Source organism: Bradyrhizobium sp. Crot121 (assembly GCF_059512385.1).
This window is the reverse complement of the sequence record NZ_JCAMOR010000038.1, coordinates 1-57,671: the sequence shown is the minus strand read 5'-3', so window position 1 is coordinate 57,671 and position 57,671 is coordinate 1. Positions and strand designations below refer to the sequence as shown.

The 57,671-nt window shown below is 60.0% G+C and carries 48 protein-coding genes and 5 pseudogenes; 18 read left to right on the top strand and 35 right to left on the bottom strand.

From position 1 onward, the window contains the following. Positions 1-500 precede the first annotated feature (500 nt). Positions 501-1,448, top strand: coding sequence for an alpha/beta fold hydrolase (locus AC5ZGW_RS27960; RefSeq protein WP_130225191.1), 948 nt, complete (start codon positions 501-503; stop codon positions 1,446-1,448). Positions 1,449-1,512: 64 nt separating this feature from the next. Further along, the gene (locus AC5ZGW_RS27955; protein ID WP_130225175.1) at positions 1,513-3,201 is read left to right on the top strand and encodes an MFS transporter; all 1,689 of its coding nucleotides are present in this window, start codon (positions 1,513-1,515) and stop codon (positions 3,199-3,201) included. On the opposite strand, the gene AC5ZGW_RS27950 is transcribed toward AC5ZGW_RS27955, so the two are convergent. Beyond that, positions 3,134-4,312: an alginate export family protein gene (locus AC5ZGW_RS27950; protein ID WP_245474645.1), complete on the bottom strand. Its 1,179-nt coding sequence runs from the start codon at positions 4,310-4,312 to the stop codon at positions 3,134-3,136. The genes AC5ZGW_RS27955 and AC5ZGW_RS27950 overlap by 68 nt on opposite strands. On the opposite strand from AC5ZGW_RS27950, the gene AC5ZGW_RS27945 reads away from it, so the two are divergent. Beyond that, complete coding sequence (locus AC5ZGW_RS27945; RefSeq protein ID WP_245474648.1) at positions 4,208-4,678, top strand: hypothetical protein; 471 nt, start codon at positions 4,208-4,210, stop codon at positions 4,676-4,678. The two genes, AC5ZGW_RS27950 and AC5ZGW_RS27945, sit on opposite strands and share 105 nt — an antisense overlap. Here AC5ZGW_RS27945 and AC5ZGW_RS27940 read toward each other — a convergent pair. The 8 genes from AC5ZGW_RS27940 to AC5ZGW_RS27905 all read right to left on the bottom strand — a co-directional run bounded on the left by AC5ZGW_RS27940 (position 4,647) and on the right by AC5ZGW_RS27905 (position 12,700). Continuing rightward, entirely contained in the window at positions 4,647-5,336 is a 690-nt protein-coding gene (locus AC5ZGW_RS27940; RefSeq protein ID WP_130225173.1) for a YoaK family protein, read from the bottom strand. The genes AC5ZGW_RS27945 and AC5ZGW_RS27940 overlap by 32 nt on opposite strands. A 140-nt stretch (positions 5,337-5,476) precedes the next feature. After that, the gene (locus tag AC5ZGW_RS27935) at positions 5,477-6,727 is read right to left on the bottom strand and encodes an alginate export family protein (RefSeq protein ID WP_207230994.1); all 1,251 of its coding nucleotides are present in this window, start codon (positions 6,725-6,727) and stop codon (positions 5,477-5,479) included. A 216-nt stretch (positions 6,728-6,943) separates the two neighbouring features. Then, the gene (locus AC5ZGW_RS27930; RefSeq protein WP_130225171.1) at positions 6,944-7,858 is read right to left on the bottom strand and encodes a glyoxalase; all 915 of its coding nucleotides are present in this window, start codon (positions 7,856-7,858) and stop codon (positions 6,944-6,946) included. 16 nt (positions 7,859-7,874) lie between these two features. Then, on the bottom strand, positions 7,875-8,300 hold the full coding sequence (locus tag AC5ZGW_RS27925; protein ID WP_130225170.1) for a DoxX family protein: 426 nt from the start codon (positions 8,298-8,300) through the stop codon (positions 7,875-7,877). 1 nt (position 8,301) lies between these two features. Then, on the bottom strand, positions 8,302-10,185 hold the full coding sequence (locus AC5ZGW_RS27920; RefSeq protein ID WP_130225169.1) for an amidohydrolase: 1,884 nt from the start codon (positions 10,183-10,185) through the stop codon (positions 8,302-8,304). After that, positions 10,182-10,466: a XapX domain-containing protein gene (locus AC5ZGW_RS27915; RefSeq protein ID WP_130225168.1), complete on the bottom strand. Its 285-nt coding sequence runs from the start codon at positions 10,464-10,466 to the stop codon at positions 10,182-10,184. The genes AC5ZGW_RS27920 and AC5ZGW_RS27915 overlap by 4 nt, the downstream gene beginning before the upstream one ends. Positions 10,467-10,488: 22 nt before the next feature. After that, entirely contained in the window at positions 10,489-11,139 is a 651-nt protein-coding gene (locus tag AC5ZGW_RS27910; protein WP_130225167.1) for a hydrolase, read from the bottom strand. A 493-nt stretch (positions 11,140-11,632) separates the two neighbouring features. Next, the gene (locus AC5ZGW_RS27905) at positions 11,633-12,700 is read right to left on the bottom strand and encodes a LysR family transcriptional regulator (protein WP_130225166.1); all 1,068 of its coding nucleotides are present in this window, start codon (positions 12,698-12,700) and stop codon (positions 11,633-11,635) included. 203 nt (positions 12,701-12,903) lie between these two features. On the opposite strand from AC5ZGW_RS27905, the gene AC5ZGW_RS27900 reads away from it, so the two are divergent. Next, positions 12,904-13,356 carry a TetR/AcrR family transcriptional regulator gene (locus AC5ZGW_RS27900; RefSeq protein ID WP_207230993.1) on the top strand — a complete coding sequence of 151 codons (453 nt, stop codon included), beginning with the start codon at positions 12,904-12,906 and terminating at the stop codon, positions 13,354-13,356. A 156-nt stretch (positions 13,357-13,512) separates the two neighbouring features. Here the strand turns inward: AC5ZGW_RS27900 and AC5ZGW_RS27895 are convergent, their stop codons facing one another. From AC5ZGW_RS27895 to AC5ZGW_RS27830, 14 genes and pseudogenes are all read right to left on the bottom strand, one after another. Next, positions 13,513-14,889 carry a carbohydrate porin gene (locus AC5ZGW_RS27895; RefSeq protein WP_207230992.1) on the bottom strand — a complete coding sequence of 459 codons (1,377 nt, stop codon included), beginning with the start codon at positions 14,887-14,889 and terminating at the stop codon, positions 13,513-13,515. 160 nt (positions 14,890-15,049) lie between these two features. Beyond that, positions 15,050-16,069 (bottom strand): alpha/beta fold hydrolase, encoded by a 1,020-nt coding sequence (locus AC5ZGW_RS27890; protein WP_165435147.1) that lies wholly within the window; start codon positions 16,067-16,069, stop codon positions 15,050-15,052. Between the two features lie 26 nt (positions 16,070-16,095). Then, positions 16,096-17,259, bottom strand: coding sequence for an MFS transporter (locus AC5ZGW_RS27885; protein ID WP_130225164.1), 1,164 nt, complete (start codon positions 17,257-17,259; stop codon positions 16,096-16,098). Between the two features lie 284 nt (positions 17,260-17,543). Beyond that, complete coding sequence (locus AC5ZGW_RS27880; protein WP_130225163.1) at positions 17,544-18,188, bottom strand: response regulator transcription factor; 645 nt, start codon at positions 18,186-18,188, stop codon at positions 17,544-17,546. Positions 18,189-18,257: 69 nt separating this feature from the next. Beyond that, the gene (locus tag AC5ZGW_RS27875) at positions 18,258-18,632 is read right to left on the bottom strand and encodes a response regulator transcription factor (RefSeq protein ID WP_130225162.1); all 375 of its coding nucleotides are present in this window, start codon (positions 18,630-18,632) and stop codon (positions 18,258-18,260) included. Next, positions 18,629-20,800: a PAS domain-containing sensor histidine kinase gene (locus AC5ZGW_RS27870; RefSeq protein ID WP_165435146.1), complete on the bottom strand. Its 2,172-nt coding sequence runs from the start codon at positions 20,798-20,800 to the stop codon at positions 18,629-18,631. The genes AC5ZGW_RS27875 and AC5ZGW_RS27870 overlap by 4 nt, the downstream gene beginning before the upstream one ends. A 603-nt stretch (positions 20,801-21,403) precedes the next feature. Continuing rightward, entirely contained in the window at positions 21,404-22,447 is a 1,044-nt protein-coding gene (locus tag AC5ZGW_RS27865) for a LysR family transcriptional regulator (protein WP_130225160.1), read from the bottom strand. A gap of 553 nt (positions 22,448-23,000) precedes the next feature. Beyond that, positions 23,001-24,461: an FAD-binding oxidoreductase gene (locus AC5ZGW_RS27860; RefSeq protein ID WP_130225159.1), complete on the bottom strand. Its 1,461-nt coding sequence runs from the start codon at positions 24,459-24,461 to the stop codon at positions 23,001-23,003. 308 nt (positions 24,462-24,769) lie between these two features. Further along, a pseudogene (locus AC5ZGW_RS27855) lies at positions 24,770-25,971 on the bottom strand (cupin domain-containing protein). A 377-nt stretch (positions 25,972-26,348) separates the two neighbouring features. Then, complete coding sequence (locus tag AC5ZGW_RS27850; RefSeq protein WP_130225158.1) at positions 26,349-26,642, bottom strand: hypothetical protein; 294 nt, start codon at positions 26,640-26,642, stop codon at positions 26,349-26,351. 80 nt (positions 26,643-26,722) lie between these two features. Continuing rightward, on the bottom strand, positions 26,723-27,166 hold the full coding sequence (locus AC5ZGW_RS27845; protein ID WP_245474644.1) for a GlcG/HbpS family heme-binding protein: 444 nt from the start codon (positions 27,164-27,166) through the stop codon (positions 26,723-26,725). Positions 27,167-27,315: 149 nt separating this feature from the next. Continuing rightward, entirely contained in the window at positions 27,316-27,696 is a 381-nt protein-coding gene (locus AC5ZGW_RS27840) for a c-type cytochrome (protein ID WP_130225156.1), read from the bottom strand. Between the two features lie 31 nt (positions 27,697-27,727). Beyond that, positions 27,728-29,488, bottom strand: a complete 1,761-nt coding sequence (locus AC5ZGW_RS27835) for a GMC family oxidoreductase (protein WP_130225155.1) — start codon at positions 29,486-29,488, stop codon at positions 27,728-27,730. Between the two features lie 11 nt (positions 29,489-29,499). After that, positions 29,500-30,249 (bottom strand): gluconate 2-dehydrogenase subunit 3 family protein, encoded by a 750-nt coding sequence (locus tag AC5ZGW_RS27830; protein WP_130225154.1) that lies wholly within the window; start codon positions 30,247-30,249, stop codon positions 29,500-29,502. 462 nt (positions 30,250-30,711) lie between these two features. Here AC5ZGW_RS27830 and AC5ZGW_RS27825 point away from each other — a divergent pair, with 462 nt between their 5' ends. Then, positions 30,712-31,071, top strand: coding sequence for a hypothetical protein (locus tag AC5ZGW_RS27825; protein ID WP_130225153.1), 360 nt, complete (start codon positions 30,712-30,714; stop codon positions 31,069-31,071). 130 nt (positions 31,072-31,201) lie between these two features. Here AC5ZGW_RS27825 and pcaG read toward each other — a convergent pair whose 3' ends face one another. From pcaG to AC5ZGW_RS27800, 5 genes and pseudogenes are all read right to left on the bottom strand, one after another. Beyond that, entirely contained in the window at positions 31,202-31,807 is a 606-nt protein-coding gene (pcaG, locus tag AC5ZGW_RS27820; protein ID WP_130225152.1) for a protocatechuate 3,4-dioxygenase subunit alpha, read from the bottom strand. Continuing rightward, the gene (gene pcaH, locus AC5ZGW_RS27815; RefSeq protein WP_130225151.1) at positions 31,804-32,508 is read right to left on the bottom strand and encodes a protocatechuate 3,4-dioxygenase subunit beta; all 705 of its coding nucleotides are present in this window, start codon (positions 32,506-32,508) and stop codon (positions 31,804-31,806) included. The genes pcaG and pcaH overlap by 4 nt, the downstream gene beginning before the upstream one ends. A gap of 49 nt (positions 32,509-32,557) precedes the next feature. Continuing rightward, positions 32,558-33,097 carry a 4-hydroxylaminobenzoate lyase gene (locus AC5ZGW_RS27810; RefSeq protein WP_130225150.1) on the bottom strand — a complete coding sequence of 180 codons (540 nt, stop codon included), beginning with the start codon at positions 33,095-33,097 and terminating at the stop codon, positions 32,558-32,560. 31 nt (positions 33,098-33,128) lie between these two features. Beyond that, on the bottom strand, positions 33,129-33,857 hold the full coding sequence (locus AC5ZGW_RS27805) for a nitroreductase (protein ID WP_130225149.1): 729 nt from the start codon (positions 33,855-33,857) through the stop codon (positions 33,129-33,131). Beyond that, a pseudogene (locus AC5ZGW_RS27800) lies at positions 33,833-35,060 on the bottom strand (ABC transporter substrate-binding protein). The gene AC5ZGW_RS27805 and the pseudogene AC5ZGW_RS27800 overlap by 25 nt, the downstream one beginning before the upstream one ends. Before the next feature lie 235 nt (positions 35,061-35,295). On the opposite strand from AC5ZGW_RS27800, the gene AC5ZGW_RS27795 reads away from it, so the two are divergent. Beyond that, entirely contained in the window at positions 35,296-36,276 is a 981-nt protein-coding gene (locus AC5ZGW_RS27795) for a LysR family transcriptional regulator (protein WP_130225148.1), read from the top strand. A gap of 33 nt (positions 36,277-36,309) precedes the next feature. On the opposite strand, the gene AC5ZGW_RS27790 is transcribed toward AC5ZGW_RS27795, so the two are convergent. Continuing rightward, positions 36,310-37,494 (bottom strand): ABC transporter substrate-binding protein, encoded by a 1,185-nt coding sequence (locus tag AC5ZGW_RS27790; protein ID WP_130225147.1) that lies wholly within the window; start codon positions 37,492-37,494, stop codon positions 36,310-36,312. A 224-nt stretch (positions 37,495-37,718) separates the two neighbouring features. Here AC5ZGW_RS27790 and AC5ZGW_RS27785 point away from each other — a divergent pair, with 224 nt between their 5' ends. Next, positions 37,719-38,312, top strand: coding sequence for a MarR family winged helix-turn-helix transcriptional regulator (locus tag AC5ZGW_RS27785; protein WP_130225146.1), 594 nt, complete (start codon positions 37,719-37,721; stop codon positions 38,310-38,312). Positions 38,313-38,521: 209 nt separating this feature from the next. Here AC5ZGW_RS27785 and AC5ZGW_RS27780 read toward each other — a convergent pair whose 3' ends face one another. The 3 genes from AC5ZGW_RS27780 to AC5ZGW_RS27770 all read right to left on the bottom strand — a co-directional run bounded on the left by AC5ZGW_RS27780 (position 38,522) and on the right by AC5ZGW_RS27770 (position 41,406). Then, a complete protein-coding gene (locus tag AC5ZGW_RS27780) occupies positions 38,522-39,760 on the bottom strand; it encodes an NAD(P)/FAD-dependent oxidoreductase (RefSeq protein ID WP_130225145.1) in 1,239 nt (412 codons plus the stop codon). Then, positions 39,757-40,113, bottom strand: a complete 357-nt coding sequence (locus AC5ZGW_RS27775; protein WP_165435145.1) for a Rieske (2Fe-2S) protein — start codon at positions 40,111-40,113, stop codon at positions 39,757-39,759. The genes AC5ZGW_RS27780 and AC5ZGW_RS27775 overlap by 4 nt, the downstream gene beginning before the upstream one ends. 69 nt (positions 40,114-40,182) lie before the next feature. Further along, entirely contained in the window at positions 40,183-41,406 is a 1,224-nt protein-coding gene (locus AC5ZGW_RS27770) for a Rieske 2Fe-2S domain-containing protein (protein WP_130225143.1), read from the bottom strand. A gap of 89 nt (positions 41,407-41,495) precedes the next feature. Here AC5ZGW_RS27770 and AC5ZGW_RS27765 point away from each other — a divergent pair, with 89 nt between their 5' ends. The 7 genes and pseudogenes from AC5ZGW_RS27765 (at position 41,496) to AC5ZGW_RS27735 (ending at position 50,630) form a co-directional block, all read left to right on the top strand. Then, entirely contained in the window at positions 41,496-42,383 is an 888-nt protein-coding gene (locus AC5ZGW_RS27765) for an SDR family NAD(P)-dependent oxidoreductase (RefSeq protein ID WP_207230991.1), read from the top strand. A gap of 37 nt (positions 42,384-42,420) precedes the next feature. After that, on the top strand, positions 42,421-42,915 hold the full coding sequence (locus AC5ZGW_RS27760; protein WP_463327789.1) for a cupin domain-containing protein: 495 nt from the start codon (positions 42,421-42,423) through the stop codon (positions 42,913-42,915). 299 nt (positions 42,916-43,214) lie between these two features. Then, positions 43,215-44,681 (top strand): catalase, encoded by a 1,467-nt coding sequence (locus AC5ZGW_RS27755; protein ID WP_130225142.1) that lies wholly within the window; start codon positions 43,215-43,217, stop codon positions 44,679-44,681. 84 nt (positions 44,682-44,765) lie between these two features. Continuing rightward, positions 44,766-45,406, top strand: a pseudogene (locus tag AC5ZGW_RS27750) (HD domain-containing protein). Positions 45,407-45,981: 575 nt separating this feature from the next. Beyond that, positions 45,982-48,864, top strand: a complete 2,883-nt coding sequence (locus tag AC5ZGW_RS27745; RefSeq protein WP_130225141.1) for an ATP-binding protein — start codon at positions 45,982-45,984, stop codon at positions 48,862-48,864. 184 nt (positions 48,865-49,048) lie between these two features. After that, positions 49,049-49,516, top strand: coding sequence for a nuclear transport factor 2 family protein (locus tag AC5ZGW_RS27740; protein WP_130225140.1), 468 nt, complete (start codon positions 49,049-49,051; stop codon positions 49,514-49,516). Positions 49,517-49,550: 34 nt separating this feature from the next. Beyond that, positions 49,551-50,630 carry a LysR family transcriptional regulator gene (locus AC5ZGW_RS27735; protein WP_130225139.1) on the top strand — a complete coding sequence of 360 codons (1,080 nt, stop codon included), beginning with the start codon at positions 49,551-49,553 and terminating at the stop codon, positions 50,628-50,630. Positions 50,631-50,719: 89 nt separating this feature from the next. Here AC5ZGW_RS27735 and AC5ZGW_RS27730 read toward each other — a convergent pair. Next, a pseudogene (locus tag AC5ZGW_RS27730) lies at positions 50,720-50,922 on the bottom strand (hypothetical protein); the annotation flags it as partial. Between the two features lie 319 nt (positions 50,923-51,241). Here AC5ZGW_RS27730 and AC5ZGW_RS27725 point away from each other — a divergent pair. The 3 genes and pseudogenes from AC5ZGW_RS27725 (at position 51,242) to AC5ZGW_RS27715 (ending at position 53,364) form a co-directional block, all read left to right on the top strand. Further along, a pseudogene (locus tag AC5ZGW_RS27725) lies at positions 51,242-52,180 on the top strand (IS630 family transposase). A 507-nt stretch (positions 52,181-52,687) separates the two neighbouring features. Then, the gene (locus AC5ZGW_RS27720) at positions 52,688-52,897 is read left to right on the top strand and encodes a cold-shock protein (RefSeq protein WP_018321049.1); all 210 of its coding nucleotides are present in this window, start codon (positions 52,688-52,690) and stop codon (positions 52,895-52,897) included. A 227-nt stretch (positions 52,898-53,124) separates the two neighbouring features. Further along, positions 53,125-53,364, top strand: a complete 240-nt coding sequence (locus AC5ZGW_RS27715; protein WP_027558111.1) for a hypothetical protein — start codon at positions 53,125-53,127, stop codon at positions 53,362-53,364. Between the two features lie 1,110 nt (positions 53,365-54,474). Here the strand turns inward: AC5ZGW_RS27715 and AC5ZGW_RS27710 are convergent. Further along, positions 54,475-54,720, bottom strand: a complete 246-nt coding sequence (locus tag AC5ZGW_RS27710) for a hypothetical protein (protein WP_130225134.1) — start codon at positions 54,718-54,720, stop codon at positions 54,475-54,477. 453 nt (positions 54,721-55,173) lie between these two features. On the opposite strand from AC5ZGW_RS27710, the gene AC5ZGW_RS27705 reads away from it, so the two are divergent. Continuing rightward, complete coding sequence (locus tag AC5ZGW_RS27705) at positions 55,174-55,416, top strand: hypothetical protein (RefSeq protein WP_130225133.1); 243 nt, start codon at positions 55,174-55,176, stop codon at positions 55,414-55,416. A 575-nt stretch (positions 55,417-55,991) separates the two neighbouring features. On the opposite strand, the gene AC5ZGW_RS27700 is transcribed toward AC5ZGW_RS27705, so the two are convergent. Beyond that, positions 55,992-57,056: an MBL fold metallo-hydrolase gene (locus AC5ZGW_RS27700; RefSeq protein ID WP_245474642.1), complete on the bottom strand. Its 1,065-nt coding sequence runs from the start codon at positions 57,054-57,056 to the stop codon at positions 55,992-55,994. Positions 57,057-57,671 lie beyond the last annotated feature (615 nt).

Here is a 57,671-nt window from a genome sequence, read left to right as displayed (position 1 = left end):
ATCCCAGTTTGCGAAGCAGTGACACCAGCGCCGCCTCAGGTCTTATATTGCCGAGGGAATCTCTGATTGCAAATCAACAGGAAATCAGATCGACACGAGTATGGCATGTGAGATGGCGGCTCGCCTTGTCACGCTGCTTCAGCGGAAGCGCAGCACTTTCGCTAAGAACCGCCGTTCCCGCTAAGTCGCACTTTATCGTTGCGAACGATCCAAGCCAATCCTGCACTGCCTGGACCTCAGGTGGCAGAAGCTCGTTGCACATTCACCGTCGCCGAAGCAGCGGATTGCAGCGTGCGCATCGGGCGGCTGAAATAGATTCACTTCCGCGGACATTCGAAAATGTCCAGACTATCAGAGATGGCAGTTGAGATCCGCGATCGATGCCGGTCGATCGGGTGCGATTTTGCGTGCGCTGGTTCATCAGAGCTCGAACGATTAAAGAACGGCACCACGAGATGCAAATGCCAGCATCAGCCTGCGTCCTTTCAAAGAGCCATAGCATGCCCTGTTCTTTCCGTCAGATTTCGTTCGCTCTTGTTCTCTCCGCGGCGATGCTGACCGTGCCGCTCTTTGCGAGTCGGGCGGCCGCCGAAACCCGGCCTTTTCCAAATAGTTTTCACGCGCAGGAGATGCCGGTCTCGGATGGCACGCAATATGTTCGCGTCGGGGGTCAGGGCCCGGCCGTGCTGCTGCTGCATGGCTTCGGAGATACCGGAGACATGTGGGAGCCGCTGGCCGAAGTTCTGGTGAAGAACCACATGGTGATCGTTCCCGATCTACGCGGCATGGGTCTTTCGTCACACCCGGAGAGTGGATACGAAAAGGCCGCGCAAGCACGGGATATCGCGGCCATTCTCGACCAGTTGAAGATTCAAAAAGTCGCGCTGATCACCCATGACATCGGCAATATGGTTGGCTACGCATTGGCAGCCCAGTTTCCCGACCGCGTCACCAAATGGGTTGCCATGGACGCTCCGCTTCCCGGGCTTGGCACCTGGTACGCGCAGCTGACCAATCCCAAGCTCTGGCACTTCAATTTCCGCGGTCCTGACACCGAACGGCTGGTCGCCGGCCGTGAGCGCATCCTGCTTGATCGCTTCTACAATGATCTGTCGGCCAATCCCGCGGCGATCGACGACCAGACCCGAGATCACTATGCGGCACTCTATGCCCGCCCGAACGCTATTCACGACGCCTTCAGCGGACAGTTCGCGGCCTTTCTCCAAGATGGTGAGGACAACAAAGAGCTATTGGCAAAGACCGGCAAGTTGCCGATGCCTGTGCTCGCGATCGGCGGTGATCACTCCTTCGGCGCATCCATGCAGTCGGAACTCGCCTACGTCGCGAGCAATGTCCAGGGCGCGGTCATCACCAATTCCGGTCATTGGATCATGGAAGAGCAACCCCAGCAGGCCGTCAGCATCATCGTTCCCTTTATCGAAAAATAGATGAGGCGGTCCGCAAACAACGTATACTTGGCACAGAGGCAACTCGGTTGGCCGAGTGAAAAGCATGGCCCTTCCTGACGAGAATCGGAGCAAAGCGGCCCCGGAGCGGCGAGCCTCCCCCTGGATTGCTTTTCGACACACGGCCTTCACGGTTGTCTGGATCGCAACCGTCGTCGCGAATGTCGGCACGTGGATGTACAATGCGGCGTCCGGCTGGCTCATGACAAGCCTGGATGCCGATCCACTCGCTGTCTCGCTGGTTCAGGTCGCGACCAGCCTTCCCATGTTCCTGTTCGCACTGCCTGCCGGGGCACTGGCGGATATCGTCGACAAGCGCCGCTTTCTAATCATCGCGGAGATCGTCATCACCGTCGTGGCGGCGATGAGTGCGGTTCTGGTGGGGCTCAACTTCGTCAATCCGACCATCCTGTTGCTGTTCACCTTCCTTCTTGGTGCCGGCGCAGCATTCACTGCACCGGCGTGGCAATCGGTCGTGCCTCAGCTCGTCCCCAAGCAGGACTTGGCTGCAGCGATAGCCAGCAACGGCGTCGGTGTGAACATCAGCAGGGCAATCGGACCGGCCCTGGGTGGCGTGATCATTGGCGGCTTGGGCATCGCGGCGCCGTTCTGGATCAACGCGTTGAGCAATTTTGCCGTGATAGCCGCCCTGTTCTGGTGGCGTCCCTCGTCTTCAGCGACCGGGATCCCGCCAGAGCGTCTGGCCGGTGCGCTGGTGATCGGTTTTCGGCATGCCCGGTACAATCCGCATTTGCGCGCAACGCTCGTTAGGGCCGTCGCGTTCTTCTTTTTTGCAAGCGCATACTGGGCGCTGCTGCCGCTGGTCGCCCGCAATCAGATCGCCGGAGGTCCCGCGCTCTACGGCATATTGCTGGGTGCGATTGGAGTTGGTGCCGTCGCCGGCGCCTTCGCGCTACCCTGGATGAAGAGCGCTCTTGGACCGGACCGGCTCGTTGCGCTCGGCACGCTTAGCACGGCGATTAGCCTGGTCCTCCTCGGCATCGCATATCATGCCGCGCTCGGCCTAGCGGCTTGCCTGCTCGCCGGCATTTCGTGGATCAGCGTTCTCGCAACCCTCAATGTCTCGGTTCAGGTCTCGCTACCGGATTGGGTACGTGGCCGCGGATTGTCCATCTTCGTCACCGTGTTCTTCGGCGCCATGACCGCCGGCAGTGCACTCTGGGGGCAGCTTGCGTCGACGATCAGCCTGCCTGCAGCGCATTTCATTGCGGCAGCCGGCGCTCTCGTCGCCATCGGACTGAGCTGGAGCTGGAAGCTTCAAGTCGGCACCGGCATGGATCTCGCGCCGTCGATGCACTGGCCGGCGCCGGTTCTGACGGCCGATTTGCATCCCGATCGAGGTCCGGTGCTGGTAACGGTTGAATATCGCATAGCCTCCCAAAGACGTGACGATTTCCTGTCCGCGATCCAGGCCCTGGGCCAACAGCGGCGGCGTGACGGTGCATATGCCTGGGATATCTTCGAAGATGCCGCCGAAGAAGGGCGATTCCTGGAAACGTTCTTTGTTGTTTCGTGGCTTGAGCATTTGCGACAGCACCATCGGGTGACAAACGCCGATCGAATTCTCCAGGATACGATCCGTGACTTCAGCGCAGTGGATGAGCCCAAAGTCACCCATTTCGTCGCTGCCACCCCATTTTCCGCGATTAGAACTTCAGCATCGCCTCAAGACCCACGAAGTGAGCCGTCTCGCCCCAACCCGTCTCCTGGATGAACGGCCCCGGCACGAATGCGGAATAAGAGAACGCCGCGCTGAACCAGGGAACCGGCTGCCAGCCGAGTATCACGTCGGCTTGCGTTCCGATGTAGCGGGCACGGCTGTTGCCCGACGGGCGCACCAAATCGCCGCCGGCGCCGTAAACGCCGTCGCCAAGACTTTCGCGCCAATAGAACACCGTCGCCAGATCCAGAGTCCAATGCTGGTCCAGTTGAAGGGTGAGCGTCGGATGGGCATTGATCAGGTTGTATGGTCCAATCAGGCCGATCTCGCCGAAATACTTTCCTTTCGGAAATAGCGGGTTGAACGTCTGAAGATCGGCCTCATTCGGATTTTGGTCGCCGCTGATGATGTTGGCCCGCAGGCCAAGCCGCGGGCTGAAGGTCACGTCGGCAAATGTATAGCCAGTATCGGAGGCAACCGACCAGGCGCGGATATTCCCGTGAGCGAAGTGCCCGAACTGGGCCATGCCTTCAAAATTCCAGTCCCAACCCTGCGCGGCACCGAAGAGGCGGCTGCCGATGGTATGCCGCACTTCCTCTCCGCGACCTTGATTGTACTCTGCGGCGGCGTTCCGGTATCCGATGTAATAAAGATCGAACCCCGACTTGGCGCTGATGTCAGGCAATTGGCGCGTGGCATAGATCGACCAGACGGATCGGTCGTGATCGAAACGGTCATTGAAGCTCCCGACCAAATTTCGAACCGGCTGCGCATAGAAAGCGTCGACGCGCCACGGAGCTGTCTGGACCGAGGCCAATGCTGCGTCAAAGGAACGAAGCACATTCGGACCGTACCGCAAGCTGATGAGCCGCTCCGTGCCATACGACAGCAGTTGCCGCCCTCCTCGCAAGGTGAGATCCGCGCCTTCGGCCAGTGGTAGCTTCAAATCCGCGAAGGCCTGAAGCGGCTCGAATCCGGTCTGGTCGATGCCACCAACCGTGTCCTTGTCCGTAACCCAGGTACCGATCAGCTGGCCGAAAAGACGCAGGTTGGAGCCGAGATGCAGATCCGCATAGGGCAGCATCCGGTACCATTGATACTCGTTGACCGGCAGTTGGCCCCAATTGAAATTGCCATAGGCCTCCTCCCTGAAGCGAAGCTCCAGGCCAAGGGTGAGATAGGCACCACCATTGAGATCGAGCGGAATGTATTTGAACGGCTCCCACCAGGCCCCTGTCCGCTTCGCCGGATCCCGCAAATAGGAATAGTCTTCGTCATAGCGCAGGGTCGTAGGGTTGAATGGCGGGGCATGCTTGGTCTCCGCTCCATCGAGCTCGGCGGATCAGGCGACGGCAGGCAAGGCGATGACAGCGGTCACGATGGCAGCCCATGCTGCGATGACCGCAGTCATAGCGACAATGGCCGCCAATTTTCGCCCTCCGAGAATTTCGGAACGGCCAACGTTATCGACATCGACCTGCATCTTCCGACCGCTAACTTTACTTCTTCGCCGGATCCACCAGTCGAATAAGCAGCGAAAGTCCGCCCAGAATCGGCGGCACCACGAAAGACCAGACGCCGTAACCGACATACAGGAGCGCCGCGGCACCGCATCCCACGGCGAAGACGAACACATTCCAGGACATATTCTTCATCCGCGCTTTGATCTGGCCGTCCGGGGCGGCTTTTGAATAGATCATATCCGCAACGTCGATCATGATCTGCGTCGTCGTTCCCGTCATCAGCGTCGAGGGTGGCGCGCTTCCCAGATAGATGCGATGGGCGGCGTTCTGGATCGCCATGGCAGCGACAAGCACCATCCCGGTCAGCACTGCCTGCCAGCTATCGCCGTCATGGAAGGGGCCATATCGGATCGCAAGCGCCGCACCGACGGCCAGCATGAGGACTTTCAGGCCAAGAAGGGTTTCGAACACCTGACGGTAGTGGCCGGAAAGCAATGTTGCGAGCAAGCGCATCCCGGTCACGACGACACAGAAGACCGGCAGCGCCAGGAGTTTTGCCAGGGCACCCGAGGTGCCGAGCGCAAGAGATGCACCGAGCGTGACGAAATTGCCTGTGACGTGCGCGGTGAATAGGCCCTGCAGCGCAAGAAAACCTGCCGTGTCGACATAGCCTGCGGTCAGGCTCAAAACCAGCGGGAGAAGCGAGCGGTTCTCCGTATCAGCCATTGTTCCTCATCATTCAGGCAATCTCGTCCGATCGGCGCGTGGATCTCAGTCCCAGCCCGAGAACGATTTCCTCAGTCTTCATTGAAACGATCTACTTTGCCACTGCATGGGGGTGGGGACGCGTTCGACAACGGCTCTCCCTACCACCCGCTTTTGATCTCCACGCCAACGTAATTCGAGTCATGGCCGCCAGCGTTCCGCAACGCATCTCCGATCGCAAAGTGCACCGCCTCGATTGCGAAGGAAGTTGTGCGGTCGATCGTCCAATCGAGCCGAAGCTGGGCATAGCTTCCGGTGTATGCGCCCGGCCGGCCGGCAGTGTTTGGGACCGCAATATCGGGCTGGGTGTAGATCGCATCGGCCGTGTTCTGGCGCCACAGGGCCGCTGCCGCGAGCATGACCTTCACCGACGAAGTGAGACTCAGCGTCAGGGATGGCTTGATGTGAATGAGGTTGGCGTACCCGGTGTAACCCGCAAGCGTAAAGTAATAACCATTGGGAAACAGCGGATTGAATGTCCCAAAGGTTCCTTTGGTGTTGCCGTCACCGGACGCCGCGTCGAATTGGATGCCCACCCTTGGGCTCCACTTCAAGTCGGCGAAGGTGTAGCCAGCGAGTGAGCCGACAGCCCAGGCCTCGATCGGCTCGATGCCGATGCGTCCGGTTTGGTTCATCACTTCGAGGTCAAAATCGAAATGATTGGCGTTGCCGTTCAGATGGACATCGAAAATGTCTCTCCGCTCGTCGCCGGACGCATTTGGAAACTGCACGTTCGTCTGTGTGAAATTGGCATAGTAGCCGGCGATGAACAAGGACTCGGAAAACTTATACTCTGCCCGCGCCATCCCAAAGGTCTGCGCGCTGACGCTGCTGTAATCATCGAATATTGTAATGTCCCGAACCTGGACCGGTAGGCTGTAAAAGGTGATAAATCGCCAGGGTCCTTTCTCGTAGTCCGCCCAGGCGGCGTCGTAAGATTGTCGGACGTTGGGACCGTCGCGAACGGATACGAAGCGCTGGAGATCGAAGGCAAATTGCTGGCGACCGCCTCGCAGCTTCAGCGTTCCGCCGCCCAAAGGCTCCGTCAGAGCGACCCAACCCTGCTCGAGATCGAGCCGGTCCCGATCAACCGGCGTCAACATGGTCTTCCATGGTGCATAGTCGGCCTGAAATTGCACGAACGCCTGTATTTGATTGTCTACGCGGAGATCGGCATGGAATTCGTTTCGGCTGATGACGTAGTTCTGGCTGCGGTTCGGACCGGTTCCGAAGTTCGCAGCGTTATTGGACTCGAACCGCTCGCGGGTGTTCGCGCCGAATGAGACATATGTGTATGGATCGACGCTGGACAGCGGAATGTATTTGAACTCGTCGAAGGGCTCACGCGGCACCCGCGAATCCGCGAGTACGGACCAGTCCTCCTGAAACCGATTAAACATGATGGCAGGCCGCTGCGGCGTGGAGGTTTGCTTGGAGGACTGATCGTCAGCCCAGGTCGCATGCGGCGCCGCAGTCAAGCAAAAAGCGACCGCCGCATACCGCCAGCGCCTCCGCGGGAGAGATGGTGACGAACCGACCCCCAATCGCGTCTCCTACCTGGACTCCCACTACTTTTCAGATGCCGTCGCGTGAATCTCCGCGATATATCCGCCTGGAAACTGTACCATGGCCGCGGACCGGCCGCCAGACGTGTAGGGCTCCACGAGCACGACAGCGCCGGAGGCCTTTGCCTTCGTCAACGTGCCCTGCAAGTCACTGACCTCGTAGCCGGTTAGCTCGCGGCCGTAGGGATAAGGCAGATGGCCGTCGGTGACGAATACGGTGATCTTCCCGAACACTGACTCGATGCGGATGCGCCTGTAGGTTTCCTTGGCTCGACCGATCTCGACGCCGGCGGCATGCGCATCGTCGGAGGCGACCTTCCCGTGCGAGAAGCGGAGGAAGCTGCGCATGAAGGCATCCGCCCGCTCGGGAGAGACGTAAACACGATTCTCGGGAATCGTCTCGAACGCCGCATAGGACGGCTTGGTCGTGTGCCAGTAGAGCTGCATGTTGACTCCACCTGGCCATTGGATCACCACGTCACGCCCGATCGGATCCGGAAACGTCGCGACCAGCACGTCAGCTCCGGCAACCTTGGCGGAGTTGACCGCCTCGTCGATATCGGTGACCAGATAGCCGGTCCGCTCCGCCCCGAACGGATAAGGGATCGGCGTCTTGAACCCGAACAGGGACACGGTGCCGACCGGTGTTTGCAAGAGCTGTGATGTCGTGCTGCTCGGCGTCGGCGTCACAGTGGCGACGACCTGTTTGGTGCTCTGGCCGCCGAAAGTGGCGAGAAAACTGGCAACGAACTTGTCGACGTCCTCGGGCGCCACATAGACATGCGTCGTATCGTATTGGGGACCGACACCGACCTGCGGAGCCGGCTCCCGGACGGAGTCCTTTGCGATTGCTGCGGACCCGCTCGTGAGCAGCGAAAGGGAAAGCAGGATGTTGATCAGATGACGGTTGCCGGACATGGAAGCCTCGTTGCGATCACGCGCTCTGCTTGCGCAGGGACAGTATGGAGACGAGCACCAGGCCCGCGATCAGGCCCAAGTGCTCGAAAAAGGCGTTTACTGCCATGAAGCGATCGTGGCCGATCTTCGCCCAAAAATCGTTGGCGGTGAGCATGGCGACTGCGGTCAGTACACCGAGTCCCCCTGCCCCCAGCCATACCCATCGGCCGGAGATCACCAGGGCGGAGCCAAAGATTTCGACCACGATGGCCGTTGCGGCCCACAGCCAGTCGGGCTGCAGACCGAAATGAGCCTGCTCTGCCACGGCCGCGGGAAAGTCGATGAGCTTCTGGATTCCACCAATCAGGAAGGCCGAGACCAGGGCGACCCTTGATAGCGGCAGCAGCCACCGCGAGCATAGGACCGCTGCGACCCAGCGGGGAGTGTCGATCTCTGGCTGCATCTCAGACGGCCCAGCAGGCGCAACCGAGCGCGCCCCAAAAACTCTTGAAATCGGACACCGGCAGCCTGCCTGACCACGCCCGCGCGTGATCATGGCCGTGCACGGCGCAAGCGCTCGCGCAGCCGCACATTTGCGCCGCGTGAGACCTGATGGCGCGCGCCTTGCCGTCGGTCTCCACCCAATTGCCATATCCGCCGAATTGGCGCACCGGCGACCAATCGGGCATCGCCGGCGGAGGCGCGGTGTCGTCGAGCGCCTTAAAGTCTCCTGCGCCGTAGACGATGCGCCCGCCGACCATCGTCAGCTCGCTCGTGATATCGGCGATCTCGTTTGCGCCACAGGAGAAGAAGTCCCGGTCCGGCACGATCAGGTCAGCGAGCTGTCCGACCTCGATACGGCCTTTCTTGCCCTCTTCATTGGAGAACCAAGTGACGTTCTCCGTCCACATGCGAAGCGCGGTCTCGCGATCGAGGCAATTGCGTTGCGGATAGAGACGGAGCCCACCTACCGTCATGCCGGTGACGAGCCAACCCAGCGCGACCCACGGGTTATAAGAGGCAACCCTGGTTGCGTCGGTGCCAGCCGAGACCTTCACACCTTTGTCGAGAATCTTCTTCACCGGCGGCGTCGCTTCGGCGGCGCCGAAGCCGTAGCGCTCCACGAAATACTCGCCCTGATAGGCCATGCGGTGCTGCACAGCGATGCCGCCGCCGAGCGCCGCGATGCGGTCGATCGATTGATCGGAAATGGTCTCGGCATGGTCAAAGAACCAGTGCAGGCCTTCGAGCGGGCTATCCTGGTTGACCTTCTCGAACACGTCGAGCGCCCGCGAGATGGTCTCGTCGTACGTCGCGTGCAGCCGCCACGGCCATTTGTTCTGGACGAGAATGCGGACGACGTCCTCGAGCTCGCTCTCCATTTCCGGCGGCATGTCCGGGCGCGGTACGCGGAAATCCTCGAAGTCAGCCGCCGAGAACACCAGCATCTCGCCGGCACCATTGTGCCTGAGGTAGTCGGTGCCTTGCTTGTACTTCGACGTCCTTGTCCAGTTCAGGAAGTCCTCTTTCTCCGCCTTGGGCTTCTGGGTGAACAGGTTGTAAGCAAGGCGGATGGTCAGCTGCCCCTCATCCGACAGCTTCTGGATAACCGCGTAATCCTCAGGGTAATTCTGAAAGCCGCCGCCGGCATCGATCGCGCCGATGACGCCGAGCCGATTGAGCTCGCGCATGAAATGCCGGGTTGAATTGACCTGGTAGTCGAACGGCAGCTTGGGTCCCTTGGCCAAGGTCGCATAGAGAATATTCGCGTTCGGCTTCGCGAGCAGCAGTCCGGTTGGATTGCCCTTCGCATCGCGTACGATCTCGCCGCCGGGCGGTTCCGGCGTGTCCTTGGCATAGCCGACCGCACGCAGCGCGGCGGCATTGAGGATGGCGCGGTCGTACAGGTGGAGAATGAAAACCGGCGTGTCCGGAGCGATCGCGTTGAGTTCATCGATGGTCGGCAGCCGCCGTTCCGCAAACTGGTGCTCGGTGAAGCCGCCGACGACGCGCACCCATTGCGGCGGCGGCGTGATCGCGACCTGCTTCTTCAGCATCGCCATGGCATCGGCGAGCGACCAGACGCCGTCCCACCGCAGCTCCATGTTGTAGTTGAGTCCTCCACGGATCAAATGGAGATGATTATCGATGAGCCCCGGCAGCACGCGGCGCCCTTTCAGGTCGATGACCCTGGTGGACGGACCTGCGAGCTTCATCACGTCGCTATCGTGTCCTACGGCCGTGAACTGTCCATTTTCGATCGCAACTGCGCTGGCCGCCGGATTGGAACGATCGAGCGTAGTGAACAGGCCGTGATGCAGGATCAGGTCAGGACCCTGGTTGCTCATGTTTGCTTCTCCGGAGTCTTAAGGCCAACACCAGGTGCATCCGTACGGCTGCCGGGGAGCATGCCGAAGATGTGCGAATCGCAACTCGAGAGATGCCATGCGGCGGAGAAGCTCGAGCCCTGCAGGAGAAGTTTTGCTACCGGGATAACCTGCTCGCCGACCAGTATTCCCAATAGCCCGACCAGCGCCACCAACGGTGGCGCCGGCGAGCGCACATTCAGGAGATAGTAGACCACTCCGACGAGGAGACCCGCTCCCAGAGACAATAGGTAGACCTTCATGACGGGCCCTCCTGCCAGTTTGCTAGGCTGCCTTGGTGCCAGCCTCGGACGCGTGTTCGCCGAGCGCCCACTTAGAGAAACGGACCTGAATGCCGTAAGGCGAGTGAGCCCGGAGGATGTTCATGACCCCCTCATAGGTCTCCGTTCGCGCCCAATCCTGCTGGAGCTCGAAGACATACTGCAGCGACGTGATGGGAACGGCACCCGCCTGCACCAGGCGATCCATCGAACGATCATGCGCTTCCAGCGAGAGGTCGCCGCAGGCGTCGGCAGGCACGTAAACCTCGAAACCTTCCTTCAGCATTTCGAGAGCGGCGAACATCACGCAGGCCTCTGTCCACAGTCCCGCCACCACGAATTTCTTCCGGCCGGTCTCTTGCACGGCCTTGCGGAAGTTCGGATCGATCCAGGCGTTCATCGAGGTGCGATCTATGACCTCGTTGCCCGGGAACAGTTCGGTGATCTCCGGCATGAACGGGCCGGAAAACGTGTTTGCGGCCACCGTCGAGATAATGGTGGGAAGGCCGAACAGCTTTGCGGCTTTCGCCACCACCTGCACGTTGTTGAAGGGCACCAGCCGGTCGTGGGACTGAACGCCCTGGTACATTGCCGGCTGATAATCAATCAGCGCCACAGCGCAGTTCTGAGGCGTCAGCATGTCAAGCTTGGACATTCGGGGTCTCCTGGGTTTGAAGGATGCGGATCGTATTTCGGGATATGGCGAGCTGTACCGGACGCAAAGCGCTGCCCCGCATTGGGCAGCCCTCGCGACGCCTGCCAAGCATTGCCGAGGTAGCGCCGGGCAGGATCGATTTTTGCATGACGCGTGGTCCTTCGATCATCGGTGGCGAGTGCGCAACTCGTCGGTCTCACACACCTTATCTGTTCGGTCTGGTCCGCTCGCGGAAGTGAAACTATTTCACGCGCCAGATGAATACGCTGCAATTCCACCCTTCTACGTCGTGGCATGCGCTATGACAGGCACCGATCTCAGCCGATTACCGTCATTAGGCGTCCTGGATGTTAAAGAGCTGCCCTAGCGGCCAATACAAAAGCGAACGTCGCGCCCAGACGCGCCAAACGAGAAACGCGAGGACTATTCGCTCATCGCCTGTATCGTCTCGCAACGGGCATTTGCTGCGAGATGATGACAATGATCGAATTCGTCAGTCCGCATCCTGGGGCACGAGGCAAGGCCTGATAACAATGCGCGGAAGGAAAGGAGTTGACGTGAATCGAGCTGCGCGCTCGAGTTCTGCCAGACAGCCGCACAGCGGCTCACCGGCCCGTCTCAACAGTTCCCGCAGCCATTCCTGCGGAGCATCATCGGCGTTGCGTTCGTGCCAGACCACGCTGACGTCCACCAACCCCGGTCTGTATGGCAGTTCGTATGTCGATAACCGACGCGCACGAGCGAGCGACCTGGCGAGGGGTCGCGGTACGATAGCTGCCAAATCGGTGTCCTCAACCAGCGAGGGAAGCGCCAGGAAATGCGGCAGCGATAGCGCTATGCGTGGGCCGCGCATCGACCCGGAAAAGGCACGCTCGAGCGCAGCCCGGTCGTACATTTCTGATCGTCGTGCCAATCCACGCTCGTATACGTAGCCATTGACAACGCCGTCGTGCTCGCCGTGCTGCGAGACGACGGCGATAGAAAGGCTAGAAAGCTTCTCGAGCGACAGATCGCCGAGCTCGCGTGAGGAGCTGGCGATAAGCACATCGTCGTATGCGAACAGCGAACTCGAGCGGAAACGCGCCGGCACATCAGAAAACGGACCAATCGCGGCATCAATCTGACCGAGATCGATTTGTCCAGTCAAGTCGATACTGCAGTCAGAACGGATGACGAGATCGACAAAAGGCGCCTCGCGTCCCAGCAAGCCAAGGAGGTTAGGCATCAAAACCGTGGTTACGAAGTCGCTCACCGCTATGGTGAACCGCCTAGTCGAACTTCGTGGCTCGAATTTCGGCAGGCCGATGGCTGCCTCCAGTGACTTCCATGCCTCGCGGATCAGCGGCGCCATCGCAAGCGCGCGAGCCGTTGGCTGCATTCCGGTCGCCGTGCGGACGAACAGATCATCATCCAGTATGACCCTCAGTCGCGCAAGAGCGTGGCTCACGGCAGATTGACTGAGGCACATCCGCTGACTGGCCCGCAATACGCTCCGTTCCTCCATGACCGCGTCGAAGACGCGCAAGAGGTTCAGATCGAGCTTGTTGAGCGGTACCGTCATGGGCAAATCGCGAGGTCGTTTTCGGTTTCGCAACACAATCAACGTGCGGTTCAGCCCTCGCAACTTCTTGCTGGTTCGCACGAATACCGTGAATGAACGGCATAACCTTGAATACAGGACCGATCGGTCCTACATCAACGGGCTTCCTCTTGACATTATGGACCGGTCAGTTCACATCTAAGTGATGGACGGAACGGTGTGACATGGCACGCCCCCGAGGGTTTGATGAGACCGAGATCCTCGGCAGAGCGCTGCGGGTGTTCTGGCGCCAAGGCTACGAAGGCGCCTCATTGAACGATCTACTCGACGCGACGGGCCTGACGAAATCAAGCCTGTACGCCGCATTCGGCAGCAAGGCGGATTTGTTCCGCCGGGTCGTTGAGTACTTCTACTCCGAACACCTTGGATTTCGCCAGAATGCATTGGACGAACCAACACCTCGACGAATCGTGGAACGCCTCCTGTTCGGTACGGTCGATCTCCACACCGGACCGAATACCCCGCCGGGCTGTCTTGAGACAGGCGCCGCGCTTGCGTGTTCACCGGAAAACGAACCTATTCGCAAAGAACTCATCCAAAACCGCGCGCGGTTCAGCCGCCTGCTGCGGCAGAGACTTGAAGCTGTGAAGGATCAGGGCCGCTGCCTGCCGGCATGACGGCCGAAGATGCGGCGCAGCTTGTCGGTTTGACGGTTCAAGGCATGGCAGTCCAGGCGAATGCCGGAGCGACGAGGAATGATCTTCGGCGAATTGTACGTGCATTTTTGCTCAGCTGGCCCGAAAGCTAATTCGACCCAAGACTGGCCAAGAGACTCAGAAACTCGCCGAGGTCTTCAATCCAAAGATCAAGGCGTCCTTGTTCTGACTGATACCGCCGGGATGGATGACATGCTGGACGTTCGGACGAAACAGCAGACCGCTCGTCGGGCGGAAAGTGTAGTACAGCTCCATGACATACTCGCTTCCCTGGACCGGGACGGGACCGAGGCCTATCTCATTCTGCAAAATCTGGGCATCGGCCACGCGGCTATTTACATGCGTCATTCCCACGGCGAAGGCGATATCATCGTTGGGACGCGAGCGGAAGAGACCGGTATACATCAAGCCACCGGCAACCTGAGCATCTGTTCTCGATGTCCGATCGTCTGCTATGGTTGCATTGAGAAAGGCACTCAAGCCACTCTTGGAATTCGGAGCAGACAACGGCGTGAGCTGCTGGGAAATGCTGATATAGCCACCGAAGCGCCCGCGGCCCGCGATCGGTGGCAGGCCAGTGACTGCAAACGGATTTCCGTTGATGTCGCTGACGACGTCGTTCGCGGTGGACGTGTCGTACCAGGCCCCGACCTTGTAACTTCCAGGCAGCTTGCCACCGAAATTTGGAAGCCACGCCAATTCCACTGGAATCATGGCCCCCGTAGAGCCCGAGAAGAACGCCGGAACGACCGCGGCGCGCAGACCCAGATATTTCGGATTCACGTCATAGACGCCGACCTGGAAATATCCGAATCCGGAGAAATTGAACCTTAATCTGGTTGCCCATCCGCTCACTGGCCAGTTGAGGATGTAGTCACCGAGGATATTGCCTGGAGGCGCACCGCAGAACGTCAGGTTCTGGAAGTCGCATGAGAATGATGCGAAGTCCTCCCCGAAGGTCATGCGTCCCACTTTCCAGTCGACCGCGCCATTAAGATACTTCTGATCGAACCAGAACTGCGTGAGGCGAGCCGTCTGTCCCCGTCCGAACACCTCCTGGACCAGTTGCAAGGTCCGGAGCCCCGCATCTTCGCTCAGATTGTGGCCGGTGCGTTCGGTAAACGTCGCCTGAAAGGTCGCATCTCGAACGCCGAAGAGGCGGTCGAGATCCAAAGTTGCTCCTGCCGTGTATTGATCGGTATATGTACCGGTGCTTCTGACGCCGCCTGTCGCGTTGTAGGCAAATTCGCTAGTGTACGAGAACTGAAAATCGATGCCGAGATTCTGGAGCTGAGTTCGGGCACCGTTCCAGTCACCGAGCAACCAGGGAACAGACTGGGATTGCGATGCACCCGCCTGGCTTGCGACGAGGGCTGGAGCGTGAGTGGCGGAATTTCCGCTCGCGATCGACTGCGCCGCTATTGGGCCAGATAGGAGCATGGCAAAGCCGAGTAATTCAAGCCCCAAGGCTAATGGCCTCGCTGCACCGCGCATGCCCGCCTATCTCCAAGTCGGCCAGAGATGCGATTATACAAGTATCACGCATTCAGACGTAGCGCTTCCCGTATCGCGCCACGCCTGACCTGTTTCAACCCACAATGACGGAGGCCACTTCCATCAAGCAGCCTCCATTGCGATCACCATATACATCCGATCAGCTGTGTCGCTGCCAAAATTGGCTCAACTGACCAACAATGAAATCCGGCTTCTCTTCAAAAACCCAATGCCCGCATTCCTCGATGACACCACCTTCTGCGTTGCTGGCGATCGCCTTTGCCGAATTGATGCAATGATCACCAAAGGATCTCCGACCAGCCCATGCCAACATTGGTACGGCAAGCTTGCTGCGCGTCAGCTCCTTCGTCTGGTCGGCCATCTGCGGAATGTAGCCGTAATGATTCAAGCTGGCCCGAAGGTTACCCGGCTGCCGCATTTGCATGACATAGAACTGGACTTCTTCCTCGGAAAGACCGTCCGGATTATACGCAAAATCTCGGAAAAAATGCCGAAGATATTGCTCTTCACGCCCTTCGACCAAAAACCTCGTAACATCCATGTTCATGTGCATTCCGAGATGCCAATAGGTTACACGAGGGTCCACATAACCGGGAAAGCTTAGTCCGAAGAATGGGGTTTCGATGGTGGCTAACGACCAAGCTCGGTTTGACGCCAAGTATGCCAGCGCCACCGAAGGTGGGCCGCCCAGATCATGGCTAAGAATGTGAAAGCGCGTAACGTTCTCCGCATCCAGTAAGCCGATCATATCTTGCGCGATGGTCTTCGGCTCATAGCCATCATAGGGCTTGTCGCTGTCGGCGTATCCTCGAAGATCCGGGGCGATGAACGTAAAGCTGTCGGCAAGCCGTTCCATAACCGGAAGGAACTCGCGGTGGTTTTGCGGCCAACCATGCATGCACAGAACCACCGGCCCGCGGCCAACCGTGACGTAGTGAAGGGTTACGCCATTCGTTTTGACACGCTTGTGCATCAGCTTAACGGAGTTGCCGACCGTAGACGCACTTCGCGTCTCCTCCGACGGCGCCGCGATTCCTTGTGCGGACTGAGCCAAAACAGTCCCCGCCGTCGGAATCGTGGCGGTGGCAATCGTTGCTCCGGCAATTGTCATAGCGCCACGCCGCGTCATATTATTCGCCTGACTCTCGCTGTCCTGCATTGTCACTCCTCCTAGTTGGGTCTTTGTCATGCGGTGACCGGCTGCCGGTGGAGCGCAACCGTAGTGATCAGTAGTGCGATGATCGCCATCGCGATTGAAGCGTAAGGCGTCATCAACAGCCCCGGCCCTTCCAAGAGCTGTCCCCCAATGAAAGACCCGCCTGATATTCCGAGATTGAACGCTGCAATATTGAAGCCCGACGCGGTCCCAAGCGCATCCGGAGCCACTTCCCGCGCGGTCGCGACAACTCCAGCCTGCATCACCGGAGGGATGGCGAATGCAAACGCCCCCCAGATCGCGATCACCGCGAACGTCGCGACCTCATTGTGGATCGCCAATAGAAGCAGGAAGAAAGAGACAATCAGCCCGCACAGCAAGACCATCATCGCGTTGCGCGTACCGGCAAAATCGCTCAGCTTTCCGCCGGCCAGATTTCCGGCGACGGTCGCTGCACCAAAAAGCAACAATGCGATGTTGACGCTCTCCTCCGGCACGCCGGTGACCTCAGTCAGCAACGGCGACAAGAACGTGAAGACCACAAAAGTGCTGCCGAACCCGACCGCAGTCAGCAGGTACATGGTCGCCAGACGTCGATTTCCGAGAAGGCTCAGTTGCGCGGCGAACGGCGCAGGCTGATTATAAGTGATCTCGCGCGGCAGAAGCCAAAGCAGACCAAACACTGCGACCGTTCCGAGAGCGGTGATAACGAGAAACGGCGTCCGCCAGTTGAATTGTTGGCCGATCCACGACCCGATCGGCACGCCAATGACCATGGCAACCGTAAGCCCGCCCATCATCACCGCAACTGCGCTACCGCCCCGCGATTTGGAAGCAAGGGACGTCGCACATGCCGCCCCTACGCCGAAGAAGACTCCGTGAGCAACAGCCATCACGATGCGTGACAGCAGCAGCGCGCTGTAATTGGGAGCTAAGGCCGCCGACAGATTGCAGACCGTGAAGATCACCATAAGACCGATCGCCAATCCACGCCGCGGGAGTGCGCCAGTAAGTGCAGAAACGACTGGCGTGCCAAGTGTGATCGACAGCGCGTAGAAGCTGACGAGAAGGCCCGCGGCAGAAATTGACACGCCTAGATCGGCTGCAATGCCTGGAAGAAGACCCACAACAACGAACTCAGTCATACCAATCGCAAAGGTCGCAGTAGCAAGTGCGTAGAGGGCGGCTGGCATGGCGTTCTCTTGATCTCAGGAGCAAGGCCAGAGGTAGGGCACCGCGGGAGCGAAGCCGGTTACTATTTTGGACCTAAGGTGCCGGTTCCTGGGCATTCGGCTTGATCATGCGAGTTAACCCAAAAAGCCACCTCGCTGCCGCTAAGCTGTAAGATCTCGAGCGCTTACGGAAGTGAAGCCTCTTCAGTCGCCAGATGAGCATGATGCACTACGCCATTCGATTGCAATCATACTTCATTGCAACCATACGGCTATTTGAAAATACATCTCGACTTCTGGACTGATCAGAGAGCCTCGCGTTGCGGCCCTTGCGCATGTGCAAGGTCGAGCTTCGCCGCAACGTTCACCAATTCCGCGAAGGAAGTGACATTCATCTTGCGCATCACTTGGCCACGATGCGCTTTGACCGTTATCTCGCTGATGCCGAGTCTGCCGGCGACCTGTTTGTTCAAGAGACCGCAAACGATCAGAGCCATCACTTCCCGTTCACGGCGACTGAGCAAGAGATAGCGGTCCCGCAGCGCTTGCATCTCCGCCTCGATCCGAAGCGCGGCGCCGCTCCTCTCGATGGCGTGATGTATGGCGTCAAGCAGCGTCGTGTCGCTGAAGGGTTTGGTGAGGAATTCAACAGCGCCCGCCTTCATCGCCTGCACCGTCATCGGCACGTCGCCGTAACCAGTGATAAAGATGATCGGCATGTCAGGCCGGTCGACGCTCACCTGCTTCTGCAATTCGAGGCCATTGAGCCCCGGAAGGCGAACATCCAGGACCAGGCAGTTAGGAACGAATACACGCGGGCGCGAGAGGAACTCCCGTGCGGATTCGAATGTCTCCGGCTTCCAACCCGCGTTGCGGATCAGCAACTCAAGCGACTCTCTTACGGAGATGTCATCGTCGACAACGAAAACGATCGCATTGTCGTGCGACATAGCGAGTCTGCCCTCCACCACCGACTTCATCGTTAGCGCCCCCATTTTGAAGTGCAAGGGCCCTGTCGGTCAACTCGTCCCGAGGGCGGCGTTGAGTGCTTCGAGCAAAGCCGCGTCGCTGAATGGCTTGGAGAGGCACTCCACGGCACCTTGCTCCAGCATGCGCGGACGCGTCAGTTCGTCTCCGTGTGCAGTAATGAACACTATGGGAATTTGGTGACTGAGACGTACTAGTTCCTTTTGAAGTTCCGGACCTGTCATGCCCGGCATGGCGATGTCGAGGATCAGACAGCTTGTTTGACCTACATAGTCCGACGCCAGGAATTCTTCCGCGGACGAAAACGCCTGAGCCGCGTAGCCGAACTCCCTCAGCAGGTCGGGCAACGACTCGCGCACGGATTCATCGTCATCGACGACGGACACAAGTGAAAGCGCCACCATCATACATTCCTCGTGACGCCGTTTCCGTCGAGCGTCCCTTTGGCGTCAGGACCGCGGACGCTGGTCACACCCTCGGAGACCCGAGGTATAGAAAACGAAAACGTAGCCCCCGGGCCATCGTTCAATGTCGCCCACAGGCACCCATGGTGGTTCTCGATTATCGAGCGACTGACGGATAGTCCAATTCCCATCCCGCCTTGCTTAGTCGTGTAGAACGCGTCGAACAGCCTCTCTATCGCTTCGAAGTCAAAACCAGGTCCCGAATCTTGCATACTCAGGCGGACACAATCGATTTCGTCTTGTGCTGTCTGGATTATAAGTTCTCTCGATCGATCATCGATCGTGCTCATCGCATCCATGGCATTTTGGAGTAGATTCAAGATCACCTGCTGAAGCTGAATCCGATCGCCCGTGACAAGCGGAAGGTCTTCGGTGAGTTCCGTCCGCAAAACAATACCATCCCGGTGAAGTCTGTTCAGCGATAGCGTAATCACTTCGCGAGTCGCCTCGTTCAGGTCGACTGGGCCCGTTACAGGCGCGTTCCTGTTAAAGAGCGCGCGCAATCGCGCTACAATCTCCGATGCCCGGTTGCCGTCCCGAATCGTGCGCCGCACAGTTTCCCGAGCGCCAGCGACGTTTGGAGGATCCGCGGCCAGCATACGCAGGCAGGTGCTGGCATTGGTGACGATGCCCGACAACGGCTGGTTGATCTCGTGCGCTATAGACGCCGTAAGCTCTCCCATCGTCATGACGCGCGCCATATGCGCGAGCTTCCCCTGCGTATCGCGTAGCTTTTCCTCAGTACGCTTGCGGTCCTCAATATCAGTGTTGATTCCGAACCATTTGATAACGTTGCCGGAACTATCGCGTAGCGGGTTGACCCGGAACAAGAACCATCGATAGGTACCATCGAAACGGCGTAACCGCGCTTCCTTCTCTCCCGCCTGCCGCGACGCCATGATCGATTGCCACGCATGCGCGACACCGTTCCGATCGTCAGGATGAATCGCGGCAGTCCACCCCCAACCTTGGGCCTGTTCCAAGCCGAAGCCCACGTAATCCTGATAGTGCTGATTGAAATATTCGGCAGAGCCGTCCGAACTGGCCGACCACACGAGCGCAGGTATCGTGTTGATGATCAGATTGAGATCGCGCTCGCTGGCCCGCAACGCCTCCTCAGCGCGCTTGCGATCTTCGATATCGATCTGCAATACGCACCACCGCACGATGCGCCCGTTGTTGTCCCGCAGCGGAAAGCCGCGGACGTGGAACCAGCGATAGACGCCATCGCTGCGGCGGTGGCGACTTTCGACTTCGTACCGATTTCCGGTTTCGACAGCCTGCCTCCAGGCGTTGATAGTGGGTGCGAGGTCTTCAGGATGAACTGCGTCAGTCGCGCTCCAACGCTTCAATTCCTCAACGGAACTCCCAAAATATTCCAGAACAGGCCGATTGACGGCCTCGACCTCGCCATCCGCGGTCATAATGGCGAGGGGAGCCGGGATGGCGTCCACGACCAATTGAATATCGATTTCGCGTACGCGCAACGCTTCCACCTCTCGCTTGCGCTCTTCAATCTTCCTTCTCAGGTCTTCGTTGCTGGCAGCAAGCTCTTCGGTTCGTTGTGCAACTTGCTGATCGATGACGTTCGCGGCCTGCTTCCGTTCGTCCAAGAGGCGCGCCTGTTGTAAGCCGATCACCGCGTGCCTCGCCGCAACACTGAGACGAAGCCTCTCTGTGTCGTCGGGAAAATCAGTCCGCCGAGACGCAGCGACCAACACTCCGAAGTCAGCCTGCGGCCCCAATTTCAACAGTACGATCGACATGTCGATGCCACAAATGGCAATTTTTGCATGCGACGGCCATTTCTGCAGATCGGACCCCAACGAGCCGTCCAGAACATTCCCGATCTCCGGCGGCCCGAGCGATTTGTCTCGCTGTTGCGCCGTCCGCACTATTTCGATCGGCGCGGTGCCGGCGGATTCACTGCACCGCGCGTAGACGAACTCAAGCTGGAGCATGACAAGAAGCACGTCCAGCAGATCAGAAAGCGGTCGTGATGAGGAGCCATCCTGGTCCGTGGCAGGGAGAGCGAGGATCTTGTTGAGATCATCGATACAGCGCTGAAGACGCGCTCCTGATTCAACAGAATATTCGGCACTGAGTACCATGGGCTGCCGCCTAGCATAACGCGGTCCGCTCCGCTCGCGGTTCGTGAAGTTCACGCCCAACGTTTTCCGGTCGTCGAAAGCCCGGGTTCTTCCGCAGGATGCCGCCGGTGAAGCCGAAAGCGTTCTTGTGGCATGAATTACCATGTCTCTCGCAGTTATCGCAAGACGGCCAATCCTCGGCATCGTTTGGTGACTCTGTATGCCATTCCCAAGCATCGATCCGACCGACGGTTGGCCATCCGCTTTATTTGACAGACGATGCCGCTCTCGAATTTTTCTAACTCTTCCCTTGATTGCGCGTGTTAAGGCGGCAGCGCCGAATGAGATTGCCGCTGCAAGCCTCAGCTCGCGCTGGCGAACGCGCGACACTCGACCAGGCGGGAGCCGGACAATGGATGCACCCGTGCCGTTCCACACGTATAGGGTGCCTTGGCGACAAAAGGCTATCGTACTTTGGTGTTGGTTTGCCAAATGCATCGACGATGCGCGGGAAATGCGAATTGCAACGCTTGCTTGTCGGGCTGAGGTCTCGCCGGTTCGATCAGGAGCAGATTTTCGCAAAGCTGGGAAGCGCTGAGAATGAGGCGTAACGGACGATCTGTCCTACACGCCCTCTGCAACGCGGAGACACGGAGCCGCCGAATTGGATCGAATCGGTGGTGAGAATTCGGCCAGACCAACGCGCAGAGGTTCGGTGGAGCGCCTAACCATTTCGCGCAGCCATTCTTGTGGCGCATCACCTGCAGTCCGCTCATGCCACAGAATGCCAACGTCTACAGGGGTGGTTTCGTAAGGCAATTCATAGATCGACAGCGGGTGCATACGTGCCAGCGAAGTGGCGAGCGGTCGCGGCACGATCGCAGTCAGGCCCGTATGCTCAAGCAGAGAGGGAAGTGCAAGAAAGTGCGGCAGCAAAATCCGCATGCGAGGGCTTCGCTCGGATCCCGAAAACGCCTCTTCCAGAGCAGCTCGATCATACATTTCCGATCGCCGAGCCAATCCGCGCTCCGATACAAAGCCGTCCACAACCCCTTCATGCTCGCCGTGCAGCGAGACCGCCGCGATGGAAAGACTTGAAAGCGTTTCGAGCGAAAGCCTTCCGAACTTTCGTGAGGAGTTGACAATAAGAACGTCATCATACGCAAAAAGCGAGCTCAAGCAAAAACGCGCAGGCACATCAGAGAAAGTTCCGATTGCTGCATCAATCAGCCCGAGATCGATTTGCTCGGTGAGATCTATCCGGCTGTCGGGCCGAACGATCAAATCAATCAGCGGCGCCTCTCGCCTCAGCAGATGAAGGAGGTCAGGGACCATAATCATTGTTATGAAGTCGCTCAGCGCTATGGTGAACCGCCTCGCCGAATTTCGTGGCTCGAATATTGGCAACTCGATCGCAGCTTCGAGGGATTTCCATGCTTCGCGTATCAGCGGAGCCATCGAAAGGGCCCGCGCCGTTGGCTGCATTCCAGTTGGCGTGCGTATAAACAATTCGTCGTTCAACATCTCTCTGAGCCGGGCCAGAGCGTGGCTAACGGCAGACTGACTGAGGCACATCTTCTGACTCGCCCGCAACACGCTCCGTTCTTCCATAACCGCGTCGAAAACGCGCAAGAGATTCAGATCGACTCTATTGAGGGACATTGTCATGGGTACACCGCGATGATGACAGCTTCAGGCTTCACAGCACAGTTCAGCCTGCGGTTCACTCTGACCCTTCTGGTAGCTTGCCAACGGATTTGGCACGGATAGACCCTTCTGCGCTTCCTGCTGGTCGTCGCACCCGGCGCAAAGGCCAGCACAGCTTCGGAAATCATAGCTGCACACCGACGCTCGGAGCGTAGGGGCTTCGATCCGAGTGTGAGACTAGAGCGATCGAGATCCACGGCTCAATTGGACCTTGGTGTCATTATGGTCGTGCCAGCCGACTTCAGCGCGATCCCTGCAACGAACGCTGGGGGACAACTACCGCCGGTTTCGATGTCCGAACCTCTGCTGGCCAGCCGCAAGGCCACCACTGCGACAATTTGAGTAAAGCGAGAAGGAAGGCCGTTCACTCGATGGACGATTGATCTCAAATCGAACACGCCGGTGGGGCAAATTTGGTGGAACCGATCGAGCGATATTCGTGCTTTCTGGAAATCGAGATAGCTGAGTCCAGGAGTCATCAGATCTTCACCGGCGCACCAGCGTCGGCTGGCGGCTACAATGCCATGTCACTACTCGCTCTTTGCGCATCATTTTCGGCGCGCGCGACGTCTACGATGTTGTGGTTCATGCGGAACAGGTTTCGCGGGTCGTATTGCCTCTTGATCGCGACCAGGCGGTCGTAGCGTTCGCGGCCGTATATGGCGCGTAGGTTCTCGGGGGTCGTGCCCTGATGGGCGCTGAGCAGGTTGGGGACTATCTCGTCCTGCACCCACGGGCGCATCGCGTCGAGCAGGGCGATTAGCTGTTCTTGCAAGACCGGGGCTAAGTCGGGGCGGCCGCCACCGGAGGCGAAGAGCGACCAGCGTCCGCTCCGACCGGGCACTGCGTCCGGTACCGCAGGCGGTCGTCCGAGCGCGCCACCGAGGAGCCGCAGTTCGACAAATCCCAGCCGCGTGTCCGAGTTAGTGCCGAGCACGGAGAGCATCGCGTCAACAGCTTCGCTGGGGAGGTCCCGCAGCATTGCCGCACGCTCGACCCACGGAACGGGCGTAGGTGGGTCCAAGAATAACGAGCCGGCCTCGCGGTAGGGTAGCTCGGCGATCGTATCCATCACCGTGGGTGCGATCTTGCGCATTGGCGCGAGCACCCGTTCGGCTTCTTCCGGCGCTCGGAGCGAGGAAAATCGTAGGTGCATGACGAACGTTCCCCGTAGGAATTCCGGCACCTCCGGCAGCGGAGACCGGCGCAAGAAGGCGACGGAAGAACTCGTATCCGTCGGCAGGTCGACCAGCCACTCTCGCCAGGTGTGCAGCACCTTTGCGGCGTGTTCACCGGCAAAGAAGAGGCCGCCGCCGTAGAAGCGCTTGACCGGAAAGAGCCTGAATTCCAGAGCGGTGACGACGCCGAAGTTGCCTTTGCCGCCGCGCAGCGCCCAGAACAGATCCGGCTCTGAAGAAGCCGTGACCCAGCGCAGCCCGCCATCCGCGGTGACAATCTCGATCGCCTGTATGTGGTCGGCGGCGTAGCCATACCTGCGGCCCAGGATCGGGCTCGCCCCGCCGCCGAGGTGGTAGCCGACGACGCCCACGGTCGGCGAGCTGCCGCTGGCCGAAGCGAGCCCATGCTTGTCGGCCTCATTAAGGACCTCGCGCCAGCGCGTGCCACCTTCGGCGCGGGCGACTCGTTGGGCAGGGTCTATGCGAATCGCATTCATCCGGGACATGTTGACCAGCACCGCGCCCGCGGCTGAGCGGACCATCTGATGCCCGGTGGCGAGGACAGTTATCGGCATGTCGCGTTCCGCGGCGAACCTCACCGCAGCCTGCACGTCGCCTACGCTGGCCACGCCGACGGCGACAGCCGGTCGCACTGGGCTCATGAGGTTGAAGGTGGCGCATTCGGCTTGGTAGCCGACGTCACCGGGCATCAACACCGGTCCTGTCACCCGGTTCGCAAGATCGGCAATTTCGGCGGCTCTCAGCGCAACCGGCGCCACCGTCTCATGCACGATCATATCTCTCAACTCCCCATTGGGATCGTGATGCCGGACGAGCGAGACTCCTCCGAAACACCTCCGCGCGACGCGGTACCGCACGGCTCGCGAAGAGGTTCTCACTCCTATATCTTCTTGGTAAGATAAGTACAATGCCGTCCAGTAAAACGGGTGTGATCCGCATCGAAGGGCCACCTTGTTACGGCCCTGATTGCATTTGCAGTTAGTTCGCCAGCATGTTGACTTCACATCGACAGAGTCCATGCGGGCTCGTCGTCCTTCAATCGACAGCCGGCGTCCCCAATGATCCCGCCCGACGACGATCGACCTTAGTGCGGAACGACCGGTGCCTTCGTCTTGCGTAGGTTATCCATCACTTCTCGATCCAGGTTCAGATGTGCATCCACCAGCGGCGACGGAGTCAATGCCATCCACGTGTCCAAAGAGAAGTCGACAAAGTAAGGACTCTTGAATGTCTCGAGGAAACGCAACGGGCCAGCGCCTGTGTTCTCCAGATAATGGCCCATCGCGACCGGCACGTAACCGACATCGCCGGCTCGCAGGTCGAAGGTGCGCGCCTGGCCCTGCCCCGCAAATACGCCCATGCGCGCTTGCCCCTCGATGACATAGAGCCACTCGTCTCCATTCGGATGCCAGTGCAGCTCGCGCAGACCGCCCGGATTGACCTCGACCAGTGCCGCTGCCGTCGTGGTGTTGACCGGAAACACGGAGGAATCGCTGATCCGCACCGTGCCGCCCGATGTCTTGATGGGATCCTGTGCCATCAGCCGGAAACTGAAGCTGTGCGACACGGGCGTGGCGCCCGGAATGCTGTCCCCGCTGAGCGGGCCCGGCAAGGGAGCCGGGAAGATGTAGCGCTGGCTTTCATCTGGGGTGTGGTCGAACAACGACGCCGGCACCCCAAAATTCTTGCCGAGCACCTCGTTCGGCGTGCGCTTGAGCCAATCGGCGATCATGAAGGTGTTGTCTTCATCGAAATCACCATCGTCGAAGACGAGGAGAAATTCGCAGCCGTCCGGACCGAGGCCTGGATGGAATGCGGGACTCCGGAAGGGAAGAACCAGAGGTCGCCGGCACCCACGTCATCGACGAAGTAACGCCCATTGGCGTCGACGGCCGTAATGCGGGCCGTGCCGTAGAGCATATAGGCCCATTCGGAAGCCTTGTGCCAATGCATCTCGCGCACGCCGCCGGCATTGAGCCGCATGTTCACGCCGGCAAGGGCCGTCGCAACGCCGAGTTCGCACCGCGTCACCTGGCGGGTCCAGCCGCCTGTCTCGAGCCACATATGCGCATCGGAAAACGAGAAACGCAGGTTCGGCAAGCTGCCGTGATCGGTCGAGGGCGGCACGAGCATATCCGGGTTTTGCCGGTCCCGCGTCAGATCACGAGGGCCATGATCGGTGCCGCCGCGACCTGGCAGCTGGGGCTGCGGGACTGCGTCTGCGGATTGAGCCTGCGCGATAGCGGTTGTCGTGAGAAGACCTCCGGCGGCGGTCGCTGCCAGCATTTTGCGACGAGAAACGCGATCCACGATTTTGTGTCCTGTGGTTCAAGGCTGAAGACTGGCCTCTGAACGCGCGCCTGGTCTCTTCACAGCTCTATCGATTGGTGACTGTGGATGCGGGGGGCGCGGCCGCTCAGCCCATGTAGCTAAGTGGGTGTACGGACCTCTCGGCAGAATTGAAAAGGTCGCAGTATCACTGTGCACGTACCGCATCGGCTCGACCCCATGTGCAACTCGATCGCGCCAGTGAACGCAGTCACCATCCGCGCGCAACAAGTTGATTGCCGCCATGTGAGATGAAGGGAATACTTCAAGATACGTGAATGCGGCGATCGCCCCTGCGATCACGGGAGTGCGACCAGCCTACGCACAACCAATGATCAATCTCGCGTCCGAGACTCGGGATCTTCGTCAGTATCGGACGGAACGATCCTGGCAGGCTCATCGTAGCCCGAGCGGCTGCTGTAAAAGAGAAGAGCCATTAATCCGATGCCAAACACGAGAGACAACAGTATCCCGATTGCCATCGCCATATATCCGAATGCAGGAACAGCTGTCCCGGCGGCCGATGACCATCCCATGATGGCAAGAACGATCACAGCGGCCAGCAACATCAATAGGATGCCGACCAGGACGTACCCGCCGATACTTAACGTTTGCACATTCGACGCCATCTCTCGCCAAAATGATCTCCACCAAGACACCCAAACATCGTTCATACTTGTTTGTTCGCGGAGAAATGAGAGACGCTCAACTAACGCTTCAGTGCCGCTAGTCCGGCTTTCGCGATCTGGACATCATGATCGGGAGTGTCGAAGCTCGCGCCGATGCCGCCAATGACCTGCCCATCGACCACGATCGGAAGCCCACCTTTCATCTCTGTAAAATCACGCGCCGTCACCGCCGCGAAGCGGCCATGATTTATGGCGTCCTCCAACGCTTCGGTGGGCTTCTTGAAGAGCGCTGCGGTTCGCGCCTTCCCTGGCGCCAGCTCCACACTCGCAACATAGGCTGCGTTGTCCATCCGCACCAATAGGATCGGCCAGCCGCCATCGTCGACGACGGCAATTGCGCCGGCGAGTTGATTGCGTTCGGCCTCCGCTCTTGCGGCGGCTACAATCCGTTCTGCGGTCGCCAAGCTGAGAACCTTCTTATCCAGAAGCTGAGCCATCGACGGGCGTGGTTGAAGCATGGTCACCGCCAAGAGAACTGCAAGCGCAAGTCCGATCTTCTTCTTCATGGAATCGTTGTCCTCTCTCGGTCAGCAGGTTGGGGCGACGACTAGCACCCGCGATCATCGGGACAATCTAGCCAGATCAGCGTTTCCGATCATTGCAGCCATGGTATTCATTTCAGCGTCTCAAGATAGGCGATAAGATCGGTTCGCTGCTGCTGATCCGCAATTCCGGCGAACGGCATCACCGTGCCCGGAACAGCCTTCTGAGGCGCCGCAATGAAAGCGTCGAGCGATTTGTCATCCCAAACGATGCTAGCCGCCTTCATCGCCCGGCTATAATGGAATCCCGGCAGCGAACCCGCGTGCCGTCCCAAGACTCCGAGCAACCCTGGCCCCATCCGATTGCTCTTGTCCTTTGCATGGCAGGGCGCACATTTCGCGAAAACCAGCTCGCCCTTTGTCGCGTCTCCGGCTGCATTCGCGCTGTTAATCGGCGCCGACACCGTCAACAATAAACCTCCGATAGCAATTATTTGGTGGACGGTACGCATGACTGGTTCTCTCAGTTGCTAAGGCGAGTTATTAGAGGTTCTGCGGACGCTGCGCGTAGCGAACGAGATCATCGCCAAGCCGAAGCGCCAGCGCGCCGAGCGGTCCCGTCGGGTTGTATCCGGCGTTGAAGGGATAAACCGAGGCGCCCACGACAAACAGATTCTGCGCGTCCCAGTGCTGAAGATGCGGCGATACCACACTCGTGCGAGGGTCGGCGCCCATGATGGTGCCTCCGGTCACATGCGTTGTCTGGTAAAGTCGCGAATCGTAGGGTCCCTTCCGCGGCGATGGCGTCCCTACGATCGTAGCACCGCTGGCGCGCGCGACATCAAGGGCCTTCTTCGTGAGATAATCCGACATGCGCAGCTCATTTTCGCGGATGTCGAATGTCATTCGCAGCAGCGGCTGACCGTACGCGTCCTGATATGTCGGGTCGAGGTCGAGATAGTTCTCGCGATGCGGGTACCAGCTTCCGTGGACGTAGATGTTGAAGCTATGCGAGTACCAGTCCGCGTTTGCTTGCTTCCATTTGCTTCCCCATTGCGGGGTGCCAGGAGGCAAGATGCGCTTGGTGATGGGACGGCCGCTGGTGATGTTTGAATAGATGTATCCCCCGCCGAAGAAGCCGAGACCGCCATGATCGAAATTGTCTCCGTTGAACTCATCGATGCAGGTTTGCGAAGCACCGGAGGCGAAGAACGGATTGATCCAGCGATCCCTAAAATGAACGTTGACGCCTGACATCGTCTGATGACAAAAATTCTTGCCGACGACGCCAGTGCTGGTCTTCGGATCGTAGGGCGTTCCGATGCCTGACAAGAGCAGTTGCCTCGTGTTCGACATCGTAAACGACGCGAGAACGACGATATCGGCTGGCTGCAGGTACTCCTCGCCGCTGAGCAGATCGATATAGCGGACGCCGCGGACCCGCTTTGCTTGGTGGTCGTAGTCAATCCTGGTGACATGCGAATGAAGCCTGAGCTCGAACCCAGGCCGTTTGAGCAGCATCGGATACAGCAAGACCTGGGGGCTTGCCTTGGCGTTGGCCTCGCAAATGAAGCGCTCGCAGTGGCCGCAGAACTGGCATTGGCCGAGTTGCATGCCGTCAGGGTTGGTGTAGGGATTGGGCGAATTTGCCGCCGCCATGGGGAATGGCTTGTGGCCGAGGCTCTCGGCGGCTTTCGCAAAAATCAATCCGGCCTCGGTCGGCGGCAATGGCGGCTGAGGATATTCGTCCTCGCGCGGCGCCTCAAATGGATTTCCGCCTGGCTGGATCTGGCCGCGGATATTTCCGGCCTTCCCGGAAATGCCGAACAATTTTTCCCATAACGCGTGATACGGCTCGAGCTCGGCGTAGGTAACGCCCCAGTCCTGTACCGTTAGTTCCGGCGGAATGGCGTTCTTGCCGTACCTGTATTCGAGCCGCGTCCGCAGGATCGGATCATATTCGGCCCAACGCCAGGTCTGGCCATTCCAGTGATTGCCGGCGCCGCCCATTCCTTCGCCGGGAAGAAAGGCTTCCATGCGCCGAATCGGAAGCGCGTCTTCGCTGCTTCCGTGGCGCAACGAATAAGTCTCGATCGACCAGTCCTGGACCAGCCCCTCATGGACGTCCCATCGCAGCTCGTCCCGCTGATTTGGCAGCTTGGCTTCCGCCGCACCCGTGTGATCGCCGCCACGCTCCAGAACGAGAACGTCGATCCCCTTTGCGGTAAGCTGACGCGAGATCAAGCCTGCGGTAAAGCCGCCGCCGCAGATCACGACCGTTCGCGATTTCAACGTTTTGACCATCGAATCCATCCTCAGCCGAAATCGCCGATCGCTTTCGGATCCTGCGCCGCGGGATATGGCTTGCCGCGAAACTGCACCATGTCATCCGCATGCACCGCCGGCAGACCGGGATAGCCAATCATGCGCCAGAACGCCTTGCCCACGTTGCCGCCATAGATCGGATCAGCGAAACAAGCCTGCACGAAAAGGGGGTACACCAGTTCGTTGAACCAGGACGCCAGCGGCAGATCCGCGTCCTCGATCTTGCCGGCGGCGAGATCCTGCAAGAATGCGTCGGCCTCGTCCGGGCTTAGTTCGGTGAAGTCTCTGCTGAATTTCCGCTGCGCCGCCTTGTTGGCGGCGGCGAGACCGAGCTTGAAGAACTGTTCAGGGGTTAGCGGCAACTGATAGCCGTGTTGCGGTTTACCCGGCTTCCAGGGTCCATGCTTATAGAGACGTTCGCCCTTTCCGAAACCGCCGGCGAGCTGACGATCGATATAGACCGCAAGTCCGCAGTCGACGCCGCTCGGCGTGAGATGGTCGGCCGGACACATCACATTGACCAGCGCCTCAACGAAACCGGCTTCATCGGGACCAAGGGATTGATAGCCGGCTTCCGGCGCGGGCAGACTTCCCGGCTCGCTCGCTCCACCGGAACGAACGACGTCCGTATCGTCCGCGCCCGCGACCGAGGCCGATGATAGAGAAACGGCTCCTGTAACCGCTGCGATTCCTTGCAGAAATCCGCGGCGGCCAAGCTTGCTGTTGGTCTTATGGCTCATTGATCACTCCGGAACGGGCACGGCCAAAGCAAACATCCGATCGATGTTGCACCGATCGCATCAACATCAGCATTTGCACGCTACCGAACGTTCACGGAAGTGAAACGATTGCAGTTTGCAAATGAGCACGCTGCACGTCTGACGTTCGATAGACATGTTGGTGCACGACACGGCCTCACTCAATGGCAGCACTTGCGCGGCGACGCGCTCAGCCGACAGGCCTTTAGGGATTGATTTGCCCTACTGGCGCATTTCTCTGCCGCGGCTCCACGAGAATGCGGCGTGCAAGATCGCCGCTACCTGCTGTAACAGCATAGTGACTTGGCTTGGCGGAATTTTATCGAACCGCCTACGGCGGCCAGCCTACACCTTCAGAATCAGCATAAGGCGCTAATGGGACCTCGAATGCTTCGCAATTGTGAAGTTCACGCTATTACCAGAATAACCTTCGGAGAGAATGTCATGAAACGGCTTCTGCATGCAGCCGTAATCGCCGCAATGGGATCGCTCCTCGTTACCAGTGCCGATGCAAGGTCTGCCTATGATGGCCGTTGGGTTCTCGTGTTCGTCACACAACACGGCCCTTGTGATCCGACGTACAGCTTCGCCGTCAACATCATCAACGGGATCGTGACCCATCCGAATCTGGTAAACTTCAGAGGGCGCGTGGCTCGATCTGGCGCAGTTCGCGCCTCCGTCACCGTCCATGAGAAATATGCTTCCGGATCCGGTAGGCTCGTTGGTCCATCAGGTCGTGGAACCTGGAGCGGCCATTCGGGCAAGGGGCGCTGCGCAGGCTATTGGATCGCCCAGCGCACCTGACAAACCTGCGCAACACCCACGACATCCGGCTCAAGGTATCGCTTGATGGACCGTCATCGGCTTTCCGTCGAACAGTGCTGATCGCTGTCATCCAGCGGGCGTGCTCGTGGAAAATATCTAGTCGCAATCGTTAAACATCGAAGAACGCTGTCTCGTTGTCGCCCTGCAGGTGAATGTCGAGCACGTAGCTCGGATTGGCTGCGCCGGCCTTGTGCCTGGCGATCAGCGTCGCGCGGCGATCGGCCGGCACCAGCGCCAGCACGGGATCGGCGGCGTTGGCCGCCTCGTCGTCGAAATAAATCCGCGTGTAGAGATGCAGCAGCATGCCGCGCGCATACACCGCGAGCAGGATGTGCGGCGCCTGCGGCGTGCCGTCCGGATCGGGCACCTGCCCCGGCTTGATGGTGTCGAAGGAATAGCCACCGCTGGCATCGGTGCCGACCCGGCCAAAGCCCTTGAACGCACTGTTGGGCAACGCGCGGGCATCCTGCGGGTCGGAGAAGCGGCCCTGCGCGTCGGCCTGCCAGATCTCCAGCATGCAGTCCGGCACCGGCACGCCTTCGCCGTCGAACACCGTGCCTTCGACGCGGATGCGCTCGCCGGAAACATCCGGCGTGATCAGGTTGTTGGTGAAGGCATCGTTCCAGGCGTACTCGCCGTTCGGCGTCAGGCCGTATTTGAAATACGGGCCGACCGTCTGCGATGGCGTGATGCCGTCCGGCCGCTGCTCGCTCACTGTCTATTCTCCATCGGCGTCGCGTTCCTGCCGCGCAGGACAATGTTGAAGCGGTAGCACAGCGCCCATTCCGGCTGGGTGTTCTCGAGATCGAACGACGAGATCATCCGCGCGCGCGCCTTCTCATCCGTCACCGAGTTGAAGATCGGGTCGAACGGAAACAAGGGATCGCCCGGAAAATACATCTGCGTCACCAGGCGCGAGATGAAGGCATGGCCGAACACCGAGAAATGGATGTGGGCCGGGCGCCAAGCGTTGTGGTGATTGCCCCAAGGATAGGCGCCGGGCTTGATCGTGATGAACCTGTAATAGCCGCTCGCATCGGTCTGCGCGCGGCCGGCGCCGGTGAAGTTCGGATCGAGCGGCGCCGGGTGCTGATCGACGACATGGATGTAGCGGCCGCAGGCATTGGCCTGCCACAATTCAACCAGCGTGTTCGGCACGCCGCGGCCGTCCTCGTCGAGCACATGACCGTGCACGATGATGCGTTCACCCAGTGGCTCGCCCTTGTGCTGGATGGTGAGGTCGTTGTCCTTCTCACGCACGGTCTCATGGCCGTAGACCGGGCCGATCAGTTCGGAGAGCGTTTGCCGGATCGGGATCAGCGGCCTCGAGGGCGCGCGCTTGATCGAACTCCTGTAGGCGGGAGACAACAGCGCGGGATGGATGCGCTTCGAAGCGGCCGGATAGATCGACGTCATATGCTTGCTCCAACAGCGGCGGCGCCACCTGGCGTAGCTCGATCAGCAATCAGGCTGGTGCTTTGAAGTCGTAGGAAATGCGACCAGCGGGAAGATAAAACAATGCGATGACCGCCCCGCCCCTGACCTCGGGATAGTGGCGGCTCCCAGGATCAGGCGCTGTCCAGCCGGGCCCCTGCCAGCCCTGCAATCCCTTCAGCTCGGCGCCTTTGTTCAAGGGCACCACAAGGTTGAGCTCGCCGTAGGGATGGCCGTGATACTGCCCGCGCAGGACGTCATGATCGTCCTCATCCTTGAAGCGGTGCGGATCGGCGCTGTTCATGTAGACGGCAGTGATGCTGAACTGAAACGTTTCGGCCGTCGGTTCGAGAATGCGGCTGCGCCGGTAATTCGGGCCGTCCACCTCCTGGTTCGCTGCCCAGCCTTCGTCGACGCCGATCTTGATCAGGCGAGCCAGTTCCTGATAGAGCGAGCTCTCCTCTCCATACTTTTCGTTGAGCCAACGCTCCATCTCGGCGCCGGGCGTCATGTCCTTGACTTCCCGGAGAAACGGAATGCTGCGCTGGATCAGTTGTTCTCGATTTCCCATGGCCGTCTCCTTTGACCTTCTCGATTGATTTCTAGGCTTCGAATCCCGCGAACGAGGCAAACTCGTCAACGTCCGCCCGCGGCATCAATCTTTTCCCCACCTCGACCTTGGCGCGGCCGATCGAGATGCCGCACACCACGATCTGCTCGGCGGGGATCGACAGCAGCGGGCGCAGGATCCGGTGATATCTAGAGAACGTCTCCTGTGGGCAGGACTGAAGCCCACGCCCCGCCGCAGCCAGCAGCACGTTCTGAATGAACATCCCGAGATCGAGCCAGCTTCCGACTTCCAGCCGGCGGTCGATAGTGACGATCAATCCCACCGGGGCGCCGAAGAATGCATAGTTCTTCGCGGTTTGCCTGCTGCGGGCTTCGACGTCGCCTTGAGCGATTCCGAGCGAGCCGTAGAACAGCCGTCCGAACTGCTGCCGGCGATTCAGGTATGGCGCGGGCAAATCGCTGGCGTAGTACTTGTACTCGGACACGTGATCGTCGCGGCACGTCTCGTGCGCCTCCAGCAGCGCCGCCGATACGCGGTCCTTGGCCGCGCCGGCGAGCACGTAGACGTACCACGGCTGGATAGTCGCTCCGCTCGGCGCGAACCGCGCGATGCGGAGGATCTGCTCGATGGTCCGTCGCTGGATCGGATCATCGGAGAATTCACGGCACGCGAAGCGGCCGGCGATGATCTCGTCGATCCGATTCTGCGCGACGCTGCTCGCCGCGTCGTCGCCGATCACGGCTTCTTCGAGAGCGGACATCCTCCTTCCTCCATCGGTTTGAAGGCTTCTTCCCCAGGAATTGTCGCGCGCAGCTTGTAGTAATCGAACCTGTACTTGGACTCCTCCGGAGACTTGACACGGAACAGATACATATCGCGCACCAGCCGACCGTACCTCCCGGATGCGGCCGTTCTTCGTCATGAAATCATTCACGGGCATTTCACGCAACTTGGCGGCGACGGTCGGACCATCCAGCGTACCCGCCGCTTCAACCGCCTTGAGGTAGTGCATGACCGCACCATAGGTGCCGGCATGGATCATGGTGGGAACCTTTTGGGTCTTCTCGATGAAGCGCTTCGACCATGCGCGGGTCCCGTCGTTGAGGTCCCAATAGAACGCCGAACTGAGCATCAGGCCTTGGGCGCTCTGCAGTCCGAGGCTGTGAATGTCGGCAATAAAGACGATCAGGCCGGCAAGCTTCTGCCGGCGCGTAACTCCGAATTCGCCAGCCTGTTTCACCGCGTTGATGAAATCGCCGCCGGCATCGGCGAGCGCGATCACGTCCGCCTTCGAGGATTGCGCCTGCAGCAGGAACGAGGAGAAATCCGGTGTATTGATCGGATGCTTCACGGCGCCGACGACCTTGCCACCGGTGGCGTCGATGACCTTGCGGCTGTCGGCCTCGAGCTGCGAGCCGAGGGAGTAGTCGGCTGAAAGGAAAAACCAGGTTTTTGCGCCGAGACGTGAGATTGCCTTGGTCGTTCCCCGCGACAGCGCGTAGGTGTCATATGTCCAATGGATTCCGGTCAATGAGCATTCGTCGCCGGTAAGGCGAGAGGTGGCGGCGCCGGTGGCGAGGAAGAGCTTCTTCCTGTCTCGCGTGATGCCCTGCACTGCGAGAGCGACGGCGGAATTCGGCACGTCGAGGATAGCCTCGACACTTTCATTCTCCAGCCATCGCCTGGCTATCACGGAGCCGACGTCAGCCTTGTTCTGGTGATCTCCCGCAATAATCTGGACGGCGCGTCCGAGCACCTTTCCTTTGAAGTCGTGCACCGCCATCTGCGCCGCGATGACCGAGCCCTGGCCACCATTGTCCGCGTAGAGCGAAGACATATCGGTCAGGACCCCGAGCTTGACGGGGCCGCCTTCCGCAATCGCTGACGTCGCCACCGTTGCGAGCGTCAGCGCCAATTCGAATGATTTGCGCCAGTCACCTCGGGACCTCACCCAGGATTTCATCGTGCGTCTCCTCCCAACCCGGCAGAGGCAATCATGACCAAACGGCCGTGGTACGGAAGTGAAACTCTCGCAGAGTAATCCTGAACCGTCTTCAGATCGCAGCGGCCGATAGCGACACAGCGCGTTCTTCGGCATCCATTCGGTTGCGTCCGCGGCGCGCGTGGCCTTAATTGGACCCGGGCGGCAGCAGCTTATCGGGGCGCCGATCCGCCAGTGACCGGAGGAGATCCCTATCGTGTCTGTTTCGTTCAAGACATTGGATTTGAACCTGCTCAAGGTCTTTGATGCCGTCATGGAGGAGCGCAGCGTGCTGCGAGCCAGCCAGAAGGTCGCCCTGAGCCAGTCCGCCGTGAGCCACTCGCTCGCGCGGCTCCGCGAGATGCTGGAGGACGAGCTGTTCGTGCGCACGGCAACAGGCATGCAGCCAACGGCACGCGCGCTGACGATGGCGCCGCTGGTTCGCGAAGCCCTGCGGTCCCTCGAGGCCGCGGTCGAACTGCCGACCTTCGTTCCGGCGGTCGCGACCAAGCAGTTCACGCTGGCCGCCAACGACTTCACCACGATGGCGCTGGCGTCTCCGCTCTTGAAGATACTTGGCCGCGAGGCCCCCGCGATCGACCTGATGATCAAGCCGGTGACGCGGATCGACCTTGCCGAGCAGATCGACCTTGGCCGCATCGACGTCGCCATCGGTGTCTTCTCGGTCCCCCCGAGCCGCTTCCGCTCAGCCCTGCTGTTCGAATATGACGATGCGCTGATCGTTGGCGGAAGACGCGAACTCGGCCGGCTGGACAAGGAGAAGCTGTCACGCCTGCCGCTGGTCGTCGTCTCCTTTGGCGGCGAGCAGGAGGGAGCGATCGGCGGTTTCATCTCCGAACGGGGTCTCGCCAGACGTTCGGAAATGTACGACCGCGCCGCGCTCGAGCGGGCGCTCGCCGAAAGCGACCGGCCACCGCGAATCGCGGTCTCCTTGCCGCATTTTCTTGCCCTGCCTGCCCTGCTGGCGGATTCCGACCTAGCTGCCATCGTCCCGCGTCCGTTGGCGAGAGTGCTCGAGCAAACCCATGCAATCACGACCTGCGAATTGCCTTACACGACGACACCCGTCGAGGTTCGGATGCTGTGGCATGAGCGTGTCGAGGGCGAGCCGTCCCACGAATGGCTTCACGATGTCCTCCGGCGCGCGACCGAGGCGCTCAGGCGCGGCGCGAGCTGATGGCATGCCGCGCCGGCGACCGATCGCGCCCACCTATCTGGCTGCCATGGTGCCGGAAAGCGGGACCCAGCGCTCGCCGTCGAATCGTTGTGGGCGGAGCGATTTGATCAGGCGATAGTCGTCCGGGCTCGTGTTGACGGTGATGCCCGGAATCAGGCCCGGAAGAGCTACGTTCTTCAGCGACGTGGCATGCTTCATGATGTTCTGCGGCGTAAGATCATCGCCACACGCTTCGATCACCTTGGTCATCAGAACGGCGACGTTCCATCCGGTGAAGTTGAGCTGATCCTGAATGTCTCCTTCGGGGTAGTATTTCTTCATGAAGGCCAGCCACTCCAGATAGGCGGGGTCGTTGGCCCATTCGGGATCGCCCACGGTCTTGGTCGGCGTGGCCGAAATCGCACCTTTTGCGTTTTCGAGCCCTGCCGGCTTGAGGATCGTCGCCACGAAGTTGCTTCCGATCGGCAGGAACTGCTGGGCGCGCCATCCCAGTTCAACCGCCTTGCGGATCGCCTGCGAGGTGAATTTGCCGGTCGACGCATTCAGGAAGACATTGGCATTGCTGCTGGCCAGCGACACGACCTGGGAATCAACGGTCGGCGCCGTGACCTCATAAGGCGCGGTAGCGACGATCTCCGCCTGCGGATCGAGCCGCGCCAGTTCGGTCTTGAAACTACGGAGATATTCGCGCCCGTAGTCATCATTCTGGTAGAGCACCGCAACGTGTGCTCGCGGAATGGCCTCGGAAACCAGTCGCGCGTAAATCGCCGCCTCGGTGCTGAACAGGGTCATTCCCGAGATGGTGTATGGGCTGGTCTTCGGGTCGGCAAAACGGTCGCTGGCGGCGAAGACAAAGAGCTGAGGCACTTTCCGGCCGTTCAGATATTTCTGGACCGCCGCGTTCTGCGCGGTCCCCATGCTGCCGAAGATCGCAACGGCCTCATCATTCTCCACGAGCCTGCGCGTCTGCTCCACGGCCTTTGGCGGGCTATAGCCATCGTCGAGCGAGATCAGCTTGATCTTGCGGCCATTGATCCCGCCGCGCTCGTTGATCATTTGGAAATAGCGGGTCTGGACCTTTCCGACCGCGCTCAGCGCCGATGCCGGACCGCTATAGGGCATCGTCTGCCCGAGGATCAGTTCGCCCTGAGCCGCCTTGGCTGCGCCTAACGTAGCCAGTGATACCGCGAGAAAGAGTATTGCGCCAAGTCCCCGCATGCGAACCTCCCCATGTGTATCATATTTCCTACTCGGAATATTCTTCCTAGGAAGATATTTGTCAACATCGGAGCAAGGCGTCGCATCGCCGCCGCATCGCGCCCGGATGCGGGCCTTGGACGAATACCAGGAACTTGCGCCGCGACACCCGAATTCGAGAGTGCTAGATTGCACCAAACATGGTGCCGGCGCCGCTGGCGCAGGACTAGCGAGGGTAGAAAGGAATGACGAAAAAGAGCGTGTCGCGCGGTGCAGAGCCAATCACCAGACAAACGCCAAAGCCGGATAGCACCCTCTACGATGACATCGAAGCCGCCTGGCTTGAGCAGCGCCCCGATCTCGACCTGACGGCCGCATTAACACTGTTGCGGCTGGAGCGCGTCAACCAGCTTCACGAGAAGCGGCTGCAGGACATATCAAAAGCCGTTGGCCTGCAGACCGGCGAGCTTTACGTCCTGCTGGCGCTCAGACGCTCGGGAAAACCGTATGAATTGCGCCCAACGGACCTGTTCCGCGCCCTGCTTGTCACCTCCGGCGCCATGAGCAAGCGGGTAGCGCGGCTGCAGGAAGGAGGGTTCATCCTGCGCGTCTCGGCGAACGATGATGGCCGCTCCGAGCTGGTCCGCCTGACCGCGAAGGGCCTTGCGACCGCCGACCGCGGTATAACCGAGATCGCGCGAGTCGTGGAGACCGTGACCGCGGCGAGCGGGCTGACCAAGACGGAGATCGCGATGCTCGACCGCTGCCTGCGGAAGCTTCTTGCGGTGAAGACCGTAAAGCCGACGAAGAAGATGGGCCGGCTCGCCACGACGGGCTAAAGCGTGATGAGATCAGGTTGAATTGCATCCCCAATGGATACTGCCCCTTCTCCCGCTTGCGAGGGCTGGGCTGGGGGTGACTTCGCCATTCACGCTGTCCAACCGTGTGGAGAGAGCCCCCGCCGGCGCTATGCGCCGACCTTCCCCGCGGGAGAGGTGACGTGAACCAGCGCGTAATCCAACCAAATAGCAATGCTCGAGACGCGAGATCAGGCGACCGTTTTTTCGGCCGCCTTCAGCAGCCATTTGAGATCGAACGAGCTGTCTGCCGCCTGCTCCGGCGCCGGCGAAATTCCCGCGGCAATGAGGCGCCGCGCCACCATCTGGTCGCCGGGTCTGTCGATGCTGTCAGCCGCGACCAATCTCCCCTGCCTGAAATGGAAGACAGAGAACCTGCCCTCCTCGACCGAGCCACGGGTTGCGATCTGGTCGCTGCGTCCGGAGAGCCCGACGATCTGCAGTTTGAGATCATACTGATCCGACCAGAACCGCGGGACGCTGTCGTACCGCTCATGGCTTTCCGCGATGGCGAGCCCCGCCGCCCTGCCCTGGTCCTGGGCGTGCTGGACCGATTCCAGCCTGATCCACCCTTCCGCGAACCGGTTGCAATGGTTTGCGCAGTCACCGGCAGCGTAAATGCCGGGAACCTCCGTGCTGCCGTGTTCATTCACGACGATTCCATTGCAGCATTTCAGTCCGGCGGCACTGGCGAGTTCATCGTTCGCGATTCCGCCAATGCCTACGACGACGAGATCCGTACGCAGGCGGGTGCCGCTGCCGAGAACGACTTCGGCGATCCTCCCGGCACCCCCGGTCATCGCGACGACGGTCTCGCCAAGCCTCACATCGACGCCCGCCTGCGCGTGCGCATCGAGCAGGAAGCGCGAGACAATCGGCGAGACGGCGCGTTCAAGCAGCCGGGAGGCGGCCTCAATCACCGTGGCCTTCTTGCCGAGCTTTGCCGCCGAGGAAGCGACCTCAAGTCCAATGAACCCACCGCCGACGATGACGATCTCGCTCGCCTGCCCTAGTCGCGCCTTGAGATCGCTGGCGTCGGCGACCGATCGAAGATAGCAAACCCCGTCGAGTCTGGCGCCGGGCACCAATATCCGCCGCGCCCGCGATCCGGTTGCGATCACAAGCCTGTCGAAGCCCAGTCGGGCGCCATCCGCCAACGCGACATGTTTCGCTTGCCGGTCAATCTCCACTGCCCGTCGGCCCGGAACCAGGTCGATCCGCTTGGCCTTGAAGAACGCATCGTCCCGCAGGATCAGGTTGTGCTCGCTGATTTCGTTGAGCAGAAAATCCTTCGATAGCGGCGGCCGTTGATACGGCAGCGATTTCTCGTCGCCGACGACGGTCACCGGTTCGGCATAGCCGGCATCACGGGCACTGAGTGCCGCCTGAACACCGGCATAGGATGCTCCGATGACAACAAGCCCGCTCACGATTTGACGTCCACCACGCTGTCGCGGACATCCTCATTCGCGGCCTCGCCGTCGAGATGCACAAAGACTTCGCCATCGCGGATCTCGACCTTGAATGCCCTGATATCCTTGTAGGCGCCTGAGCGGCACCTGCCGTCGCGTACGTCGAACATCGCACCATGCAGCGGGCATTCGACGACATGCCCTTCGAGAAAGCCGGTCGAAAGCAGAGCAAACGCATGCGAGCAGACATCGTCCGTTGCGAAGATCTCGTCATCAATCTTGTAGAGGGCGACACGCTGGTCGCTGAGCTTGAAGCCCAATGGCTCCCCTTCGGGCAGTTTCGAGGCGGCGCATACATGTTTCCAGGTCATGGCCATGACGTCTCCTGAGCCGGGGAATGGACGCGGACAAGACATCCGCGTCCGACGCGTCCGATCTAATCAGCGGGGAATCTGTCGCCAGTCATCGGCGGCGGAAGTCAGCCGGCCGCCGACCGCGCGGATGTCCTTGTAGGACATGCTGTCGCTCTGGGCGCTCCTGGGCGGCTTGCCGTTCATGAAGCCGCGCACTTCCTCGAGCAATTGGCGACGGACCCTGACGATCGCCTGGTCCGCCGAGCAGAGATATTCCTGCGAACGGTCGACGATCGGCCCCATGCTGACCATCACCACAAAATCCTCGATGACGATCTCGTGGAAACCGGTGCTGTTGCCGGCATCCATGATCTGACGATTTTGCCCCCAATTATTGGCTTGATTGCCCGGAAGGCCGCCGGCCATCGGCCACTGATTGGCGCGTTGCACCTTGCGCCAGGAGTCCACCGGCTTCTCGGGATTATAGTAGATGTACCACTGGATCAGGTTTTCATCGTCGATCGGCACTGCGATGATCGCGGTACGATCCTGCTGCGGTCCGGAATAGATCGGCGCGATCAATCCGTAATAGGGCATCACGAACTCCGTGACGCGGGCGAGGCATGACCCATCGGGGGCGGATCGAAGCGCCGCGGCACGAAAGCCGTACGGCTTCTTCTCGAACGCGTAGCTGACTTCGGTATTGACCCGCGTCGCCGCAAAATCCGTTGCCGAGCTCGCGGTCCAGCTCTGATGCAGCAGCGCGACATGCGAGGAATCGATGGTCGCTTCGACACCCTGCAGCCAGTTCGCGTTGAGCTCGATGCCGGCCGCGTAGACCTGATCCGGTGGCAAATCCATCCATTCGAAGTCCGGCACGGGGGGCGCCGCTCCTTCGCCGAGCCAGACCCAGATCAGCCCGGCTCCTTCCCGGGTCGGATAGGATTTTACCTTGACTGTCTTTGCGAATTCCTTGGGGTTATTGGGCTCATTGGGAACATCGAGCACCTCCCCGCCGGCACTGATCTTCCAGCCGTGGAACAGACAGGTCAGCGAGCAATCACCGACACGCGCGAGCGCAAGTGAAGCACCCCTGTGCGGGCAGGCCTCGTCGAGGAAGCCCACGGTCCCGTCCTTGCCTCGGAACGCCACGAAGTTGCGGCCGAACAGCTTGACGCGCACCGGCGCCTCGCCCCTGCGCACCCGCACCGAGAGGACCGCCGGCAGCCAATAATGCTGACGCAGCATTCGCCCCATCGGCGCGTCACCTGTGACGCGGCACAGCAATTCATTCTCTTCCCTCGTGACCATAGCGAGACATCCCTGGTTGACCTTTGATTATCTCTGCCTATTATCTTCCCCGGAAGATTATTGTCAATGCATCTTCCTGGGAAGAAAAAATGCGGGATGATATGTCCGAGGGACGCCTGAGGGATTGTGTTGCGCTGGTGACGGGTGGAAGCCGCGGCGTCGGCAAGGGAGTGGCCATCGGACTGGCCGAGGCGGGCGCAACGGTGATCGTCACCGCGCGCACGCGCAGCAGCGGCGGCTCGGAATGGCCAGGCTCTCTCGACGAGACTCTTTCGGCAATCGACGAGGCCGGTGGCAAGGGCCTCGGCCTCCTCTGCGATCATTCCGATGACGGCTCGGTGAAGGACGTCTTCGATCTGATCCGCCGTGACTACGATCGGCTCGACGTCCTCGTGAATAACGTGTTTGCGGCGCCGAACGTCATGCCGGTCAACGTTCCCTTCTGGCAAGTTCCAACCTCGCTGTGGGACACCCTGCATCGCGTCGGCCTGCGCTCACACTTTGTCTGCAGCCAGTTCGCGGTACCGCTGATGCTGCCGCAGAAAAGGGGCCTGATCGTCAATACGTCATCCGGCGGCGGGGTCCGGTACACATTCAACGTCCCTTTCGGCGTACAGAAGTCGGGAGTCGACCGGATGGCCCGAGACATGGCGCATGAGCTCAAGCCCTTCGGCATTTCCGCCGTCTCGATCTGGCCCGGATACATCAAGAGCGAGAAGCTCGCGGCCCAACCCGATCGTGTCCCGGCGGCACTTGCCAAGCTCATCGCCGAGAGAGGCGAAACACCGGTCTTCGTCGGGCGCGCGATTGCTGCGTTGGCCGCTGATCCCGATGTGATCGCCAAGACCGGGCAGATCCTGCTCGCCTCCGAACTGGCGACTGAATACGGCTTCACCGATGTCGACGGGAAAATCCCGCCTCCGCCGAGCCGCGATCCCGCGCCACTTTCGGTATTCAAGCCGATCGCAGCAACTTGAGATCAAGCAGGAGAGGCCAATGAGCGTTGCACCGGAAATGATGACGCCGCTCGTGGAGCGGGACTGGCGCCGGTTGTCGCTGGCGATCCTTGCGGGTTTCGCCTGCGCGGCGGCGATCGCAAGAACGTTGCCGGTGGCAATGACCGCGATATCAGGCATTCCGGCGCCGCTATGCGCCGACAGCAGCTCGGCCGGCTCCTCGCTCAACAAGGTCGAGGTGATCAGTTCACACGCCTTGCCGAATGTACCCGGCAAGCGTCTGACCGTGGTCCGCGTCACTTACGGGCCGGGCGGCTTTACTCCGCCGCACCGCCATGGTGGCTCGGTGACGGCCTATATCACAAGGGGCGAAGTCCGCTCGCAGCTCAAGGGCGGCCCGCTGGAGACATTCGAGGTCGGACAATCGTTCTTTGAGCCACCGGGCGCGACCCACCTCGTCTCCGCCAACGCAAGCAACACCGAGTCGGCCGAACTGATCGCCGTCTTCGTCGCTGACGAGGGTGCGGAATTGACGACTCTCCTCGATCGATAGCGGCATGACCGCAACCAGAAAAACCGCGTGTTGCCTGGTCGCCCTGGAGGAACGGCCGCTCGTGAGGCCGCCCGCCTCGCACGTAGTCGAGATAGAAACTTTAGCTCCCAGTCAGCAGTCGATCGCGGTGAAACGCGGGTGCCGATGCGATCGTGGGAACTTGAAAAGTTGCGTCTAGTAAACTGCACCGGAAATCCGATAACCGTTACTGAAGTGCCGGGTGACCGGTTCGTATCATTGAACTCGGGCATTGCATGGAGTTGCTTTTGGAAAGTGCCCTGACAAGTAGGAAGCAAACGATGAGCGATTCTCGTCCTCCGATGACACACGCGACCGGCGCGCCGGTGGCGGACAATCTCAACATCATGACCGCAGGCCCGCGCGGGCCGGCGCTGCTGCAGGACATCTGGCTGATCGAGAAGATGGCGCACTTCGATCGCGAGGTGATCCCGGAGCGGCGGATGCACGCGAAGGGCTGGGGAGCCTACGGCACGTTCACGGTCACACACGACATCAGCCGGTACACCAAAGCCAAGATCTTTTCGCAGATTGGCAAGCAGACGCCTATGTTTGCGCGCTTCTCGACGGTCGCCGGCGAGCGCGGCGCCGCCGATGCGGAGCGCGACATTCGCGGCTTCGCTCTCAAGTTCTACACTGAGGAAGGAAATTGGGACATCGTCGGCAACAATACGCCGGTCTTCTTCTTCCGCGATCCGCTGCGCTTCTCAGATCTGAACCACGCGATCAAGCGCGACCCGCGCACCGGACTTCGCTCGGCCGATAACAATTGGGATTTTTGGTCGCTGCTTCCCGAAGCGTTGCACCAAGTGACGATCGTGATGTCCGACCGCGGAATCCCGAAGAGCTTCCGCCATATGCACGGCTTTGGCAGCCACACCTTCTCGATGATCAATGCGGCCAACGAGCGAGTCTGGGTCAAATTCCACTTCCGCACCCGGCAAGGCATCGAAAACCTCACCGATCAAGATGCGGCTGCGCTGGTCGCAAACGATCGCGAGACGCACGGACGCGATCTGCTCGACGCCATCGAACGGGGCGACTTCCCGCGTTGGACGCTATTCATTCAGGTGATGACGGACGCGCAGGCCAAGGCCCACAGTCACAATCCCTTCGATCTCACGAAGGTCTGGCCGAAGGCAGACTATCCGCTGATCGAGGTCGGGGTGATGGAGCTCAACCGCTGTCCGGACAACTATTTTGCCGAGGTCGAGCAGGCGTCGTTCTCGCCGGCCCACATTGTTCCCGGCGTCGGTTTCTCGCCCGACAAGATGCTGCAGGCACGCCTGTTTTCGTACGGCGACGCGGCGCGTTATCGGCTGGGAGTCAATCACCACCTCATTCCGGTCAACGCGCCGAAGTGCCCGTTCCACAGCTACCATCGTGATGGCCCAATGCGCACGGACGGCAATCTCGGCGGCACGCCGAGCTACTGGCCGAACAGCAAGGGTGCATGGATCGATCGCGATCCGCAGCTTGCCGAGCCGCCGCTCGAGTGGACGGGCGCAGCGGCGCACTGGGACCACCGCGTCGATGACGACCACTATGAGCAGCCCGGCATACTCTTCCGCAAGATGACGCCGGCGCAGCAGCAAGTTCTGTTCGAGAACACCGCCCGCGCGATGGGGGATGCGCGTCTCGAGGTGAAGCAGCGTCACATCGCCAACTGCGCGAAAGCCGACCCGGCCTATGGTGCAGGCGTGGCGAGGGCGCTGGGACTTACGCCTGCACAGGCCGCCGCAGAATAATCGGCGGCTCCCAATCACCACAGCCGCACGCCCCGTCGCGATTCACGCCGCTCCGGAGGTTTCCGTAACGATGGAGACACTTCCATGTCCGAGATGATTGCCGGCATTCGAGTGCCGGACAGCGCTATCGCCCACGCCGCCACCCAGCTCGTCCGCGATACCGAGGATGACCCGCTTTACAACCACAGCCGCCGCGTCTTCTTTTGGGGGGCGCTCACCGGCGAGCGCCGCGGCCTGAAGTACGACCCGGAGCTTCTGTATCTTGGCGCCATGTTTCACGACATGGGGCTGACCGAACGCTATTCGAGTCCCGATCTGCGCTTCGAGGTTGACGGGGCCAACGCGGCCCGCGATTTCATGAAGAGCTACGGCGTCGCGGAGCGCGATGTTGAGGACGTGTGGACCGCGATCGCGGTCCACACCACGCCGGCATCCCCGAACATATGCGTCCAACGATTGCGCTGGTGACTGCAGGCGTGGAGATGGATGTGCTTGGCATCGCCTATCACGACTTCAGCCATGAGCAACGCGACCATGTCTGCGCCCACCATCCGCGCGAGGCAAACTTCAAGGAAAACATCATTGACCACTTTGCCAACGGCATCATCAAGAAGCCGCTGTCGACCTTTGGCAATGTGAAGGCCGACGTGCTGGCACTGAAGGACATGAATTATGTCCGCCAGAATTTCTGCTCGATCATCCTTGGCTCCGCTTGGCCTAGCTGACACGGCAACGCCGGGGTAGAGCTCGCTTTCGCGGCGGAACCGGCCGAAGGTCGTGGACTTCAGCGGGACTGCCTTGTCGCAACCATCTCTGTCAGAGATCGTGCAGCGCTGAACCCTCACATTTGGCGTCGGTCCGTGGGCTTCCGGTACCTGTCGCGAATGCGCATTCCGGAAAATACCACTGCGTGCTGGTTAGACTGCGACGTCCATGCAACACCACGCGCGCGGCTGTAAGTCAGCTCTGCTAACCACGTTAACTCATAGTGAGCGCCCGGGATTTCATATTCCGACTTGTTGATAATAACCTCGCCAAGGCCAAGGAGCAGCCTCGCGATCTCCTAAACGTACCCATTGATCTCAAACCAGCGAGGCGGTTCCTGAGCTTCACGCCGGTTGTCCAGCCTGGCGGCCCTTGGGGCCTTGATTTACACCATCGTATACTTGTCCTCACGGAAGGTTAGAGCGTGTTAATAGTCTGGTTCGTTCCATCGGTAGATGCCGGCAAGTGCATGTGAGCAACTGCTGCAGCGAACGCAGCACTGTAGATCCGCGAGCATATCGACCGGTGGGGCTGGGTGAAGGTTGAGGACGCTTCCTTGCAGCAACGCGCTTACGAGGGTGAGTCATTTCACTTTGGACCGTTTCGTCTGGCGGTCTCTGAAAGGCTGCTGATGAACGGAGACGTGCAGGTGCCGCTGGGCAGCCGCGCGCTCGATGTCCTGATTGCTTTGGTGGAACGGCCAGGCGAGGTCGTCAGCCATGGGGACCTGATCAAAAGGGTTTGGTCCGGCGTGATCGTCGAAGAAGCCAGCCTTCGGGTTTCTGTTGCGGGGATCCGCAAAGCGCTCGGCGATGGTCGCGACGGTGCGCGTTACATTACCAACGTTCCCGGACGAGGTTATTGCTTTGTGGCGCCGGTCCAACGCTTGGTGCAAGGTGGCCAGTCCGCGGCTACACCTGTCGGGCGGGGCAAGGTGCAGACCCTGCCTGCGCGTTTGCTGCGAATGGTTGGCCGCGACGAGACAGTCGAAGCGTTGCGCCTGGAGGTAATGTCGCGGCGGTTCGTCAGCATCGTCGGGCCCGGCGGGGTCGGCAAGACGACCGTGGCTGTCGCCGTTGCGCATGGGCTGACGGACGAGTTCCGCGAAGCAGTCTGCTTCGTGGACCTCAGCGCGCTGCAGGAGGGCGCGCTCGTGGTTCCGGCAGTCGCTTCAGTCATGGGATGCCTGGAGCATACGCAGGACTCACTATCGCGGCTACTCGCATTCCTCACCGACAAGCGTCTTCTGCTGGTTCTCGATAGCTGCGAGCATGTGATTAAGGCCGTCGCTGTCCTGGCGGAGGGGCTTTTCCGTGAAGCGCCGCTTGTCCACATTATCGCGACCAGCCGCGAATCCCTCCGCGTTGAGGGCGAGAACGTCCACCCGCTTCGCTCTCTCGACAGTCCAAGAGGCGCGGCGTCGATGACAGCGGCCGAGGCACTGGCCTCTCCTGCTGTACAGCTCTTCATGGAACGGGCCGCTGCCGGCGGATATCGGGACGAGCTTACCGACGAGGACGCGTCCCTTGTCGCCGACATTTGTCGCCAGCTTGACGGGATGCCGCTCGCGATCGAGCTGACGGCCAGCAGGGCGAGCACTTACGGCATCGGTGGACTGGCAGAGCTGATCGGTGACCGCTTGATGCTGCTTTGGCAGGGGCGGCGCAGCGTGCCGCGACACCAGACGCTGCAGGCCATGCTCGACTGGAGCTACGAGCTCCTGTCGGAGCGCGAGAAAGCAGTCTTATCCGCGCTATCTGTGTTTGTCGGTGCGTTCACAATGAAGATGGCGCAAGCCGTCGTAGCAGACGCGGACCGCGATGAGCTGCAGCTTGTAAACGCCATCGCAAACCTGGTCGACAAGTCGTTGATCTCGGTCTCGCTGACGGGAGGCGCGAGCCCCTACCGGCTGCTTGATACGACGCGGGCCTATGCCGCGGTCAAATTGAAGGAGCAGGGGGCGGCGAACGCAACGGCAAGACGGCACGCGCTCTACCACGCAGAACGCCTCGCGGGACTCCGGACCGGCGTCTTGAGGGATCGCGATCTAACGCCCTACTCACGGCACATAGGCGACATCAGAGCGGCACTCGAGTGGAGTTTTTCGCCGTCCGGCGACAGGTCGGTCGGGGTAGCGCTGGGCGCAGGCGCAGTGCCCCTCTTCCTTGGAATGTCGATGCTGCGCGAGTGCCGCTGGTGGAGCCTGCAAACGCTGCGTGCGCTGTCAGAGGAAGATCGCGGGACAAAGCTCGAATTGGGACTGCAATTGTCCTTGGCGACATCATCGATCCACGCTCACAGTGACAGCGTAGAGGTAGGAGCGGCACTGGAACGGGGACTGAGCCTTGCCGATTCCCTGGGCGATGCCGACTACCAGTTGGAATTTCTGGCCGGTCTCAATCTTTATCGCGCTCGGCTCGCGGATTCTCGCGGCTCGTTGGCTGCAGCGCAACGCTACGCTGCCATAGCCAGGGAATTGGGCCGGCCGCGGGAGGTCGTGATGGCCGAGTGGATGCTTGGCGCGAGCTATCATCTGGTGGGAGAGCAGGCGGCTGCCCAGCAGAGCTATAAAAAAGGCTTCGAGGACGCAGCGGCTGCCAGCGTGAGCGTGCTGCATTCCTTCGGATACGATCATCAAGTGCGAGCGTTCGTGGGTTACGCGCGGACATTGTGGGACTGCGGCCTTCCGGATCAGGCGGCTCAGTTCGCATATAGAGCGATCGAGGTCGCCGAAAGGAAAGAGCATCCTGTCTCGCTTTGCATCTGCCTCGTCTTTGTCGCGCCGGTGTTTCTGTGGCGGGGCGATCGGCAGATTGCGGAAGAACTCGTAGAACGACTCATTACCTACGCTGGCAGGTACTCGCTCGCCATGTACAGGGCCGGCGGCCTCGGCTTGCGAGGAGCGCTTATGCTGGAGAGAGGGGATACAGAGCTTGGCATCAAGACGCTGCGCGAAGCGTTGTCCACTTTGCGAACCGAACAGCGAAACATCCTCTTGCCATCCAATTCGCGCGCCTTGGCCGAAGGTCTGGCCCGCACCGGAAACTCGGCAGAAGCGACCAGCATCATTGATGCGGCCGTAACCAACGCAATGCGCGGCTCCGGAGCCTTTGAACTACCGGATTTACTGCGGACTCGTGCGGCGGTGCTGCTCGCGGCGTCACCGGCGAACTGGCCGGCCGCCGAGACCTCGCTCAAGGACTCGCTTGACTGCGCCAGGCAACAGCACGCTCTTGGGTGGGAGTTGCGTTCAGCGACGGACTTGGCCCGCTTGTGGATGGAGCACGGGCGCGTGGACGAGGCACGGGCGCTGCTCGGCGACGTGTACGGACAATTCACGGAAGGATTCGAAACTGCCGACCTGAAAGAGGCAGAACGTCAGCTTCGCGTTCTCGGAGTCCGGACGTCTCGTCCTTGAGGTATTTCGTTCTCGCGGGCAGCGAGCCACGCCAGGGTTGTCAGGTCCGAGACGCAGAATCCGGCGGATGCTGCATCGCAGCATCGGCGCCAGCGTGAGGCTTTACACTCTGTTACATCAATAAACTCGCCGCCAGTCCGCTGTTGCTCCACTCTGTGTTCCCGTGAGCCGCGGAGCAATGGCCATGTCACCACGCTTTCCCCTGCCACCCTTCACTTGGGACACCGCTGCGGAGAAAGTCCGAGCTATCGAGGACTGCTGGAATAGCCGCGAGCCCGCCCGGGTGGCACTGGCCTACACCATCGATAGCTTCTGGCGAAATCACCTCGAGTTTTTCTCCGGACGCGCCGCCATCGAAGCGTTTTTGGCGCGCAAATGGGCAGATCAGTTGGAGTACCGGCTGATCAATGAAGTCTGGGCATTTACCGACAATCGGATCGCGGCGCGCTTTGCCTATGAATATTGCGACAGGGGAGGACGTTGGTTCAGGGCCTATGGAAACGAGAATTGGGAGCTCGATCCGGATGGGCTGATACGACGGCGTCTCGCCAGCATCAACGAATATCCGATCGCTAAGACCGACCGGATGTTCCTGTGGCAGCTGGGACGCAGGCCCGATGACCACCCTGAGCTTAGCGATTTCGACTTTTGAGACGCTTGACGCAATCCATCCGAGTGATTCTGCGATGACGACACAGTTCAACCGGCTTGATCTGAACCTCTTGCGCGTCTTCCACGCCATCATGGAGGAACGAAGCGTGTTGCGCGCGGCCCAGAGGATTTGCCTTAGTCAGTCGGCCGTCAGCCACGCTCTCGCGCGGCTGCGGGAGATGCTGGACGACGAATTGTTCGTCCGCACGGCAAGCGGAATGCAGCCGACTGCGCGTGCGCTTGTCATGGCTCCATTGATCCGCCAGGCATGGAAATCGCTGGAAGCGGCGATCGGTCTGCCCAGATTCGAGCCCGCCAAATCGGCCACGCGGTTCACAATCGCAGTGAACGACTTTGTGACCGCGGTTATGGCACCTGATCTCCTCCGCCTGTTGAGACAAGAGGCGCCGTTTGTCGATCTCGTGATCCGTCCGGACGCTCGGATCGATTTGACCGAGCAGATCGATCGCGGACAGATCGACGCCGCAATCGGAACCTTCTCGGACGTTCCAGCGCGGTTCCAGTCGAGCTCGCTGTTCGCGTATGACGATGTTCTCATCGCCCATTCTTCGCGGAAGCTTGGCAGACTGTCGCTCGAATCGCTGTCCCGCCTGTCACTCGCGGCGGTGTCGCTGCATGGCGAGCACGAAGGGCTCGTGAACGGCTTTGTGTCCGAACGTGGATTGACTCGCCGATCGGACATGTACGATCGAGCGGCGCTCGAACAGGCCTTCACCGGATCGCAGCAGGCCCCGCGTATGGCGATTTCACTGTCACACTTTCTTGCGCTGCCTGCTCTGCTCGAGGATTCCGAGCTCGCCGCGATCGTACCGCGACCACTCGCGAGCTCATTGGCCAGCATCCACCCCTTGTCGACATACGAGCTGCCCTACAAGACGGGCTTGATGGACGTTGGCGTTCTCTGGCATGAGCGCAATACGAACGATGCGCCGCAGCAGTGGCTGCGAGAGATGCTGAGGCGTGCAACCGGATCGCTGCGCGCAAGTCCTGTTCGTTTCCCATCAACCCTCATATGTTCGTCGCCTTCAGCGGCCTCCATAGCGCGCTTTGCTACACTGGTATCGTCGCCCGCCAACGAAGCATTGGAGATATGAAATCCTGACGGAACTACTTTCCCGCCGGGCGGCCGACCTCATTTCGGCCGGTATGGGTCGGAGGGTTTAGGGGCCATCACTTAGATTGCCTAGGCTGTTCGATAGCTCCAGTCGTCATTGTATAAGGATGCGCGCTGGACCAGCTTCTCCGTGCTCAACGTCGCTTCGATCTCGGCAACGTCCAAGCCAGCCGATCGGCCCATGCCTTCTGTCCGGCCTGATCAGTGATCAGATCCTGGCGGATCTCGATTCCAGTGTTCATCAGCCCGCGCCTGTTGCCATGAACGGGATCGTGTAGTCCGTCTGCATCCTCGATCGGACCGTCGGGCTCAAGGCTCACGGTGGCTCGGAATGGCTTATCGGGCTCACTACCGTTAATCGGCGTGGGATCCCGACGCCGATCGGCACGATAAATCTTTGATCGAGCGGTCATGCTTCGGCGCCGATTTGGAGGCTGCGAACGCCTGTCTCGTCGCGAGGGAGCCGTGCACTCAAGACCCGACGGGATCAGGCGACCCTAAAGCGGGATGGGGTTAGGTTGAATCGATTTGGGATTCCCAAATCAGTGTGTTTCTGATTCACCATGCTGGCTGGATAGGAGGCCAGCATGGATGGGCAAGCCTTATTCTCTGGATCTGCGTAAGCGTGTCGTGGCCGCGATCGAGGGCGGGATGTCGCGCAATCGGGCGGCCAAGCAGTTCGGGGTGGCGATCAGCACGGCCGTCGGCTGGATGCAGCGGGTCGAGGAGACCGGTAGCGTTGAGCCCGGCCAGATGGGCGGTCACAAGCCGAAGGCGGTTCGGGAGACCACGCAGTCTGGCTGTCGCAGCGGATCAGGGACGGCGATTTCACCATACGCGGTCTCGTTGCCGAACTTGCCGACCGCGGCCTGAAGGTCGACTACCACTCGGTGTGGGACTTTGTGCATGCCGAGAAGTTCAGCTTCAAAAAAAAGCGTAGCGGCTGGCGAACGCGATCGACCCGAGGTCGCGCGGCGGCGAGCCCAGTGGACAAAATATCAAGGTCGCGTCGAAGCTGAGCGGCTGGTCTTCATCGACGAGACCTGGACCAGGACTGATATGGCGCCCCTGCGGGGATGGGCGCCGCGCGGGCGCAGACTTCACGCCAAAGTTCCACATGGCCGCTGGAAGACCATGACCTTCCTGGCGGCCCTGCGCCATAACCGGATCGATGCGCCATGGTTCATCGAGGGGCCGATCGATGGCGTGAGCTTTCGCACCTATGTCGAGAAGGTTCTTCTGCCCGTCCTTCGACCCGGCGATATCGTCGTCCTGGATAACCTCGGCAGCCATAGGAGCAAAGCAGTTCGCCAGCTCATCCGTTCGGTCGGTGCCAAACTGTTCTTCCTGCCAAAATACTCACCCGACCTGAACCCGATCGAACAGGTCTTTGCCAAGCTCAAGCACCTGCTCCGCAAAGCTGCCGCGCGAACCGTCGACGCGGTTTGCGCCGCAATCGGCCATGCACTCGATGCCTTCACCTCCGAGGAATGCGCCAACTACCTCAAAAATTCAGGCTATCGAACTTAATGCCATCGCGCTTTAGTTCGACTTCGTCCGGCGGCAGGTCCGCCCAAACAATCGGAACGGACGCGAAGTGGCAGATTGATCAAAGCCATTCTACAGCAGCCTGATGTAGTAGCGGCAGCACCGCGCATACTTGCGTTAGACTGGCCGGTGCTGGCCGCAACGCCTGCGGTACCGAACGGCCGTAAGGAGTTCGCTGACCCGACATGTGGAACTGCCATGCTCCCGATCCGGCTTCGACCACTCAAGCCTCGCCGGCGCTAGTCGCAGGGTTGACGTGATCATCCGATGATCAGTGCACTACCACGCTGACGCACCGCTGGCTTTCTTCTTGAAGTCTGTCAACTGCTAGTGTATTGTCTCACGCATCGATACTGGCCGAACAACTGTTCCGCTTTCGCCTCAGATCCTGACGGCGCGCACGTTTCAGACATTCTCCATCATCGACTCACCGGACGGCTGGCGGCAACTCTGCGCGCCAGGTCCTGCGCGCATAAGAAGGAAAACCTGATGAACACCGGTACAGTGAAGTGGTTTAATACCCAAAAGGGCTTCGGCTTTATCCAGCCATCAAACGGCACCAACGACGTCTTTGTTCACATCAGCGCGGTCGAACGCGCCGGTATGGGAACTCTGACGGAAGGTCAGACGCTGTCTTACGATGTCGTCGCAGACCGTCGTACTGGCAAGTCCGCTGCCGAAAATCTTCGTGCTGCTTAGTTAAGAGCACGACAGACCTATCGCTCTAGCCACGGATGTACTGGCAGAGCTTGTGGTCCTGCCCCGCTCCCGAGTTATCGGGGCGGGGTTTTTCATTCAAGCAGGTAAAAAGATCAAAAAGCGGGCGCGACTGCGGCTTCCTGTTGCGCCTGTGTCCGGTGGGCTACGTCAACATGTTCACCAGCCGCATCGGGAACGTGATTCCTCAGTGCCAAGCAGGAGAGTCAATGAGCATCGTTAAACGTCATCTGGCCGAGCAAGAAGAACGCATGGTCCTGATCGAGGAGATTTGTATCGATACAGGAGCGCTTGTCTTGGACACTGCCACAGACGAAGTTTACTTCTCCGCGGACGAAGCGGCTTACAAGAACGCATACGTCACGGTGTTTCAAGCTTGGGCGAAGGGCACGATCAAGGGCACAGCGGAACAGATATTCGAGGCTACAAAATCCATTCTTGAAGACTAGCGAGACCGCCGATAGACCCGCAAACGTCGAGAAAGCAAATATGTCATACGCTTATAAGCTAAATGAAGAGGTTCGGCACCACGCTCAAGATCCCCAAGGACGCGCCGCAACTGAAGCGCCAAAGATCTACACGATCGTACAGTGCATGCCGATCGAGACCGATGGACGAGTAAGATACCGCATCAAGTGCAGGTCCGAGAACATTGAGCGCGTGGTTACGGAAGATCAGCTTTCGTATTTTCACTGATCTCCGTATCTTTGCCGCAAGCGTTCATCAGACAGTGCCCGGAGGCAGCAGGGAGGAAAAATGTCAGACCGGCGGGAGCTCTATCGGAGCCCAAACGGGGACGCGTGGTTCATCGCACGCGAGCCCACAAACGGTTACGCTTTCATCATCCACCAGCCCAATGCGCCCTCTGGTGGCCGGCTATCTCACGTCGAGCTGGGCGAGTTCTTGCGTGACGGGAAGCGACCCGAACAGCAAGCATTGTTGCGATTGATCGGAACGCTGGTCGAGGTCCCGCCGTTTGCGTAGGATCATTACACTCATCGATCATGGCCAACTCGCCTCATAACGCTGATGGCCCACTTCAAGGCTGCTGCCAACTTGAACGCGAGTCTAACACTTCTTTGTAGGTCGACACGTTGGGCTACCGGCCGCGGGGATCTTCGACGGGCCACAAGCGTTCAGCACCCTGCTTTGCCGCGAGAGAGTCTCGGCCGCCCGCGAGAATGGCGCTTCGGTTGAGGGAGCTGGAATAGTACAAGCGAGTCCAGACCTTCAGCCACGCCAGAAGCACCTGACGCACGCCTGAAGGATTCATCGAGTCACTTCGCGTAACCCTGTGATCGGAGCCAAGCGATCCGACGCTCTCCATTCATCCAATCATCAATATCGGCTTTGCTCGTGAAGCCCGTAATCTCTCGCGCTTCTGCGCCCGGGTACTCGGCGATGATTGCCCAGTCGCCCTCGGATTTACGAACTGGTTTGAAGCTCACTTTTATTTTTGCCATGCCGAACTATGTAGGAAGGCGGCCAAAAAGGGAACCCCGTTGTGCCATGTTCGGCCTAGAGTAAGTACCAGACGCCGCCGGCCTACCGAGGATGCCTTACTCTGGAGCGATCCTGTAGACATCGCCGGGTTTGAGGTTGAGTTCCTCGAACATCCTCTGCTGCTTTTCAGTCAGGACCGCTGGCACAACTTCCGCAGTCCAGCCTTCGGGAACGGCAGCAAGGACTAGCGTCAATGCCTGATTAGGCTTGGCTAAGGCGAGCCACATCTGCTTCGTTGACTGCGGAGCGTCGTCCGAGGTGACCTCAACGATAGTGAATGAAGTGCCGAACGACTCTGCCATCAATGGCTAATCCGCGGAATTGCTAGGAGTTGCAATAACTAGCTGGGTCGCGGAAGGCGGACGGGGCCAGCAATCAATCTATAGGTGGGCACCCAAGCGGTGTTCCACGATTCTATGGTCGCGCCGCAAACCGAGCACTCGAAGCTGGCGATCTGCCGACCCAGGGCCATCGCCTCGGTTCGGGTATAGACCGCTCCACACTGGCAGGATCGGTAATGAGAATCGGGCATCCCCGTTTATGCGCTCAAAAGGCGAAACGGGCCACTGCGAAAATTGAACTAGGCCGCTGAGGATGGAAGCAGGATAGCCGGTGAAGCCGGGAGATACAGGCCCCCGAGAGCTAAGCCTGGCACCGCTGTGCGGGCGCCGCCTTGCCCCAGCTCTGCATATATAGTTACTCTCCACTAGTTACTCTCCACGCGAAGCTCAATTCGATACTGGCAGAAACTTCACATGCCAACGACGACACGCGAGTACATTAATTTCTGGGTCGAGAACAGCGTTCACGCTGCGGAGCAATATGGGATGCCGGGCGCTTCGCAAAGCGTGGACGTATTGGTTGACCGCCTCGCTGAGGGGGCCAAGACTCAAAACATCCCGCGAGAGGCCCTTGAGAAGGCGGTCGGTGATCTAAAGCAGTACATTGAGGGAAAACTCGCGACTGCTAACCGGATTGAGCAGGATCGCCGCAAGTGACCTCGAGTTGCGCAGAGCCGACGAAGTCGCGTCTATCTAGCTCCGATCAGGAAAGGCACTGTGAGAACGGCCATGGCAATGCGAGAGGAAATAAAGCGAGTGATACATGCTGCGACACCCGGTATGTCGCAGCAGCTCTACTCAACACTGCTGGTGTTAGGCGAGCTCCTTAGCAACGCACTCGACAGAATCGATGAACTCGAGAAGAAGGCCGGCGGACAAACGGTAGACAAGCGCTGATCGCCGCCCGATCTCATTGCTCAAGCTTTTTCCGGCTACCTAGAACGGCGTGAGGTTAGCCACAGGCGAGGTCCGCAATGGGTCACGCACGGAAGAACTCAGGTTGAGCATATCGAGTCCGCTTTACCCCCAAAGAGCAGACATCTAGACTAGCGGACATGCCGGGTCGGCCGCTGGGGCCAAATCCGGACATTGTTAGCACGACGCCCAAAGTCATCGACATCGCACTACTCGTTCGGCATGGCGATACGATTCAGACCCTCCAGCATCCGCTGGTGCCAGCAATTGCACCCGTTCGCGGCCGTGAGCGCCGGGATTGCGTGTGTCCTTCTTGCTCAGGCAGCGAAGATGAAGCGTGTGCCCGTGTAGGAGCGCAGGAGCTTGTTCGGCATCTCGGCCTTTGCCATTTCGTAGAACGGCTCACCCGTGCAGTGCAGCGGAATGACGTAATCGATGTCGATACCCTTCAGCGCTGTGATCGTGTCGCGCACATAGTCCTCCTTGTAGGGCGCGAGGTGGAAGCCGCCGATCACCGCATGAACCTTGCTGATACCCGACGCCGCTTGGGCTTGTTTGATTGCGTTGATTACCCCGCGATGGCTGCAAGACGTCAACACGATCAACCCGCGGCCTTTTAGATTGAATGCGGTGGCGATCTCGTGCCGGAATTGGTCCGGGACGACAGCCTTCATCCGTTCGTCCTCCGGAAGCTTGTCGGCATAGCATCCAATGCCGCGATCCACGCCGATCTTCATGGCGCTGGGGGACAGCAGCTTCTCAAAGCTCGTTTGGCCGATGTGCCCCGTGGTGAAGCCGTGATCGGCGACCAGTGCCGGCCCTTCGGCATAGGTCACCGCGACATTGGCACCTTCCAGTGCCTTGCGATCCAAGGCTCCAAAGTCGCCGCGCACCGGCGGAGCAGTCCATTCGCGGGAGCAGAATGCCTCCTCGCCGCCGATGTAGATCGGTAGCTTGGCTTTGAGCTTGCCGTTGTTTTGTTTAAGGAAGCCGGCGAGACCGCCAAAGTGATCGTAGTGACCGTGGCTCAAGACCAGCGCATCAAGCGCGGCCGGATCGATGCCTACGAGATTGGCGTTGTTGACCAGCGCGTCCGGTGTGAAGCCGAAATCGACCAGCACATGTCGTGTTTCGGCGCCGCGCCGCGACTCGACGTGCATCGACAGTCCGAACTCACTGATCAACGTTTTACCCGGCGGCTTGCCACTGCCGATGCCCCAGCCGAAGTGTTCAATCTCAACATCGGAAACCTTCCGGCTCGGCGCGACAGCGAATTGGTAGCTGTCGACGACCACGCGCACTGCCACACGATCGATCTCCGGAACCTTACCGGCGACCGTTTCTGCGCGTACCGGCTTCCCGCTGCCGATCAGCGTCGCCACGAGGGCGCTGAACAAGGCAGCACTGCCGCCGCATACCACATCGCGTCGATGAATTGCGTTGCATTGGCAAATTAACATGATCAAATCCTCCGTTTACGTGGCCTCTGCTGCCGCAAGGCATCACGCGGAAACGCACTCCGGGGCGGAGGCGTTGGGGTGCCGAACACACCGGCGTCTGGCAGCCCGCACACCGAGGATTAGACGCATCCTATCCCGCACGGGACAGCGTCGCGAGTCACATTGGTCCGGTTCGGGTCAAAGGCGGCCCCCGCTTCGCTCAAATTGGACCCAAGTACGTCTCCAATCGTCTCAAAGCGGACGCGGGATTGGAAGGGCTCCGGGCTGAAAATGACCAGCCTCACTAGCTGAGGAGGTCAACCATGACCGATATCCCAAGCACCATCCCTGCCGTTTCGTGAGAAGGTGCGCCAGGTGTTGGCCGACACGCGGCCTGATATCGATGATTCCGAGGTCGAAACGCATTTCGCACAACGCCGTGCCGCTGCGCTTCGAAAGGCACCGGAGCAGGAACGGTGAAACTAGAGCGTGATGAAGTTAGGTTCGTGCATATCCTGAGTTTGCCAAGTAGCTTGCGCATTCTTTGGGCGTGAAGAG

What these genes read in the sequence shown, in the direction of transcription:
- AC5ZGW_RS27960 (WP_130225191.1), top strand. Translation starts at nt 501, where the DNA reads ATGCCCTGTTCTTTCCGTCAGATTTCGTTCGCTCTTGTTCTCTCCGCG.
- AC5ZGW_RS27955 (WP_130225175.1), top strand. Translation starts at nt 1,513, where the DNA reads ATGGCCCTTCCTGACGAGAATCGGAGCAAAGCGGCCCCGGAGCGGCGA.
- AC5ZGW_RS27945 (WP_245474648.1), top strand. Translation starts at nt 4,208, where the DNA reads ATGCAGATCCGCATAGGGCAGCATCCGGTACCATTGATACTCGTTGAC.
- AC5ZGW_RS27940 (WP_130225173.1), bottom strand. Translation starts at nt 5,336, where the DNA reads ATGGCTGATACGGAGAACCGCTCGCTTCTCCCGCTGGTTTTGAGCCTG.
- AC5ZGW_RS27930 (WP_130225171.1), bottom strand. Translation starts at nt 7,858, where the DNA reads ATGTCCGGCAACCGTCATCTGATCAACATCCTGCTTTCCCTTTCGCTG.
- AC5ZGW_RS27925 (WP_130225170.1), bottom strand. Translation starts at nt 8,300, where the DNA reads ATGCAGCCAGAGATCGACACTCCCCGCTGGGTCGCAGCGGTCCTATGC.
- AC5ZGW_RS27920 (WP_130225169.1), bottom strand. Translation starts at nt 10,185, where the DNA reads ATGAGCAACCAGGGTCCTGACCTGATCCTGCATCACGGCCTGTTCACT.
- AC5ZGW_RS27915 (WP_130225168.1), bottom strand. Translation starts at nt 10,466, where the DNA reads ATGAAGGTCTACCTATTGTCTCTGGGAGCGGGTCTCCTCGTCGGAGTG.
- AC5ZGW_RS27910 (WP_130225167.1), bottom strand. Translation starts at nt 11,139, where the DNA reads ATGTCCAAGCTTGACATGCTGACGCCTCAGAACTGCGCTGTGGCGCTG.
- AC5ZGW_RS27905 (WP_130225166.1), bottom strand. Translation starts at nt 12,700, where the DNA reads ATGACGGTACCGCTCAACAAGCTCGATCTGAACCTCTTGCGCGTCTTC.
- AC5ZGW_RS27900 (WP_207230993.1), top strand. Translation starts at nt 12,904, where the DNA reads ATGGCACGCCCCCGAGGGTTTGATGAGACCGAGATCCTCGGCAGAGCG.
- AC5ZGW_RS27895 (WP_207230992.1), bottom strand. Translation starts at nt 14,889, where the DNA reads ATGCGCGGTGCAGCGAGGCCATTAGCCTTGGGGCTTGAATTACTCGGC.
- AC5ZGW_RS27890 (WP_165435147.1), bottom strand. Translation starts at nt 16,069, where the DNA reads ATGCAGGACAGCGAGAGTCAGGCGAATAATATGACGCGGCGTGGCGCT.
- AC5ZGW_RS27885 (WP_130225164.1), bottom strand. Translation starts at nt 17,259, where the DNA reads ATGCCAGCCGCCCTCTACGCACTTGCTACTGCGACCTTTGCGATTGGT.
- AC5ZGW_RS27880 (WP_130225163.1), bottom strand. Translation starts at nt 18,188, where the DNA reads ATGTCGCACGACAATGCGATCGTTTTCGTTGTCGACGATGACATCTCC.
- AC5ZGW_RS27875 (WP_130225162.1), bottom strand. Translation starts at nt 18,632, where the DNA reads ATGATGGTGGCGCTTTCACTTGTGTCCGTCGTCGATGACGATGAATCC.
- AC5ZGW_RS27870 (WP_165435146.1), bottom strand. Translation starts at nt 20,800, where the DNA reads ATGGTACTCAGTGCCGAATATTCTGTTGAATCAGGAGCGCGTCTTCAG.
- AC5ZGW_RS27865 (WP_130225160.1), bottom strand. Translation starts at nt 22,447, where the DNA reads ATGACAATGTCCCTCAATAGAGTCGATCTGAATCTCTTGCGCGTTTTC.
- AC5ZGW_RS27860 (WP_130225159.1), bottom strand. Translation starts at nt 24,461, where the DNA reads ATGATCGTGCATGAGACGGTGGCGCCGGTTGCGCTGAGAGCCGCCGAA.
- AC5ZGW_RS27850 (WP_130225158.1), bottom strand. Translation starts at nt 26,642, where the DNA reads ATGGCGTCGAATGTGCAAACGTTAAGTATCGGCGGGTACGTCCTGGTC.
- AC5ZGW_RS27840 (WP_130225156.1), bottom strand. Translation starts at nt 27,696, where the DNA reads ATGCGTACCGTCCACCAAATAATTGCTATCGGAGGTTTATTGTTGACG.
- AC5ZGW_RS27835 (WP_130225155.1), bottom strand. Translation starts at nt 29,488, where the DNA reads ATGGTCAAAACGTTGAAATCGCGAACGGTCGTGATCTGCGGCGGCGGC.
- AC5ZGW_RS27830 (WP_130225154.1), bottom strand. Translation starts at nt 30,249, where the DNA reads ATGAGCCATAAGACCAACAGCAAGCTTGGCCGCCGCGGATTTCTGCAA.
- AC5ZGW_RS27825 (WP_130225153.1), top strand. Translation starts at nt 30,712, where the DNA reads ATGAAACGGCTTCTGCATGCAGCCGTAATCGCCGCAATGGGATCGCTC.
- pcaH (WP_130225151.1), bottom strand. Translation starts at nt 32,508, where the DNA reads ATGACGTCGATCTATCCGGCCGCTTCGAAGCGCATCCATCCCGCGCTG.
- AC5ZGW_RS27810 (WP_130225150.1), bottom strand. Translation starts at nt 33,097, where the DNA reads ATGGGAAATCGAGAACAACTGATCCAGCGCAGCATTCCGTTTCTCCGG.
- AC5ZGW_RS27805 (WP_130225149.1), bottom strand. Translation starts at nt 33,857, where the DNA reads ATGTCCGCTCTCGAAGAAGCCGTGATCGGCGACGACGCGGCGAGCAGC.
- AC5ZGW_RS27790 (WP_130225147.1), bottom strand. Translation starts at nt 37,494, where the DNA reads ATGCGGGGACTTGGCGCAATACTCTTTCTCGCGGTATCACTGGCTACG.
- AC5ZGW_RS27785 (WP_130225146.1), top strand. Translation starts at nt 37,719, where the DNA reads ATGACGAAAAAGAGCGTGTCGCGCGGTGCAGAGCCAATCACCAGACAA.
- AC5ZGW_RS27775 (WP_165435145.1), bottom strand. Translation starts at nt 40,113, where the DNA reads ATGACCTGGAAACATGTATGCGCCGCCTCGAAACTGCCCGAAGGGGAG.
- AC5ZGW_RS27770 (WP_130225143.1), bottom strand. Translation starts at nt 41,406, where the DNA reads ATGGTCACGAGGGAAGAGAATGAATTGCTGTGCCGCGTCACAGGTGAC.
- AC5ZGW_RS27765 (WP_207230991.1), top strand. Translation starts at nt 41,496, where the DNA reads ATGCGGGATGATATGTCCGAGGGACGCCTGAGGGATTGTGTTGCGCTG.
- AC5ZGW_RS27760 (WP_463327789.1), top strand. Translation starts at nt 42,421, where the DNA reads ATGATGACGCCGCTCGTGGAGCGGGACTGGCGCCGGTTGTCGCTGGCG.
- AC5ZGW_RS27755 (WP_130225142.1), top strand. Translation starts at nt 43,215, where the DNA reads ATGAGCGATTCTCGTCCTCCGATGACACACGCGACCGGCGCGCCGGTG.
- AC5ZGW_RS27740 (WP_130225140.1), top strand. Translation starts at nt 49,049, where the DNA reads ATGTCACCACGCTTTCCCCTGCCACCCTTCACTTGGGACACCGCTGCG.
- AC5ZGW_RS27735 (WP_130225139.1), top strand. Translation starts at nt 49,551, where the DNA reads ATGACGACACAGTTCAACCGGCTTGATCTGAACCTCTTGCGCGTCTTC.
- AC5ZGW_RS27720 (WP_018321049.1), top strand. Translation starts at nt 52,688, where the DNA reads ATGAACACCGGTACAGTGAAGTGGTTTAATACCCAAAAGGGCTTCGGC.
- AC5ZGW_RS27715 (WP_027558111.1), top strand. Translation starts at nt 53,125, where the DNA reads ATGAGCATCGTTAAACGTCATCTGGCCGAGCAAGAAGAACGCATGGTC.
- AC5ZGW_RS27710 (WP_130225134.1), bottom strand. Translation starts at nt 54,720, where the DNA reads ATGGCAGAGTCGTTCGGCACTTCATTCACTATCGTTGAGGTCACCTCG.
- AC5ZGW_RS27705 (WP_130225133.1), top strand. Translation starts at nt 55,174, where the DNA reads ATGCCAACGACGACACGCGAGTACATTAATTTCTGGGTCGAGAACAGC.